The sequence below is a fragment of the Pantoea sp. ICBG 985 genome, assembly GCF_002928365.1.
GTDB classification, from domain to species: Bacteria; Pseudomonadota; Gammaproteobacteria; order Enterobacterales; family Enterobacteriaceae; genus Pantoea; species Pantoea dispersa.
Map to the genome: position 1 here is coordinate 113,461 of NZ_POWM01000006.1, position 57,073 is coordinate 170,533.

Consider the following 57,073-nt stretch of genomic DNA (forward strand, 5'->3'; position numbering starts at 1 on the left):
GCTGGCGATTTCGCTGCACGCACCGAATGACACCATCCGCGATGACATCGTGCCAATCAACAAAAAGTACAACATCGAAGCTTTCCTGGCGGCGGTGAAGCGCTACATTGGCAAATCCAACGCTAATCAGGGCCGCGTGACGATTGAGTACGTGATGCTGGATCACGTCAACGACAGCACCGAACATGCGCATGAGCTGGCGGCGCTGCTGAAAGAGACGCCGTGCAAGATCAACCTGATTCCGTGGAACCCCTTCCCGGGCGCGCCGTATGGCCGCAGCTCGAACAGCCGTATTGACCGCTTCTCCAAAGTGCTGATGGAGTACGGTTTCACCACCATCGTGCGTAAAACGCGCGGCGACGACATTGATGCCGCCTGTGGTCAGCTGGCCGGCGATGTTATCGACCGCACCAAGCGTACGCTGCGTAAAAAAATGGCCGGTGAAGCCATCTCTGTGAAGGCGCTCTGAAAGATCGCGCCCGCTGCTACGCATCGGGCGTCAGGCATGGCAGTCTCTGCGCTGAACTGACAGGGAGAGACTGAGATGCGTAAAGGATTACCCGCCGCGCTGCTGGCCGGCTTTGTTGTAACCGGGTGTGTCGAAGCACCGGCGCGGCACGGCGCGGCTGATATCCGGCTGCAGCTGGGATTGCACTATCTGGCGGTGAAGGATTATGCCGCGGCGCAGCGCAATTTGCTGCGCGCGCAGCAGGCCGCGCCGCGCGATTACCGGGTGCCGCTGGCGCTTGCGCGCGTCGCGCAGGCACAGCAGAATAATGCCCGGACGCGCCATTACTACCAGCGCGCGCAGCAGTTAGCGCCGCTGAATGGTTATGTGGCTAACAATTACGGTGCGTTTCTCTGCGGTTTGAGGCAGTATGACGAAGCGCATCAACAGTTTAAGCTGGCAACTGAAGCGCAGCACAGCGACGCCGCTCAGGATGCCCTGCTGTTTTCGGGCTATTGTTACCTGCAGGCGGGAGAGGATCGCGCCGCGCGCCAGCAGTTCGATCTCGCGCTGGATGCCGCACCGGAGCAGGGCAGTATGCTGCTGACGGAAGTGGAACGACGGCTTGAACAGCAGCAGTGGGCTTCAGTGCCGCTGCTTTTAGAAGTTTACCATCAGCATTTGCCGGCAACGGCAGAGAGTCTGGGGTTACAGATACGTTTCGCCGCGCAACAGGGAAACGCTGCTGACGTTACACGTTATGGCGACCAGTTGGCGCGAAGTTTTCCACAATCGATACAGTACCAGCGTTATTTAGCTAATGAATACTGAAGCCACTCAAGAGAATTCTGCAGTACATTCCACAGGTGAACGCCTGCGTCTGGCCCGTGAGCAGATGGGGCTGACCCAGCAAAACGTCGCTGAGCGCCTGTGCCTGAAACTTTCTACCGTGCGTGATATTGAAGAGGATAAATCCCCGGCGGATTTGGCCTCGACCTTCCTGCGCGGCTACATTCGCTCTTATGCGCGTCTGGTGCATGTACCTGAAAATGATCTGCTGCCGATGATGGCAAAGCAGGCTCCGGTGCGTGCGGCGAAAATTGAGCCGATGCAGAGCTTCTCACTGGGTAAGCGTCGTAAAAAGCGTGACGGCTGGTTGATGATCTTCACCTGGCTGGTGATTTTTGTGGTGGTCGGCCTGACCGGCGCCTGGTGGTGGCAGAACCATAAAGCCTCACAGGCGGATCTGGTGTCGATGGCTGACCAGAACGGCAGCAGCAGCGACAACAGCCAGTCGATTCCGCTGGGTGACAACAGCACGGACAGCACTACCGACAGCGACACTAACGCGGCCGGTACGCCGATCGACACCGGTGCCGGTGCGGTCAGCACGCCAGACAACGCTGGCAGTACCAGCAGTGCGCCAGCAGCGACCAGCAGCAACATGGCAACCAGCAGCGACAACGCGGTGGTGTCGCCGAGCCAGGCGCCGATTGATAACGCACCGCCAGCGGCCACCTCACCGGCGCCGGCCAACAGCGTGCCGGCAGGCTCAATGCCAACCGGTACCGCTGCCGTCAGCCAGCCTGCGGGCGACCCTAACGCCGTGGTGATGAACTTCAAAGCTGACTGCTGGCTGGAAGTCACCGATGCGACCGGTAAGAAGCTGTTCAGCGGATTGCAACGTAGCGGCGGTAAACTCAGCCTGTCCGGCACCGCTCCGTATCGTCTGAAAATTGGCGCTCCGGGTGCGGTTGACGTGCAATATCAGAATCAGCCCGTTGATTTAAGTCGTTTTATCCGTAATAACCAGGTTGCCCGTCTGACGCTGGGTGCGCAATAACGCGCAGCGCGCTTTCCGGGTAATTGTGGAGAGAGAATATGCATAACGAAGCACCCATTATCCGTCGCAAATCTACACGTATTTACGTCGGCAAGGTGCCGGTTGGCGATGGCGCGCCTATCGCCGTTCAGTCAATGACCAACACCCGTACCACGGACGTCGAAGCCACGGTGAATCAGATCCGTCAGCTGGAGCGCGTCGGCGTGGATATCGTGCGTGTGTCCGTACCCACCATGGATGCGGCGGAAGCCTTCAAACTGATTAAGCAACAGGTCAACGTGCCGCTGGTAGCGGACATTCACTTTGACTACCGCATCGCCCTGAAAGTGGCCGAGTACGGCGTCGATTGCCTGCGCATTAACCCGGGCAACATCGGTAACAACGAGCGTATTCGCCAGGTAGTGGATTGCGCCCGTGACCACAATATTCCGATTCGTATCGGCGTTAACGCCGGTTCGCTGGAAAAAGATCTGCAGGAAAAATACGGTGAGCCAACGCCGCAGGCGCTGCTCGAATCCGCGATGCGTCATGTTGATCACCTCGATCGCCTCAACTTTGACCAATTCAAAGTGAGCGTCAAAGCCTCCGATGTGTTCCTGGCGGTGGAATCTTACCGTCTGCTGGCAAAAGCCATCGATCAGCCGTTGCACCTTGGCATCACAGAAGCCGGTGGCGCGCGTGCGGGAGCGGTGAAATCAGCGATCGGCCTTGGTCTGCTGCTGGCGGAAGGGATTGGCGATACGCTGCGCATTTCGCTGGCCGCTGACCCGGTTGAAGAGGTTAAAGTCGGCTACGACATCCTGAAATCACTGCGCATCCGCTCACGCGGCATCAACTTCATCGCCTGCCCGACCTGTTCGCGCCAGGAGTTTGACGTCATTGGCACGGTGAACGCGCTGGAAGAGCGGCTGGAAGACATCATCACGCCGATGGACGTCTCGATCATTGGCTGCGTGGTGAACGGTCCCGGCGAAGCCACGGTCTCGACGCTCGGCGTCACCGGCGGCAACAAGAAGAGCGGTTTCTACGAAGATGGCGTGCGTCAGCGCGATCGCCTCGACAACAATGACATGATCGATCAGCTGGAAGCGCGCATCCGTGCAAAAGCCACCATGCTGGACGAGAGCCGCCGCATCAACGTGCAGCAGCTGGAAAAATAAAGGACGGTGTGCGCCCGGCGCACGCCAGTTGTGATTGAACCTGTGCGGTTTCATCCTCATAAGGTATGATGCCGGACAGGTTTTTTTGTATTAAGAGATTCTAACGTGGCGAAGAATATTCAAGCGATTCGCGGGATGAACGATTACCTGCCGGCAGATACCGCCATCTGGCAGCGTATTGAGGGCACCCTGAAGCAGGTGCTGGCCAGCTACGGCTACAGTGAAATCCGTCTGCCAATCGTCGAGCAAACCCCCCTGTTCAGCCGCGCGATCGGTGAAGTCACCGACGTGGTTGAAAAAGAAATGTACACCTTTGAAGACCGCAACGGCGAAAGCCTGACGCTGCGTCCGGAAGGCACCGCAGGCTGCGTGCGCGCCGGTATCGAACATGGTCTGCTGTACAATCAGGAGCAGCGCCTGTGGTACATCGGTCCGATGTTCCGCTACGAGCGTCCGCAGAAGGGGCGCTATCGCCAGTTTCACCAGATGGGTGTGGAAGTGTTTGGCCTGCAGGGGCCGGACGTGGACGCCGAGCTGATCATGCTGACCCATCGCTGGTGGAAAGCGCTGGGTATTGCTGACCACGTTGAGCTGGAGCTGAACTCCATCGGTTCACTGGACGCGCGCGCCAACTACCGCAGCGCGCTGGTGGCCTTCCTCGAACAGCATAAAGAGGTGCTGGACGAAGATTGCAAACGCCGCATGTATACCAATCCGCTGCGCGTGCTGGACAGCAAAAATCCGGATATTCAGACGCTGCTTAACGACGCGCCGACGCTGGGTGAATTCCTCGACGAGGAGTCACGTGAACACTTCAGCGGCCTGTGCGCGCTTCTCGACGATGCCGGCATCAAATACCGCATCAATCAGCGCCTGGTGCGCGGCCTCGATTACTACAACCGCACCGTGTTCGAATGGGTGACCAGCAGCCTCGGCTCGCAGGGCACCGTGTGCGGCGGCGGTCGCTATGATGGTCTGGTGGAGCAACTGGGCGGCCGCGCGACGCCGGCGGTCGGTTTTGCCATGGGGCTCGAGCGTCTGGTGCTGCTGGTGCAGGCGGTGAATCCGGAATTTGAACCGACGCGCATTGTTGATGTCTATGTTATCGCTTCGGGGCAGGGCGTGCAGTCCGCCGCGATGCAACTGGCGGAAAAACTGCGTGATGCCGACCCGGCGCTGAAGCTGATGACCAACTTCGGCGGCGGTAACTTCAAAAAGCAGTTTGCCCGTGCAGACAAGTGGGGCGCACGCATTGCGCTGGTGCTGGGCGAAGACGAAGTGAAAGCGGGCCAGGTGGTGATTAAAGACCTGCGCACCGGCGATCAGCAGACGCTGGCGCAGAGCGACGCCGCCGCGACGCTGCACACGCTGCTGCAGTAAGCGCAGCACTGCAACAGGCATTTTAAGGAGAGGGATTGCGTGGAAGTTTACAGCAACGAAAACGAACAGGTTGATGCGCTGCGTCGCTTCTTTGCCAATAATGGCAAAGCGCTGGCGGTCGGGGTTATCGTCGGTATTGCTGCACTGGGTGGCTGGCGTTTCTGGAGCAGCCATCAGGAAGGAGCGGACAAAGCCGCGTCGGCGCAGTATCAGCAGCTGACCAGCGCCATGCAGGCAGACAAGCCGCAGACGCTGGAAGCGGTCGCCAGCTTCGCCAGCGAGAACAACAACACCTACGGTGCGCTGGCCGCGCTGGATCTGGCTAAACAGTACGTTGCCGCCAATCAGTTAGACAAAGCCATCACGCTGTTACAGAGCGGGCTGAAAGACACCAAAGATGCCAATCTGCAGGCGGTGATCAACCTGCGTCTGGCACGCATTCAACTGCAGCAAAATCAGGCCGATGCCGCCCTTACTACCCTGAACAATGTGAAGGGTGATGGCTGGACAGCCATTGTGGCGGACATTCGTGGCGAAGCACTGCTGAGCAAAGGCGATAAGCAGGGCGCCCGTGATGCCTGGAGCAAAGGTGCGGAATCGCAGGCTTCTCCTGCGCTGAAGCAGATGCTGCAGATGAAGATGAATAACTTAAGTTAAGCCAGTCAAGAGAGCGCACATGGAATTACGTAAATACCTGCTGCCAGGGCTGATGTCAGTCACTCTGCTCAGCGGTTGCTCGCTGTTCAGCGGCGAAGAAGATGTAGTGAAAATGGCCCCGCTGCCGAAGGTTGAAAACCAGTTCACGCCGGAAACCGCGTGGAGCACCTCGGTCGGTGACGGCGTGGGTGATTTCTACTCCAATCTGCATCCCGCCTGGCAGGACGGCACCGTGTATGCCGCCGACCGCTTCGGTATCGTGAAAGCGCTCGACGCCAGCAACGGCAAAGAGAAGTGGAAAGTGAACCTCTCTGAGAAGACCGGCTTCTTCTCGAAAAACATTTCAGCACTGCTGTCTGGCGGTATTACGGCCAATGGCGATCGCCTCTACATCGGTAGCGAGCGGGGGCAGGTATTTGCCCTGAACAGCAGCGACGGCAGCATTGCCTGGCAGACCAAAGTGGCCGGTGAAGCGCTGTCGCGTCCGGTGGTCAGCGATGGTCTGGTGCTGATTCACACCAGCAACGGTATGCTGCAGGGGCTCGATCAGAGCAGCGGCGCGGTGAAATGGAGCGTGAATCTGGATATGCCAGCGCTGTCGCTGCGCGGTGAATCGGCGCCGGCAGTAGCGTTCGGCGGCGCGATTGTTGGCGGTGATAACGGCCGCGTTAGCGCGGTGATCATGAACCAGGGTCAGCTGATCTGGCAGCAGCGTATCTCCCAGCCAAGCGGCGCGACCGAGATCGATCGTCTTAACGATGTCGACACCACGCCGGTGATCGTCAATGGCGTGGTCTATGCGCTGGCCTACAACGGTAACCTGACGGCGCTGGATCTGCGTTCCGGTCAGATTCTGTGGAAGCGTGAAATCGGCGGCGTCAAAGATTTGATCGTCGATGCCGGTCGCATCTATCTGGTGGATCAGGATGACCGCGTGATTGCGCTCAACGCCGATGGCGGCGTGGCGATCTGGCGTCAGAGCGATCTGCTGCACCGTAACCTGACGTCTCCGGTGCTGTTCAACGGTTACCTGGTGGTCGCCGATAGCGAAGGCTATGTGCACTGGATCAACACCCTGGACGGCCGCTTTGTGGCGCAGCAGAAACTGGACAGCGACGGCTTCCAGACCGAGCCAGTCGTGGCCGGTGACAAGCTGCTGATCCAGGCGAAAGGCGGTGAGGTCTACGCCATCACCCGTTAAGGCGATGGCCCGACGGGCAGCGTTTCGCACGCATTGATACGGCTCCTGATTCGTCAGGGGCCGTTCTGTTTTTAGTCAGGCATGATATTCTTGGCGCCTGCGGCCTGAACCTGACGGCAAATGCCGTTATAATCACGCCATTCGGGCGATTTATTTTTAAAACTGAGGCAAGTGTTATGGTACCTGTGGTCGCGCTGGTTGGGCGTCCCAATGTGGGGAAATCCACGCTATTTAACCGCTTAACGCGCACACGTGATGCGTTAGTGGCCGATTTCCCTGGACTGACTCGCGATCGCAAATATGGTCGCGCCGAAGTGGAAGGGCGCGAATTTATTGTTATCGATACCGGCGGTATTGATGGCACCGAGGAAGGCGTGGAAAACCGCATGGCGGAACAGTCGCTGCTGGCGATTGAAGAGGCCGATGTGGTGCTGTTTTTAGTTGATGCGCGTGCTGGCGTCATGCCGGCGGATCAGCAGATCGCCAATCATCTGCGTTCGCGCGATAAAGCGACGTTCCTCGTTGCCAACAAAACTGATGGTCTCGATCCGGATGCTGCGGTGCTGGACTTCTACGCGCTCGGCCTGGGTGAGATTCACCCGATTGCCGCGTCGCACGGTCGTGGCGTCACCAGCCTGCTGGAAACCGCGCTGCTGCCGTGGATGGATGACATCGCGCCGCGGGAAGTCAGCGAAGAGGACGAAAACGAAGCCTACTGGGCCGCGTTAGCCGCCGAAGAGAACGGTGAAGCGCTGGAGGAAGAAGAGGAAGAAGCCTTCGATCCGACCGGTCTGCCGATCAAACTGGCGATTGTCGGGCGTCCGAACGTAGGTAAGTCAACGCTCACCAACCGTATCCTCGGTGAAGACCGTGTGGTGGTGTACGACATGCCGGGCACCACGCGCGACAGCATCTACATTCCGATGGAGCGTGATGACCGCGAGTACATTCTGATTGATACCGCGGGCGTGCGTAAGCGCGGCAAAATCACTGATACGGTGGAAAAATTCTCCGTCATCAAAACGCTGCAGGCGATTGAAGATGCCAACGTGGTGATGCTGGTGATTGACGCGCGTGCGGGCATTTCCGATCAGGACCTGTCGCTGCTCGGCTTTATCCTGAATAGTGGGCGCTCACTGGTGATTGTGGTCAACAAGTGGGATGGCCTGTCGCAGGAGATTAAAGATGAAGTGAAAGAGACGCTGGACTTCCGTCTCGGCTTTATCGACTTCGCGCGCGTGCACTTTATCTCGGCACTGCACGGCAGCGGCGTGGGCAACCTGTTTGAATCCGTGACCGAAGCGTACGACTGCTCGACCAAGCGCGTAAATACCTCCATGCTGACGCGTATCATGAACATGGCTGCTGACGACCATCAGCCGCCTCTGGTGCGTGGCCGCCGCGTGAAACTCAAATACGCGCATGCCGGTGGTTATAACCCGCCGATTGTGGTGATTCACGGTAATCAGGTGAAGGATCTGCCGGATTCCTACAAGCGTTATCTGATGAACTACTTCCGCCGCTCGCTGAACGTGATGGGAACGCCGATTCGCATCCAGTTTAAAGAGGGCGATAACCCGTATGCGGGCAAACGTAACCTGCTGACGCCAACCCAGCAGCGTAAGCGTAAGCGTCTGATATCGCATCTGAAGAAAAACAAACGCTAAACATGATGAGGGCCCGGATGGGCCCTCTTTTTTTGGCGTAACATCCGGTTTTATCACGATCCTCAGCCACGATTCCGGAGTCATCATGCTCACCCCATGCCCTCACTGTCAGCAACCGCTCACTTACAGCGAACAACGCTTCGACTGCCCGCACTGCCAGCGTCATTTCCCCGCGCTGGCCTGCTGTCCCGACTGCCAGCAGCCGCTGCAGGTGCTGAAGGCGTGCGGTGCCATAGATTATTTCTGTACCCACGGTCACGGCCTGATCTCCAGCAGGCGCGTGCATTATCGCCCGGAAGACGTCATCGAATGAGGGTTTGCGATAGCGCGAAGTGGCGCTGGCTGCTCGCTTCGCGCTGCGTTTGTAGCAAAAATGCTATTGCCCAGTAACTACCGCGTTATGGATGTTCACTTTTAATTGTACCGGATGGTACAATCATGCCCGCCTTGTCGCGAATGCCAGCGGATGTTGATCCTGCGGCCTCGCTCACAAGCGCTGCATAACGGGCGTAGCTCCCGTACCAACAGATATAAAATAAAGCGTAACGGATAACTTCCTGTCCCTGCTCAGTCAGGAAGACATTGACCGGCTGCTCCCGCATTCCGGCCGCCACGCGTTATTTTTTCAGGAGAGTTTGTGTTATGGCAGAAAATTCCGCTCGTCCCGGTAAAGGGTTGAGTCTCTGGTCCGTGTTATTCGGGCTGGTCCTGCTGGCGATCGGCCTGTTCTTCGCGATCGGTGGCGGTAAACTGGTGGCCCTGGGCGGCAGCTGGTACTTCCTCATTGCCGGTATCGTCATGTTACTGTCGGCGATTCAGTTCTTTCGCCGTAAATCCTCGGCGGTTACGCTGTTCATTCTGGTCTTCGCCGGCACGCTGATTTGGGCGCTGTACGATGCTGGCTGGCAGTTCTGGCCGCTGGTGTCGCGCCTGATGGTGCCGGCCGGCCTGATGGTGCTGGCATTTATTACCTGGCCGGCGCTGCGTAAGCGTGAAGGCAAGGCCTCGCTGGCGAAGCTTTCATATGCGCTGTCAGCGGTGATTGCCGTTGGTATGGTGGTCACCTTTGTCCAGATGTTCCAGCCGCATCCGACCGTGGCCTTCACCGGCAAGCAACTGCCGCTGATCCCGGTAGATAAAAGCAAACCGCAGCAGGACTGGAGCAGCTACGGCCGTACGCCGCAGGGTGACCGTTTTGCTGCTATCGACCAGATTACCCGCGACAACGTGAAAGACTTGCAGGTTGCCTGGACGTTCCATACCGGCGACACGCCGATCAGCCCGACCGGTAACGGTGCAGAAGATCAGGAAACGCCACTGCAGGTGGGTAATACCCTGTATCTGTGTACGCCGCACAACAACGTGATTGCGGTGGAAGCCGACAGCGGTAAGCAGATCTGGAAGCGCGAAATCAATGCGCAGGCGCAGGTGTGGAACCGCTGCCGTGGTCTGGCGTACTTTGATGCCACCAAACCGGTACAGCAGCCAACGCAGCCGGGCTCCACGCCGGTGCCAGCGGTAACGCTGGCGACGGGCGATAGCTGCCAGCGTCGCATCCTGATGAACACCATCGATGCGCGTCTGATTGCCATCAACGCCGATAACGGTGAACTGTGTGAAAACTTCGGTAACCACGGTGTGGTCGATCTGAAGCAAGGTCTCGGCAGCGCGCCGGACCCGCAGTATCAGCTGACCTCGCCGCCACAGGTGGCGGGCACCACGGTCGTGGTAGGCGGTCGCGTTGCGGATAACGTACAGACAGACATGCCTGGCGGCGTTCTGCGTGGCTTCGACGTCATCACCGGCCAGATGCGCTGGGCGTTTGACCCGGGCAATGAAGATCCGAATGCCGTGCTGATGCCGGGTAAAGATTACACCCGCAGCACGCCAAACTCATGGGCGCCAATCTCTTACGACCCGGCGATGAACACCGTGTTCCTGCCGATGGGCAGCTCGTCGGTGGACCTGTGGGGTGCCAACCGTACCGCGCTGGATCACAAATATGGCGCGTCGGTGCTGGCGCTGGATGCCACCACCGGTAAAGAGAAGTGGGTGTATCAGACGGTCCACAATGACCTGTGGGACTTCGACCTGCCAATGCAGCCGAGCCTGGTGGACTTCCCGATGAAGGACGGCACCACCAAACCTGCGGTGGTGATCGGCGGGAAAACCGGCATGATCTGGGTGCTGGATCGCCTGACCGGCAAGCCTTTAACCAAAGTTGAAGAGCTGCCGATGCCGCAGGGCCATATCCCGAACGAGCAGTACACCAAAACTCAGCCGCACTCGGTAGAAATGCCAAACATTGGCAATCAGAAACTGACCGAGTCAGACATGTGGGGTGCTACGCCGTTTGACCAGCTGGCTTGCCGTATTGCTTTTAAAGGCATGCGTTATGACGGCCTGTTCACCGTGCCGGACACCGATGTTTCGCTCAGCTTCCCGGGCTCGCTCGGTGGCATGAACTGGGGCAGCATCTCGTTCGATCCGAACAACCAGTACATGTTCGTCAACGATATGCGCCTTGGCCTGTGGGTGCAGATGATTCCGCAGGACACCACCAAATCGGCTGCCAGCAACGGCGGTGAAGCCATCAACACCGGCATGGGTGCGGTACCGCTGAAAGGCACGCCGTACGCAGTAAACAAAAACCGCTTCATGTCGCCGCTGGGCATTCCGTGTCAGGCACCGCCGTTCGGTACGCTGTCGGCCATCGACATGAAGACCCGTCAGATTGTGTGGCAGGTGCCGGTGGGTACGGTGCAGGATACTGGTCCGTTTGGTATCAAAATGCATGCGCAGATGCCGGTCGGTATGCCGACGCTGGGCGGTACGCTGGCAACGCAGGGCGGTCTGGTATTTATTGCCGGCACCCAGGATTACTACCTGCGCGCCTTCGACAGCTCAACCGGTAAAGAAGTGTGGAAAGCACGTCTGCCGGTGGGCAGCCAGGGCGGACCGATCAGCTATGTTTCGCCGAAAACCGGCAAACAGTACATCCTGATCTCCGCAGGCGGTGCGCGTCAGTCGCCGGATCGCGGTGATTACGTGATTGCTTACGCGCTGCCCGCCAGCAAGTAAGCCGCAGTAAAAGAAAGGCCGACATCATGATGTCGGCCTTTTTTATTAACCGTCCGTGGCGTACTCCTTCCTGTAAGGATCCTTACTTACTTCTGCTTAGAGGGGCGACGGCTTTTTTGACCTCCTTTTCTTCCAGCTTCCCTGGCTCTCTCAGGATCGTTCCTGAAATTGCCCCCACTGACTTTGCCGCCCGCGCTACCGGCTTCCCTGGCGCGCTCCGGGTCCTCTGCAAAGTTCCCGGCACCGCCTCGTTGCTTGGTTTGTGTCATAGCAGAGACCTCATCTAAGGGTATTTTCTTTGATGTGGACTAGCTAGCCACGTTATCCAGTATAGTCAGTTAGTTACGGCGATGCTGTGGGAACTGTCTAAGTTATTCTTCGCCATCGCGCCACAGCGCCTGCAGTTCAGGAGGCGCAACGTTTTCCGGAATCAGGATCACAATCGTTCCGGCTTCGCGGTGGGTCGCATAGCTTATCTGGATGCGGAAATAGCGCTGGTCGCCGCGCCCGATGCTGGCGGCCTGTTCCTCCGGTTCGCCGAGCGGCAGCGCCTGCTCCAGCACGTTGCACACGCGCTGCTTCTGCGGTTCCGGCAGCTGCGCCAGCGCAAATCGCCGCTCGCTGCGCAGGCCGGGGATAAATGCAATGCCGCCTTCACGCGCCAGCTCAATGATGGCGTCATCGGTCAGCTGAATATTCACCTTACACCTACCTCGTGCCACGCGGACTGGATCGCCTGTGCCACCGTATTATCAAAACGTTTTGCGGCATGCTGTACGGTAAAGCGCGCAAAGGTGCTGAAGTCGGCATCCTGCGGCAATTCCTTATCGCATAGCGTGTCGTACCATGCCTGACCGGCCCGTTCCCAGGCAAAGCCGCCCAGCGCGGTCGCTGCCAGATAGAAGGCGCGATTGGGAATGCCGGAGTTAAGATGTACGCCGCCGTTGTCTTCGCGCGTGTCGATATAGTGATCCATATCGGCAGGCTGCGGATCTTTGCCAAGCAGCGGATCGTCATAGGCGGTACCGGGCGCAGACATCGAGCGCAGGCCACTGCCCTTAATACCCGCCGCCAGCAGCCCTTCGCCGATGATCCAGTCGGCCTGGTCGGCGCTTTGCTTAAGGTGATACTGCTTCACCAGCGAGCCGAACACATCGGACATCGATTCGTTGAGCGCACCTGCCTGCTGGAAGTAAATCAGCCCGGCTTCGGTTTCGGTCACGCCGTGCGTCAGCTCGTGCGCGACCACATCGATGGCAATGGTAAAGCGATTGAAGATCTCACCGTCGCCGTCGCCAAATACCATCTGCTGGCCATTCCAGAAGGCGTTCTGGTATTCCCTGCCGTAATGCACGGTGCCATCCAGTTTCAGGCCTTTGTTGTCCAGCGAGTTGCGCTGATAGATCTGCCAGTAGAAATCATAGGTGATGCCGAGATAGTTCCACGCTTCGTCGGCGGCGACGTCACCGTTACCGGGCTGGCCTTCCTCACGGATCAGGGTGCCGGGCAGATTTTGCGTATTACCCGCATCGTAGATAGCACGCAAAACACTGCCGGGCTGCGCGGTGCTGGCTGCGCTGGCGGTATGAGGATGTTCCGCCATCAGCTGTTGCACGTGAGTGAGGGTGCGCCGCGCGTAATCCTGCTGTGCGCCGGAACAGTTATCGATGATGTTTCGCAGAATATACGGAGGAATAACGCTGTAAGGCATGTCGGACTCCCTGACGGATGGGTATGTCAGAAAGTATAGACCCGCTTATCAATCGCGCGCCGCTGCGTCTGCAGCCCGCGCGATTTACGGGGGGTTATCAACCATTTATGCGGCTGAAAATATTATCACGCCTTACGGCTGCGCGTCTTCTGCGGTTGTAACGCCGTCACCTGACTCTCCACCCAGCCATCATCCAGCCGGGTACGCAGCAGATCGCCGGCATGCAGCTGACGGGTCTTTTTCACCACCTGGCCCTGAGCATCGGTGGTGACGCTAAAGCCGCGCGCCAGCGTCGCCAGCGGACTTACGCCTTCCAGCTGTGCTGCCAGCGTACCAAAACGCTGCCGGCTGTGATTGAGCTGTTTTTCCATGCCCTGCTGCAGCCGGTAGTGCCACTGCTGTAACTGCTGCTGAGCGCGCAGAATACGTCCCTGCGGCTGCTGGGATTGCAGGCGCTGCAGCAGGCGATCCTGCTGGCGATGCGCCAGGCGCAGCCGCTGGTCGGCCGCTTCCTGCAGACGTCGCTGCAGCTGAATCAGCGTGGTTTGCTGGCGTGCCAGGCGCAGCTGCGGATGCTGCTGTTGCAGACGATGCTGCAGCCGGGTGAAGCGGCGCTGCTGCTGCGCCACGTAATAGTCCATCGCCATCTCCATGCGCTGCTGCTGAGACTGCAAACGGCGCAGCAGCTCGATCTGGTTGCGGCTCACCAGCTCGGCAGCGGCAGAAGGCGTCGGCGCGCGCAGATCGGCAACAAAGTCGGCGATGGTGACATCGGTTTCATGCCCAACGGCGCTGACGATCGGCAGGCGGCTGGCAAAGATGGCCCGCGCCACGCGCTCGTCGTTGAAGCTCCACAGATCTTCCAGTGAACCGCCGCCGCGCCCGACAATCAGCACGTCGCACTCGTCACGCTGGTTGGCCAGCTCGATGGCGCGCACGATGGCGGCGGGCGCATCAACGCCTTGCACTGCCGTCGGATAGATCACCACCGGCAGCGAGGGATCGCGGCGATGCAGCACGCGCAGCACATCGTGCAATGCCGCGCCGGTGGCGGAGGTGATCACACCCACCTGGCGCGCCGGCTCCGGCAGCGGCTGTTTAAACTGCTGGTCGAACAGCCCCTCCGCCGCCAGCCGGGCTTTCAGCTGCTCAAACTGTTGCTGCAGCAGCCCTTCACCGGCCGGATGCATGCTTTCGATAATCAACTGATAGTCGCCGCGCGGCTCATACAGCGTGATGCTGGCACGCACCAGCACCTGCTGACCGTGCTGCGGGCGAAAGCTGACGCGTCGATTGCTGTTGCGGAACATGGCACAGCGCACCTGCGCGCCATCGTCCTTCAGGGTGAAGTACCAGTGACCGGAAGCGGGCTGAGTGAAATTGGAAATTTCAGCGCTGAGCCACACCAGGCCCATCTCATTTTCCAGCAGTTGGCGCACCGTGGTGTTCAGGCGGCTGACAGTAAAAATATTGGCGGTTGGCGGTAGCGACATGTGATGAGGATCAAATTTCAAATCAGAGGGTTAATTAACCGATACTACATGCCTGCCCCGGAGGATCAAGACTTTTTCCGAAAAAACACTGGAGGCAACCGATTTCGGCCTGTATAATGCCGCGGCAATATTTTATCTGTTTTAAACGCCCCAGGTGGAGATATTGCAATGTTAAGAATCGCGAAAGAAGCCCTCACATTTGACGACGTCCTGCTCGTTCCCGCTCACTCCACTGTTTTACCCAACACGGCCGATCTCAGCACCCAGCTGACCAAAAACATCCGTCTCAACATTCCTATGCTGTCTGCAGCGATGGACACCGTGACCGAAGCCGGTCTGGCGATTGCGCTGGCGCAGGAAGGCGGTCTGGGCTTTATCCACAAAAACATGTCGATTGAGCGCCAGGCGGATGAAGTTCGCAAGGTGAAAAAACACGAAAGCGGCGTCGTAACGGAGCCACAGACCGTGCTGCCAACCACCACGCTGGCCGAGGTGAAAGAGCTGACCGAACGTAACGGCTTCGCCGGTTACCCGGTGGTTAACGCTGACAACGAGCTGGTGGGCATCATTACCGGTCGTGACGTGCGCTTCGTGACCGATATGACGCTGCCGGTGACCGCGGTCATGACGCCGAAAGAGCGCCTGGTGACGGTGAAAGAGGGTGAAGCGCGTGAAGTCGTGCTGCAGAAAATGCACGAAAAACGCGTCGAGAAAGCGCTGGTTGTTGACGACAGCTTCCACCTGCTGGGCATGATTACCGTTAAAGATTTCCAGAAAGCCGAGCGTAAACCTAACGCCTGTAAAGATGCGCAGGGTCGTCTGCGCGTCGGTGCCGCAGTGGGTGCCGGTGCCGGCAACGAAGAGCGCGTTGATGCGCTGGTCGCTGCGGGCGTTGACGTACTGCTGATCGACTCCTCGCACGGCCACTCCGAAGGCGTGCTGCAGCGTATCCGTGAAACCCGCGCAAAATATCCGGACCTCGAAATCATCGGCGGCAACGTGGCGACCGGTGCAGGCGCACTGGCGCTGGCTAACGCGGGCGTGAGCGCGGTGAAAGTGGGCATCGGCCCGGGCTCCATCTGTACTACCCGTATCGTTACCGGCGTTGGCGTACCGCAGATCACGGCGGTATCCGACGCGGTTGAAGCGCTGGAAGGTACCGGTATTCCGGTCATCGCTGACGGTGGTATCCGTTTCTCTGGCGACATCGCCAAAGCCATCGCTGCGGGTGCGTCGGCGGTAATGGTTGGCTCCATGCTGGCCGGTACCGAAGAATCGCCGGGCGAAATCGAGCTCTACCAGGGCCGTGCGTTCAAATCCTACCGCGGTATGGGTTCACTGGGCGCGATGTCCAAAGGCTCGTCTGACCGTTACTTCCAGAGCGATAACGCCGCCGACAAACTGGTGCCGGAAGGTATCGAAGGGCGCGTTGCCTATAAAGGCCGCCTGAAAGAGATCGTGCACCAGCAGATGGGCGGCCTGCGCTCCTGCATGGGCCTGACCGGTTGCCCGACCATCGACGATCTGCGCACCAAAGCCGAGTTCGTGCGCATCAGCGGCGCCGGCATCAACGAAAGCCACGTGCACGATGTGACCATTACCAAAGAGTCACCGAACTACCGCATGGGTTCATAATCCCGTAAGATTTCCCGCCCGGCTCCAGCCGGGCGCTTTTATTGTTAAGTCCATCCCAATGGAAACGCCTCAATGACGACTGAAAATATTCATAAACATCGTATTTTGATCCTCGATTTTGGTTCTCAGTATACGCAGCTGGTCGCGCGCCGCGTGCGTGAGCTGGGCGTCTACTGCGAACTCTGGGCGTGGGATGTCACCGAAGAGCAAATCCGCCAGTTCAACCCGAACGGCATCATCCTGTCCGGTGGCCCGGAAAGCACCACCGAGCACAACAGCCCGCGCGCGCCGGAATATGTGTTCAACGCCGGTGTGCCGGTGCTGGGCGTGTGCTATGGCATGCAGACCATGGCGATGCAGCTGGGCGGTAAGGTTGAAGGCTCGAACGAGCGTGAATTTGGTTATGCGCAGGTTGAAGTGACAACCCCGAGCGCGCTGGTGCGTGATATCGAAGATGCCATCAGCGCGGCGGGCAAACCGCTGCTCGACGTGTGGATGAGCCACGGTGACAAAGTCACGGCGATCCCGGCAGACTTCGTGACGGTTGCCAGCACCGAAAGCTGCCCGTTTGCCATCATGGCCAACGAAGAGAAGCGTTTCTACGGCGTGCAGTTCCACCCGGAAGTGACGCACACCCGTCAGGGCCTGCGCATGCTGGAGCGTTTTGTGCGCGACATCTGCGGCTGTGAAGCGCTGTGGACGCCAGCCAAAATCATCGAAGATGCGGTAGAGCGCATCCGTGAGCAGGTGGGTGAAGACCGTGTGATTCTCGGCCTGTCCGGCGGCGTGGACTCATCCGTGACCGCGATGCTGCTGCACCGCGCGATTGGCGAGCGCCTGACCTGTGTGTTCGTCGATAACGGACTGCTGCGTCTGAATGAAGCTGAGCAGGTGATGGACATGTTCGGCGACCACTTTGGTCTGAACATCGTGCACGTTGCGGCAGAAGGGCGCTTCCTCGACGCGCTGGCGGGCGAGAACGATCCGGAAGCCAAACGTAAGATCATCGGCCGCGTGTTCGTGGAAGTGTTCGACGAAGAAGCACTGAAGCTGACCGACGTGAAATGGCTGGCGCAGGGCACCATCTATCCGGACGTGATTGAGTCGGCGGCTTCAGCTACCGGTAAAGCGCACGTGATCAAATCTCACCACAACGTGGGCGGTTTGCCGAAAGAGATGAAGATGGGCCTGGTTGAGCCGCTGAAAGAGCTGTTCAAAGATGAAGTGCGTAAAATCGGTCTGGAACTCGGCCTGCCTTACGACATGCTGTACCGCCATCCCTTCCCGGGCCCGGGTCTGGGCGTGCGCGTACTGGGTGAAGTGAAGAAAGAGTACTGCGACCTGCTGCGCCGTGCCGATGCCATCTTTATCGAAGAGCTGCGTAAAGCGGATCTGTACAACAAAGTCAGCCAGGCCTTTACCGTGTTCCTGCCGGTGCGCTCCGTCGGCGTGATGGGCGATGGCCGTAAATACGACTGGGTGGTTTCCCTGCGTGCTGTCGAAACCATCGACTTCATGACGGCCCACTGGGCGCACCTGCCGTACGACTTCCTCGGCCGCGTCTCCAACCGCATCATCAACGAAGTGAACGGCATCTCACGCGTGGTTTATGATATTTCAGGTAAACCGCCTGCGACGATTGAGTGGGAGTAACGCCCGCACTGGCAACCGCCAGCACCTGAAGCCTCAAAGCCCGCGTAACTGCGGGCTTTTTTATCCTGCCATCTTTCGCATCGTCCTATCCGCGCAGAACCACACACAGCGCCTACAGCCGCGCCGCCTGTTGTTCAATAAATTCCCTGAACCACTGCTGGGCGGGATGCGCGTCGCTGCGCCGGTGCCAGATCAGGTTGAACACCATTTCGGGCAACGACAGCGGGGGAGGGAACAGTACCAGCTGGCGACTGGCCTGCGCATGCAGCGCCACGCGCTTCATCACGGTCGCCGTCATGTGGGTTTGCGCCACGATAGACGGCACCGTAAACATCTGCTGGACCGTCAGCCCCAGCCGGCGCTTTTTACCCTGCTGCGCCAGCCCCTGATCAACCAGGCCGTACAGTTCACCTTCCGGCGAGACCAGAATATGCGGCAGCGCCAGGTAGCTCTCCATATTCATGCCGCGTCTGGCCGCCGGATGGTTGCTGGCGACGATGGTGACGAATTCGTCGCGCAATACCGGCCGGGAGATGATGCGGCTATCGCTGTGGGTAGGCATGACGCCGATGGCGACATCAATCGCGCCGGCATCTAACAAATCGACCGCGTGATCGCGGTTGGTAAACGCCTGCACATTCAATGACACGCCGGGGGCGACGTCCTGTAGCGCCTGCATTAACGAAGGCAGCAACACGAAAGCCGGATACTCCGACACGCCCAGTTTGAAGTTTATTTGCGCTTTTTCCGCTGCAAATGCGGGCTTTGCCACCAGCGTCGCTTCGAGCTGGCGCAACGCCCCGGCGATGGGGCCGGACAGATCGCGCGCACGCGCTGTTGGCAGTAAACCCTCCGCGCTGCGCATGAACAGCGGGTCACCGAACAGGGTGCGTAACCGTGACAAAGCGGCACTCATCGCCGGCTGGCTGACGCCCACCTGGGTTGCCGCCCGCGTGACGTTGCGCTCGTTCATCAGCGCGTCAAAAGCCACTAACAGATTGAGATCGATGCCATGAAAATCCATACGGCAAATAATCACTCATATTGAATATTTGTTGGACGAATTTTAGGGCGCTGCGCAAAATTCCACAACCGACCCCCACCTGAAAGTGAATAACGATGAATCCAGCAGCAGAATCAGAATACGTAAAACGTCTGAAAATTGAACGACAGGCGGTAGAGACGCTCTATCAGGCCTTCAGCGACAACAACCCCGATCTGGTCGATAGCGTGCTGGCACCGTCATGGGAAGACATTCCGCTGGCGCCAGGACAAGTTGCCGGACCGGAAGGCATCAAGCCGATCATTCGCATGCTGGCGCAGGCCTTTCCGGACGTGCAGATCGTGGTGCATGACATGATTCAGGAGCCTGGCCGCATCGCGGCGCGGGCGGAAATCAGCGGCACCCATCTCGGCGAAATTTTCGGTATCGCGCCGACCGGTAAGAAAGTGAGCTTCCGTCTGCATGAGTTCCATGCGCTGGAGGACGGCCGTCTGATCACCACCTGGCACATGGAAGATTGGTTTGGCCTGTTCCTCCAGCTTGGCCAGTTTCCGCCACAAGCCTGAATCAGACCGGAGAGTTGATAATGAAAGCAGCATTGATTGATACGTTTGGCACCGCCGATGTACTGACGATTGGCGAACGTCAACTTCGCGCCGCCAGTCCGGATGAGGTGACGGTACAGGTTGAAGCGGCGAGCGTTAACCCGCTGGATGTGAAAATCATCTCAGGGCACATGCAGCAGGTTTTCCCGGTGGACCTGCCTTACGTGCCGGGCATGGATTTCTGCGGCGTGATTACAGCGGTTGGCGATCACGTGAGCCATTTAAACGCGGGCGATCGCGTATTCGGGCGCACGCCACCTGGCGCAGGCGGGGCTTTTGCACAAAGCCTGGTGATCGCCGCCGATGACGTATGCCTTGTCCCGGCAGCGATGAGCGCCGAACAGGCCGCGGCGCTGCCTACCGCGTTTGGCTCCGCGCAGCAGGCGCTGTTCGATGTGGGCCAGTTGCAGCGCGGCGAGCGCGTACTGATTCACGCCGCAGCGGGTGGCGTCGGCAGCATGGCCGTCCAGCTGGCGCATCAGGCGGGCGCTTATGTCATCGCCACGGCGTCGGCGAAAAACCACGCGCTGGTGACCAGTCTGGGCGCCGATGAGGTGATTGATTACCGCACGCAGGACTTTGCAGCAACGCGCGATATCGACCTGGTGATAGATAGCGTCGGCGGCGAAACGCTGAGCCGCTCCTGGTCCGTGCTGCGCGCCGGCGGGCGCATTGCCACGCTGGTGGAGTTTGGCATCACGCCCGTCAGCGGTCAGCACGGCGAGTTTGTCTTCTTCGCCAGCGCGACGCCGTATCTTGCCCGGGCGAGCAGCCTGTTCCAGGCCGGACAGTTACAGGTCATCACCGACGCTATCTTTTCGCTGGATGATGCACGTTCCGCACTGGAGAAGGTGGCGACCGGCCATGCGCGCGGCAAAGTGATTATCCGCGCCAACCCTTAACGCCTGGCGTCATGTCGCAGTAAAAACGCGCCCGCTACCCCGCGGGCGTTTGTTTACCGGTCTGTCGCAGGGGATAAGGATGTGTTAATAATCTGGCGTTAACGGCAGAGGCTTCAGGAGGAAACGTGCTGTTTAATTTCAGAGCCGCGGGCAAGCGCGCACCACCTGGCAAACGCTCGCTGACATCCATCATCATTCTCTATCTTGCGATGCTGTGCGGTACGGCTTTTCTCGCGTTTCTGCCGCTGATCTGCGCGATGGGCGCCGGATATGTCGCCAGTCTGGCAGGCTGCCAGCTGGACGAAGGCAACGTGCATCCCTGTTACATCCTGGGAGAAGATCGCGGCCAATTGCTGTATGAATCAGGCGTCATGGGCTGGTTCCTGCTCGGCACCATTCCCCTGGGTGGGATACTGTTTTTACTCGCAACGCTCACCTTCATCGTTCAGCTGGTGGGCTATTACCGGCAAACACGCGCTGAGGCTAATCGGTAATTTGCGTCAGTGCTGTTCCGCACAAATCTCCAGGCAGAACCCGAGAAATGCCTCCACCGCCGCCGGGGCCAGACGGCGCGAAGGCCGGGTGATAAACAGCGGATAGGTTTCGTCAGGCCAGTCGGGGAAAAGTTCGACCAGTTCACCGCTGGCGATCAGATGTTGCACGCTCAGTGCCAGCACCTGGGCTACGCCGGCACCGCCGACGCACGCCTGTACCATTAAATCCGGATCGGTGGTGGTCAGATGGCCGTGGGTGGCGACCGTCAGCCGCTGCGTGCCACGATGAAACTCCCAGCTAAAGGGCTTATTGCTGCGCGGATCGATGTATTGCAGACAATTGTGCTCAGTCAGCTGCTGCGGCTGCGTCGGGCGACCACAGCGTACCAGATAGTCCGGGGCGGCCACCGTCAGGACGCGCGTTTGTAACAGCAGGCGTGAGGTCATGGTGGACGGCGGCTGTGGCCCGAAACGCACCGCAACATCAATACCTTCTGCCACCAGATCGCCCACATCGGGCTGCTGCAAAATCGTCAGTTCCAGATGCGGATAACGGGCACGCAGCAGCGGCAGCTTTGCCGCCAGCACATAGCGGGAAAACAGCGGATTGAGGCTCACGCGCAGCGTACCGCGCACCGTCACGGCGGCGCCGGAGACGTAGTTTGCTGCTTCTTCAATCCCTTCCAGATGTGGCGCCGCCCGCTCATACAGGCTGGCACCTTCGCTGGTGAGATGCAGGGTGCGGGTGGTGCGATCCAGCAGACGCACGCCGAGACGCTGTTCCAGTCGCGAAATCGCCCGGCTGACGCCCGAGGCGGACAACCCCAGCACTTCGCCGGCGCGGCTGAAGCTGCCGGCTTCAACCACGGCTGCCAGCACGCTCATGCCGGATAATAGTCGGCCATCAAAACTCATCCTGTTCTCCATCTTTGATTTTTAGCAAAGATCATTTGCCTGAGCCTACCTTTATCAAAAATGCGCTGCAACTTATTGTGTGCCCCGAAACGTGACCGGCACTGACCGCCGGATTCCTGATCTCTTTTGAGGAGAATGTTATGACTGTACGGCGCACCCTTTTTAAAGGCGGCACTATCCTGACGCTGGACGCCAGCGTGCCCGACCTCGTCTGTGGCGATGTGCTGATTGAGGACGATCGTATTGCCGCCGTGGGGGAAAACCTTTCCGCCGATGATGCGCAGGTGATTGATGCCCGCGGCCATATCGTGATGCCGGGCCTGGTGGATGCGCATCACCATATGTGGCTCGGTGCGATGCGCCGCCTGATGCCCAACGTTGACGACCTGTTTGTCTATATCGATGTGGTGGCAGAAACGCTCGGCGCGCATTACCGTCCGCTGGATATGTATCTCAGCACCCGGCTGACGGCGCTGGCTTGCCTGGATGCCGGCATCACCACGGTGATTGATGCCTGCCACAGTTCACGCAGTCCGGCGCATACCGATGCGGCGCTCGACGCGCTGCAGGAGAGCGGGATTCGTGCGCTGCATATGGTTGGCGCAGCAATGGATAAGCAGGCTTCCAGCGATCATCTACCGGGCGATCTGGCCCGTCTCGCCAGCCGCTGGAACCACGCCGGCAGTCGCGTGCAGGTTGGCCTGTTTGGCCAGCTCAACCTGGCGTGGTGGCGCGTGGCGCGCGAGCTGGATATGCGCATTCTCACCGAGTTTATTGGTGACCTGGCGCAGCTGCCGGCGGAGTTTGCCGAACCCGGCTTGCTGGGTCCGCACAACATTTTCAACCACTGTACGCGCGTACCGGCGCACACCTGGCAGCAGCTGGCGGACGCGGGCGTCAACATTACCGTGAATCCGCGTTCGGATGCGCTGTTTGGTTTCGACGACGACAGCTTTGCCTGGCAGCAGGCGGTCGATCGCGGAATGACGCCGGCGCTCGGTATCGATCTCGATACCGCCTTCGGCAGCGATCTGTTCGGTGAAATGCAGGCGCTGTTTAACCAGCAGCGCTCAGCGATGCGCTATCGCCGCTTCCGGGGCGAAAGCGACGTACCGGCACCGATTAGCGTGGAAGCCGTACTGCAGTCGGCAACGATTAACGGCGCGCGTGCGGCCGGGCTGGAGCAGCAAACGGGCACGCTGACGCCAGGTAAACAGGCCGACGTTATTATGCTGCGCACCGATGGTATCGGCGTTTTCCCGCTGACCAGCGTGACGGCAACGGTGGTGCAGGCGGTGCAACGCGCCGATGTTGATACCGTGATGGTGGCGGGTGAACTGCGTAAACGTCATGGTCAGTTGCTCAACGTCGATGTGGCACAGCTGAACGCGGAAATCACCGCTTCGCGCGACTATCTGCTGAATGCCAGCGGCTATCACCATCCTTTGTTTGCCTGATTTTCCGCAGCGCGGCGGCCTGCCGCGCTGTCTGTTCATTTATGGAGGCTGTTATGTCTGCATTAAGCGCGCAGGCTGAAGCTGCGCATTTGTCGCGACCAGCGACCGGCGTGATTGCCGCGCTGTTTTGCGGTTATCTGGCGGTCGGCTTGCCGCTGCCGGTAATCCCGCTGTTTATCCATCAGCATCTCGGTTTCAGCAACCTGTGGGTCGGGCTGGTGATCGGGATACAGTTTGTTGCCACCGTGCTGACGCGCGGTTACGCCGGTCAACTGACCGATCGCGTTGGCGGTAAGCGCTCGGCGCTGCAGGGCGCGGCGGTGTGTGCGCTGGCTGGCGTGCTGTACTGGCTGGCCGCGCTGCCGGGCTTTTCACCGGCGGTCAGTCTGGCGCTGGTGATTGCCGGACGGCTGGCGGCGGGTATGGGCGAAAGCCAGTTCGTCACCGGCTGCGTGGCCTGGTCAATCGCCTCGGTCGGGCCACAGCGTGCCGGTCTGTCGATGTCCTGGACCGGTATCGCCATGTTTGCCGCGCTGTCGCTCGGTGCCCCTGCCGGTATGATGCTGTATCAGCACGTCGGCTTAGCGGCGGCGATGCTGGCCTGTATCGCGGCTCCGCTGCTGGCGGCGCTCATCGCCACGGCTGCCAGCGGTTATCGCGCGGTCGGAGGGGCTCGTTTGCCGTTCTATCGGGTGATTGGCCGCATCTGGCGTGAAGGCTGTGGCCTGATGCTGCAGGGCGTCGGACTGGCCGGCCTGACGGCCTTCGCCTCGCTCTACTTCGCCGCGCGCCACTGGCAGCTGGCCGGCTGGGTGATGACCGCGTTTGGCGTTGGTTTTATCGCCGTGCGCCTGGTGCTGGGACATCTGCCGGATCGCATTGGTGGCTACCGCGTGGCGGCTTATTCACTGCTGGTGGAGGCGCTGGGGCAGATGCTGCTGTGGTTTGCGCCTGACGAAACCCTGGCGCTCACCGGCGCGCTGATTACCGGTCTTGGCTGTGCGCTGATCTTTCCCGCCCTCGGCGTGGAAGCGCTGAAACGCGTGCCGCCGGCCAGTCGCGGCAGCGCCATGGGCGCGTTCGTTGCTTTTCTCGACATCGCTTATGGTATTTCCGGACCGATTGCCGGTGCCATCGCCAGCCACTTCAGCTATGCCGCCGTCTATCTGTTTGGTGCGGCCTGTGCGCTGCTCGGTGCGCTGCTGGCGCTGACATCGCGCGCCGCTTCACTTCACGCTTAAGGAGTTTTCCATGTCACGTATTTTTATTTCCGGTTCATCCACCGGCCTCGGGCTGATGGCGGCTGAACTGCTGGTTGAGCAGGGCCATCAGGTGGTGCTGCACGGACGCAACGCCGCGCGTGCCCGCGCCGCGCAGGAGGCGCTACCGCAGGCTGAAGCCGTGGTCAGCGGCGACGTGATAACCATCGCCGGCGCCCGCAGTGTGGCGCAGCAGGTTAATGCGCTCGGCAGATTTGATGCGGTGATCCACAACGTGGCGGTTGGCTATCGCGAGCCTTATCAGTTAACCGCAGATGGCCTGCCGCATCTGTTCGCCATCAACACGCTGGCACCCTATATTCTTACCGCGCTGATTGAACGGCCGCAGCGGCTGATTTACCTCAGCTCCGGCATGCATCATCATGCCGAAGCTAACCTGGATGATATTTTGTGGCAGCGGCGGCGCTGGCACGCTTCGCAGGCTTATGCTGAGAGTAAACTGCATGATGCCATACTGGCGTTTGCCATCGCCCGGCGCTGGCCGCAGGTATACAGCAACGCGCTGGAGCCAGGCTGGGTGCCGACCAAAATGGGCGGTGCCGGGGCACCCGACGATCTTGATCAGGCGCATCGTACCCAGGTGTGGTTAGCCACCGCCGATGAGGCGCGGGTCAGCGGAGAGTACTTTTATCACCGTCAGGCGCTGGCGGCTAATCCGCAGGCGCGCAATCCACGGCTACAGCAGCAGTTGCTGGCGATATGCGCCGATATCAGTGGTATCGCCCTGCCTGACTAAGGAAAAATCAGCTGACCGGGCACCGCAACGCATTTTTTGTCCACCGCATAGTTGGTGAATACAGACGCTGCCGTTTCGGCGCATGATGGCGGGAGCGTTTTTTCACCACCGGGATGTCCATGCATGTTGCCTGTTAAAGCTGTTTTACTCTCTTTTCTCTGTGTGGTGTTACTGTCGCTGGCGGCCAGCCTGGCGCAGGCGACGCGCAGCGGTGAGTTCACCACCGAACGCGGCGGCTGGGCAACGGCGCGCCGTGATTCGGCCGGACTGGCACCGGATCCGCAGCGCTTCGCCAGTGAGGCGATTGTGCAGGTGTATGCTGCGCCGACCTACGGCTGGAAAGGTGCGGTGGCCGTGCATCCGTGGATTATCTTTAAGCGCGCCGGAGAAACCCGCTACAACCGTTATGAGGTGATCAGCTGGGGCAGCGGCGATAAAGTGCGGCGCAACAGCAATCTGCCGGACGGCTACTGGTACGGTGCGCGTCCGCGTTTGCTGGTGTCACATCGCGGTGCGGCTGCGCAGGCGATGATCCCGCAGATTGAAGCGGCGATTCAATCCTATCCGTGGCCCAACACCTATCATGCGTGGCCGGGCCCTAACAGCAACACCTTCCTCGCTCACATTGGCCGTGAAGTGCCGGCGCTGAAGCTTGATTTGCCCGCCAATGCCATCGGTAAGGATTTCCGTTCGCTGCTGCATCCGCTTGGCCTGCCGCCATCCGGGCGCGGCGTGCAGCTGTCGCTGCTCGGCGTGCTGGGCGTCACGCTGGGTGCGGAAGAGGGCGTGGAGGTGAATCTGCTGGGACTTAATCTGGGACTGGATTTCACCCCGCTGCGTCTGCGGCTGCCGTTTATCGGCGGGGTGGGAGAGGATAATTTACAGAAGGATAAGCCCTGAGACGGCGCCGCGCCGCGACAGTATTGCTCGCGGGCGGCGCGGACTCGCAGCCGTTAACAGACGCCGAAATCCCCGTCTTCATGATAGAGATTGACGCTGTCGGCCTTCACCTCGATCTCTTTTTTGATCGGATCGTCAACGCGTGCGCACCACAGCGTATCGCCCGCAACGCGCAGCACCTGCATTTTTGGACCACCGGTTTTCGCCTGCACAAAATCATCCACGTTAAACATCACTGCTCTCCAGCTGATTAGGGATCAACGCTGATTGTAGCTGCGCTTTAGTGGCCGTGCAGCAGAAACAGCGTGGCCAGACCGAGGAAGATAAAGAAGCCGCCGGTATCGGTGATGGCAGTGATCAGCACGCTGGAGCCGACCGCCGGGTCGCGTTTGAGTTTGGTCATAATCAGCGGAATCAGCACGCCCATCAGCGCCGCCAGCAGCAGATTCAGCACCATCGCCAGCATCATCACGCCGCCCAGTTGCAGGTTGTCGTACATCAGCCAGGTCACGCCGCCCATGATGCCGCCCCAGAACAGGCCGTTAAGCAGCGCCACGCCCAGTTCGCGCGCAATCAGAAACGAAAAGTTGCCGGGTTCAACCTGATGCAGCGCCAGCGCGCGCACGATCATGGTGATGGTCTGATTGCCGGTGTTACCGCCAATGCCGGCGACAATCGGCATCAGCGTGGCCAGCGCCACCAGCTGCGAAATGGTGTCCTCAAACAGACCAATGACGCGCGAGGCGATAAACGCCGTACACAGGTTAACGGCCAGCCAGGTCCAGCGCTTTCTTACCGCTTTGCGCACCGGTGCAAACACGTCCTCGCCCTGGCTGATGCCGCCCATCTTACGGATGTTGCTTTCGTTCTCTTCGTTCACCAGGTCAATGACATCTTCCACGGTGATACGGCCAATCAGCTTGCCTTTGGCATCGGTCACCGCAGCAGAGATCAGGTTATAGCGTTCAAAGGCGCTGGCGGCCTCTTCCGCTTTGTCATCCAGCTGGAAAGTGGTGGGACGCGCGTTCATCACCTCAGCCACCAGCGTTTTAGGTTTGTTGAGCAGGATATCGGTCAGCGCCAGTTCACCCAGCAGCTGATTGTGTTCGTCGGTGATGAAGATTTTATCGGTGCCGTCCGGCATGCTTTTGCGCTTGCGCAGAAAGCGTTGCACCGTCGCCAGCGTCACGTCTGAGCGCACGGTCAGGATATTGAAGTCCATCACCTGGCCGACGCGATCGCGATCCAGCTCAATCACGTCCAGCAGTCGGGCGCGCAGGCTGGGATCGAGCGTGGTGAGCAGGCGGCCGGTGAGATCGCGCGGCAGGTAACGCGCCAGATAGACCTGATCGTCAATATCCAGCGGCTCGATGGCGCGCAGGATTTCGCGGTCGGTCATCTCTTCCGTCAGGCTGGCCCACACGGTTTCGGAGGCCTCCACCAGCACGCGACCGCGCTGCTCGTAGGGCACCAGTCGCCACAGCGCCAGACGCTCCTCTTCCGGCAGCGCTTCGAGAATGTCCGCGAGGTCGGCGGCGTGCAGCTGCGGCAGTTCATGCTCCAGCTGCTGACGCCAGCCGGTGATTTTGCGCAGTTCGGCGGCATTGAGGTCGACGGATTTATCCAGCAGCACATCGACTAAATCGTGCTCGCTGAGCAGAAGGTGCAGAATTCGCTGGCGGGTTTCTGATAGTTGTTGTGCGTGCGAAGCAGACATAACGCGTCCTTTGTGTCTGTAAAGTCAGGTCAAAGTGTAGCGCGTTGCGGGTAAAGTGGGCGTAACAAGCAGCATTGCCGCGGCGGACAATGTGATGGCAGAGCGACGATGACCCGCAAATTCCTTAGCGCGTCTCGCTGGTGCTCAGTGTGACCGGTTCAGGTGCGGCTTTCTTTTGCTGATGATGCTCGATGGCACCGGGAATAATGAAAATCAGACGGCCAACCAAAATAAAGAAACTGATCAGCAAAACAATGCGGGTCATGGTACCGGTTTTGGGACGTCTTCGTGCAGAGATGGCGCTATTCACGCGGGGTGGTTCCTGTAAAAGCCCGGCTGGGCGGTGGCAACATTTAGTCACAACCCGACCGGGAGGTCAACCGCTGCGTGAAAAATGAGCAGAAAAGGTTAAGGTTGCTTTGATCGATATCAGCCGCCGGGCGAAGCGTGCGTCATCGACTCTGCAGGGGTGTCATTGATGACGACCAAAACCCGCATGATGTGACTCATGCCAGTTAGCCTTTGAATTGGTTCAAAAACGAGGCACTTTTCGTAGCGGCGCAATTTATTGCGCGATGAATCTCGCCGCTACGATAGGGTGCGGCTTGCGTTTTCGTCACCGAACGGCATTACGCCATTGATGGCGACCAGAACCCGCATACTTTCACCAACCGCACTAATCCGTTGTAGGGTCGCCATTCATGGCGACCAGACCATCATGATGCCAGACATCAGTAGCTGGCTTTCTGCGCCAGCAGGGTAGCGAAGCGATACTTAATGCGCTGACCGTGTTCATCGCGGCGATGCAGTTCACCGACCTCTTCGTTGTACTTCACGATGTGCCAGTTACGGTAATAATGGCTCAGCTCGCCCGATTTAAAGGTAAACGGGAAGTTTTGCGTGTTGGGATAATCGTCGGTGCTCATCGCCGCCACAATCAGGTTGTAACCGTACTTGCGCGTGCTGGCCTGCATATCGGCGATCAGCTGCGGAATGGTCGCCGGCTGCAGGAACATCATCACCACGGTGGAAAACACAAACTGATAATCACCGTTGAAACGCACCTGATTCAGGTCGCACTGTTCGGTATGTATCTGCTGTAGCTGCTCTTCCGCGATGATGCTGTTAAGGCGCTCCAGGCTCTGCGGATTGTTGTCCCAGGCGGTCACCGTAAAACCGTGCTGATTAAGCAGCAGGCTGTTGCGGCCCTGGCCGCAGCCGAGGTCCAGCGCATTACCCACTGCCAGTTTTGGCAGCGCGGCCAGCACTTCGGAGTGGGGCGGCGTCAGGCCGTATTTCTCCGCAAAATAGTTATCGGGGCGTGTTGTCATAGTGCGATTGCGGGCCTGAAGCCCGCGTTACTCCTCTTCCAGCATCAGTTTCCAGCCGGTGACGTCATTCCAGTAAGCCTGCTCCCGCTCCAGATCCAGCTGAACCAGCGTGTTCTGGCTCAGGAAACCGGCCGGGAAGGTCAGCGTCCAGTGACCATCGTCGGTGCTCAGCTTCAGCGTGTCGGGGCGCGTGGTGGCCTGACGCTGATTGTTCAGCAGGGTGCCGAGCCGCAGCAGGAAGATCATCGGCAGGAACTGTTTCTTTTTAAACAAGGTGAAACGCGGCATCTCATCCTGCTTCACCGCTTTACGGTGGAAGCGTACCAGCGTGGCCAGCAGCATCTGTTGATCCTGATTAAAGCCCGGCATATTGGAGTTCTGCAGGATGTAGGCCGAATGACGCTGCATACCGCTGTGGTTGATGGTCAGCCCGACTTCGTGCAGCAGCGCTGCCCACTTCATCAGCGCCGTCAGCTGGGGATTGGCCAGCTTCGGGTTCTGCTCCAGCCACTGGCTGTACAGCTGTTCGGTGGTTTCCAGCACGCGGCGTGCCTGGTCGCTGTCGATGGCGTAATGATTTGCCAGGCTCTGCGCGGTACGGCTGCGGATATCCTGATGGCGGAAGCGGCCCTCCATCTCATACAGCACGCCTTCACGCAGCGCGCCATCTGACAGGCGCAGCTCGCGAATGGCCAGCGCGTCAAACACGCCACACAGAATCGCCAGCCCCGGCACAAACACCGCCTTGCGCTCATCCGACAGCCCCGGCAGGCTCAGGGCAGCAAAGGATTTGTGCTTCAGCACTTCGCTCACCAGCATGTCGAGATTTTCCGGCGTCACGCGCTTCTCTTTCTCACCCATCGCCAGCAGCACTTCACAGGCCGCTTTGATACTGCCGGACGCGCCCAGCGCATACTGCCAGCCTTGCAGACGGTACTGCCACGCCAGCGTTTCCAGCTTTTGCGCGGCGGCCAGCCTGGCGCGGCGGAAATTCTCCTGACTAATCTCGCCTTTCGGGAAGTAGAGGTTGGCGAAGCTGACGCAGCCCATGCGGCGACTCTCCACCAGCTGCGGCTCAAAATCTTCGCCGATCACCAGCTCGGTTGAACCGCCGCCGATATCAATCACCAGCTTGCGGCCTTTCTCCGGCTGCGTGTGCTCAACGCCCATAAAGATCAGGCGCGCCTCTTCATTGCCGGAAATCACCTCAATCGGATACGGGATGACCTCCGCGGCGCGCTGCAGAAACTCTTCCGCGTTGGATGCGATGCGCAGCGTGTGCGTACCGACGATGGTGACGTTGGCGGCGCTGAACCCCTGCAGGCGCTCGGCAAACAGCGCCAGGCAGCTCAGCCCGCGCTCCATCGCCTCTTCGCTCAGGCGATTTTGCGCATCCAGCCCGTCGGCGAGGTGCACGCGCTGTTTCAGGCGTCCCAGCACCTGCATGGCGCCATCCACCACACGGGCAATCACCATGTGGAAGCTGTTCGAGCCGAGATCGATGGCGGCAAATTCCTGCGGTTTCGGCGTACTTTTATGGGAGATTGGCATAGGCGTTATTCGGGTTGTTCCAGTTTCTTGATGTAATCGTAAATCGCCAGCTGCGAGCGCACCTTCTTGCGATTGCCGCGCGGAACATAACGGTTACTCAATTCTTTGTCTACGATGCGGGCTTTTACCGTATCACTTAACAGAATGGCAATGATATCCAGTATGCGCTGTTTCAGGCGCGGATCGAGCACCGACACCGCCACTTCGATACGATAATCGATGTTGCGCGTCATCCAGTCCGCCGACGACAGGAATACTTTTTTATCGCCGCCGCTTTCAAAAATATAGACGCGGTCGTGCTCAAGGTAGCGGTCAACGATACTGGTGATGCGAATATTTTCACTGATGCCCGGCAAATCGGGGATTAGCGAGCACATGCCGCGCACCAGCAGGTTGATCTTCACGCCGGCCGATGAGGCGGCATACAGCCGATCCACCAGACCATTGTCCACCAGGTTGTTGATTTTCAGCGTAATGCCGGAAGGATTGCCCTGCTGCGCGTTGGCAATCTCGTTATCAATCAGCTGATACAGCATGGCGCGCGAGTTTTGCGGCGACACCATCAGGTGTTCGAACGTTACCGGGCGATACGGGTTTTCGATAAAGTTAAATACGCGGCGGACTTCGTTGGTGATGCGCGCATCGGCGGTCAGCAGCGAATAGTCGGTGTAAATACGCGCGGTTTTTTCGTTGAAATTGCCGGTTCCGATGTGGGCGTAACGCACCACTTCTTCGCCCTCGCGGCGGGAGATCAGGAACAGCTTGGCGTGAATCTTCAGGCCGGGCGCTGAGAAGATCACGTGCACGCCCGCTTCGGTCAGCCGCTTCGCCCAGCGAATGTTGGCTTCTTCATCAAAGCGCGCCTGCAGCTCGACCACCACCGTGACCTTTTTACCGTTGTAGGCGGCGTGGATCATCGCATCCATAATGCGCGAATTCTTGGCCACGCGGTAAATGTTGATCTTGATGGCCAGTACGTTCGGGTCAAACGACGCCTGACGCAGCAGCTCCAGCACGTGTTCAAAGGTGTGGTACGGATAATAAAGCAGCACATCGCGATTGCGGATGGCATCAAAGCCGTTGCGGAAGCCATCAAAACCGATATGACGAATCTGCGGCAGCGGACGATTTTCAAGATTGGCTTTGCCCACGTTCGGGAAGCCGATGAAATCTTTGAAGTTATGATAACGGCCGCCCGGCACAATCGAGTCGTAGCTGGAGATCGACAGCTTATGGCGCAGCATTTCCACCATCGCATCGGGCATATCGCGCTGATAGACAAAGCGCACCGGCTCAGCGGTCAGGCGCTGTTTCAGGCTGGAGGACATCAGTTCCAGCAGGCTGGATTCCATCTCCGTGACCAGGTCGTACTCGGCGTCGCGCGTCATTTTCATTGAGTAGGCGTTCAGCGCGTCGTAATCAAAGAAGCCTTTAAAAATCTCATCAAGGCAGTAGCGCAGAATGTTATCCAGCAGAATCATTGGCTTGCGACGGCGCGGCGATTCTGCCGGCAGATTCACAAAGCGCGGCACCTTATCGGACGGGATCTCCAGCAGGGCGTAACGGATTTCTTCGCCGCGGATAATCTCCACCGCCAGATAGGTGTAGTCGTCTTTCAGGAACTCAATCAGGTCGGTGTCGTGGTTGATCAGAATTGGCGTGACGTGCTGGCGCAGCTGATGCTTGAAGTAGTAGCGCAGCCACTCCTGCTGATTGGGTGACAGCTGGCGCTCGTTGATCAGGAAAATCTGGTTGCGTGCCATTTCCAGCAGCAGGTCGTTATACAGCGCATCGAACTCCTGATCCGATTTCTGTACCCGCAGCTGAATCTTTTTCAGCAAATGGCGCAGGGTGGTGGGCGTCCCCTGTTCTTCGCCAATCAGAATGCGGCGCTTGAGATCGGCAAAGCGCACTTTGTAAAACTCTTCCAGGTTGTTGGAATAGATGCCGAGAAAACGCATGCGCTCAATGAGCGGATTGCTTTTATCAGCGGCTTCCTGCAGCACGCGTTCGTTAAAGGTTAACCAGCTTAGTTCTTTTTCTATATACAGCTTTTCCTGACCCATTCTGACTCCGTGATGCTGTTGCTGGACGGAATGTCCGGCGGAATAAACGCAAAATTGCGGTTCCGCTCAGTGTCCTCCACCATTATGGCGAGAGTATGGCAGCCTTGTCCAACCTCAACAGTTGTCTTATCAATCAGCTACGGGCAACATAGCGGCATAACTTCAAGGGTAACTCTGGCCTGCATGAGCATAAATCGTATTCCTGTCCACTTTAGTGACCGTCGTCGACGCGCCATCGATCAGTTCGTGCGCCGCATCGTCACGGCCTGCGGTGTGGGAATTTTACTGCTGATGCTGCTGCTGTTCTTCTGGCTGATCTGGGTGGTGATGCCGCTGTTCAGCGCGCCGGGCATGCAGCCGACGCTCAGTCAGCAGTTGTGGGACAAAGCCCCGGCGCTGGCGCTGGGCAGCGAAGGCCAGCTCGGCTGGCGCATCAGCCGCAACGAAGCGCGCTTTATTCCGCTCGACGGCCAGCCAGCGGGCGACGCGCTGGCGCTGAACGGCCAGCCGCAGGCGGCGGTGACCAGCAGTGACGGCAGCAGCGTATTGCTCAATATGCAGGGCGATCTGTTGCTGATGCAACCGCTCATCCACGGCCAGCACGGTGAATGGTATTTCCCGCTGGGCGATCGACCGCTGCATCTGCCGCAGGGCGCGGTCAGCCAGATGGCGCTGGCAGTGCCGGGCGATCACCAGTGGCGCATCGCCGCGCAAACGCCGGCCGGTATCAGCCTGCTGACCTTTGCCGGCCAGAAACGCGTCGACCAGATTGTATTGCCCGGTGAGCAGGCCGACCTGATGCGGTTGTCGCCGGACGGCACGCTGCTGTACACCAGTGCCGGACGGCTGTTGCGGGTGTGGCAGATTACGCCGCAGGGCGCGCAGCTGCGGGAAACCCAGACGCTGACTCAGCAACCGCGCAGCCTGCAACTGCTGGCGGGCGGGCGCAGCTTACTGATTCAGGATGCGCGTGGCATTCAGCAATGGTTTGCCATCACCGGTGACCACGGGCCACGGCTGCAGCAGATTCACACCTTCACGCACAGCGCGGGTGCGCTCGGCATCGTGCCTGAGGCCCAGCGGCGCGTTTTTGCCAGCTTTGACGCGCAGGGCGTGGTGCGCCTGTTCGCCAGCAAGCAGGCGGGCCCGATTGTCACGCGCCAGCTGGCCGCGGGCATCAGTGCGCTGGCGTTGTCTCCGCGCGGCGATAGCCTGATCGTCGAACGTGCCGGACAGTGGCAGCAATTCGCGCTGGATAATCCGTGGCCCGATTTCAGCTGGCGCAATCTGTGGCAGAAAATCTGGTATGAAAACTATCCGCAGCCGGACTGGGTATGGCAGTCCACCGCCGCTGGCGACAGCTATCAGGCCAAATTCAGCCTGATGCCGCTGGTGATCGGCACGCTGAAAGCGGCGTCGCTGGCGCTGCTGTTTGCTACGCCGCTGGCGCTGGCGGCGGCGATGTATACCGCATGGTTTATGTCGCCGGGCCTGCGCCGCTGGGTCAAGCCGGGCATTGAAATGATGGGCGCGCTGCCGAGCGTGGTGATTGGCCTGATCGCTGGCGTGTGGCTGGCGCCGCACATCAGCCGCGTGCTGCCTGGCGTGATGCTGCTGCCGCTGGTGCTGGCCGCCACGCTGCTGGTGTGCGGCGTGCTCAGTCCGCGTTTGCCGGCGCGCTGGCGGCGGCCCGGGTTTGAAGTGCTGCTGCTGATGCCGCTGCTGTTACTGGTGACGTTACTGACGCTGTGGCTGCCGACACTGTGGTGGACGCAGATGGGCGAACAGCTGGCGCACTATGAGCAGCGTAACCTGCTGGTGGCGGCGCTGGCGATGGGCTTCGCGCTGGTGCCGCTGATCTTTACCCTGGCGGAAGATGCGTTGTTTAGCGTGCCGGTGGCGCTGGGGCAGGGCTCGCTGGCGCTGGGCGCGACACCGTGGCAAACCCTGACGCGCGTGGTGCTGCCGGGCGCGTCGGCAGGCATTTTTGCCGCGCTGATGATCGGCTTTGGTCGTGCGGTGGGCGAAACCATGATTGTGCTGATGGCCACCGGCAACACGCCGGTGAGCGAAGGCGGACTGTTTGCCGGGCTGCGCGCGCTGTCAGCCAATATCGCCATTGAAATGCCGGAAGCCGCGGCGGGCAGCGCCCATTATCGCATCCTGTTTCTCAGTGCGTTGCTGCTGCTGATATTCACGCTGGCGATCAACACCGTGGCGGAACTGATTCGTCAGCGGCTGCGCCAGCGCTACAGTCAGCATGAGGGGCAGGCATGAGCGCGCTGCGTCAAAACGATCGCTGGCGCTGGCTGACTGCCGGTGCGGTCGCCGTCTGCCTGCTGGCATTTACCTTATTAATCGGCCTGCTGGGCTGGCAGGGCGTCAGGGCGTTCTGGCCGCAGCCGGTCGATCAGTATCAGTTCCAGCCGCCGCAGGGGGCACCGCTGATGGTGCTGGGTGAAACGCTGGATCGCCAGCAGCAGGGCGATCGCTGGCGCTACGTAGTGAAAACCGGCAACCGCGATTTTGCCGCGCCGGATTTCCGCGTCATCGTCAGTCAGGGCGAAGCGCAAACCCGACGCCCGGCAGAAGTGCTGGTGCTACAGCGACGCAGTGGCGGCAATGCCTATGGCTGGCTGGTGGAGCTGCGTGAAGACAACGAGGTGCTGACCGCGCGCGACCGCGATGCACTGCTGCAGCAGCGGCTGAAGCAGGTGCATGAGCAGCTGCGCCAGGCGAGCAACATCCGGCGTATTGAAATGGCGCGCCTTAACGCGCAGCTGGAGAGTCTGCAACAGCAGGCTGACGAGCAGCGGCGCGGTGGTCACTTCAGCCTGCAGGATCAGTCAGAACTGGATGCCAACAGCGCGGCGCTGCATAAACGCTTCGGCGCGCTGGCGCAGCAGCTGGCGCATCTGCAGCATGAAAGCCAGCGCGATACGCTGGTGCTGCGCGACGTGCAGGGCGACGATCATCTGATTCCGCTGGCGCAGGTGGTGGCCGCCTGGTATCCAAACAGCCTGAGCCTCGGGCAAAAAACCGGGCATTTCCTCAGTCAGATCTGGCAGTTTGTCAGTGACTCGCCCACCTCGGGCGGCAGTGAAAATGGCGCGCTGCCGGCGATTTTCGGCACTGTTTTGATGGTGCTGCTGATGTCAGTGATTGTCATGCCGCTGGGCGTGGTGGCCGCCGTCTGGCTGCACGAATACGCCGGGCGCAACGCGCTCACCCGGCTGGTGCGCATTGCGGTGGTGAATCTGGCTGGCGTGCCGTCGATTGTGTATGGCGTGTTTGGCCTCGGCTTTTTTGTCTGGCTGATTGGCGGCACCCTCGATCAGCTGTTCTTCTCCCGCTCGCTGCCCAATCCTACCTTCGGCACGCCCGGCCTGCTGTGGGCGGCGCTGACGCTGGCGCTGCTGACGCTGCCTGTAGTGATCGTCGCCACCGAAGAGGGGCTGTCGCGTATTCCGGACAATCTGCGTCAGGGCTCGCTGGCGCTGGGCGCAACCCAGGCGGAAACCCTGTGGCGCGTGGTGCTGCCGCTGGCGGTACCGGCGATGCTCACCGGCCTGATTCTGGCGGTGGCGCGCGCCGCCGGCGAAACCGCACCGCTGATGCTGGTGGGCGTAGTCAAAATGGTGCCAGAGCTGCCGGTCGATGCGGTGTTTCCTTACCTGCATCTTGACCGTAAATTTATGCATCTCGGTTTTCAGATTTACGATCTGGCCTTCCAGAGCCCGAACATCGACGCCGATCGACCGCTGGTGTACGCCACGGCACTGCTGCTGGTGGCGATCATTTTGTCGCTTAACCTGCTGGCGATGGTGCTGCGCCATCGGCTGCGCGAGCGCTACCGGTTAATGACGCACTAAAAAGGTTTACACATGACGCCCGATTACGCTATTGCGCTCACCGTTAATCAGCTGTCGCTATGGTACGGCGAACGCCAGGCGCTGAATAACATTGATTTGCAGATCCCGAAGCATCGCATCACGGCGCTGATTGGGCCTTCCGGCTGCGGTAAATCGACGCTGCTGCGCTGCTTCAATCGCATGAACGACGTCATTGATGGCTGCCGCATCGAAGGTGAGATTCTGCTCGATAGCCACGCGGTGATGCAGGCGAACCAGGATCTGCCGGCGCTGCGGCGGCGCATCGGCATGGTGTTCCAGCGCCCCAATCCGTTCCCCAAGTCGATCTATGAGAATGTGGTTTACGGTCTGCGTCTGCAGGGCGTGCGCGATCGTCGCGTGCTGAATGAGGCCTGCGAGCGCGCGCTGCGGGCGGCGGCGCTGTGGGGCGAAGTGAAAGATCAGCTGGGGCAGAATGCGCTGACGCTGTCGAGCGGTCAGCAGCAGCGTCTGGTGATTGCGCGCGCCATCGCCATCGAGCCGGAAGTGCTGCTGCTGGATGAACCCACCTCGGCGCTGGATCCGATCTCGACGCTGGTGATTGAAGAGTTGATGACCACGCTGAAGCAGCATTTCACGCTGGTGCTGGTGACGCACAACATGCAGCAGGCAGCGCGCGTATCCGATTACACCGCGTTTATGCATAACGGGCAGCTGGTGGAGTTTGATGAAACCGACCGGATTTTCACCGCACCGCAGGCGCGGCGCACCGAGGATTATATTACCGGCCGGTTTGGGTAAGTATTGTTAGGTTAGCGCGAAGAATCGCGCCGCTACGAAATGTGCAAAGAAATCATGCAGTAATAAAACCCGGCACAGCCCCGTAGCGGCGCAATTTATTGCGCAATTCCTGCAAGCGCACGGCGTAAAGGTCAATCAATCGTGCGCATAACCTTCCGGCGGCAGCGGTTCGCCATCTAACCACGCTTTGCCCGCGCGCATCTGCAAGCGTCCTTCGACAAACCAGCTGATCACCAGCGGATAAATCGCGTGCTCCTGATGCTGCACGCGGGCGCTGATCTCAGCTTCGTCATCGTCAGCAAATACCGGCACACGCGCCTGCAGAATGATCGGTCCACCGTCCAGCTCGTCAGTCACAAAATGCACCGACGTACCGTGTTCCGCGTCACCGTTCGCCAGCGCCTGGCGATGCGTATGCAAACCGGGATATTTCGGCAGCAGCGACGGATGAATATTCAGCAGACGATCGTGATAGTGCGCGACAAACGCCGGGCTCAGAATGCGCATATAACCGGCCAGCACCACCAGATCCGGCGCATAAGCGTCGATCTGCTGCATCAGCTGGCGGTCAAAGGCGTCGCGATCGGGGAAATCCTGCGCGGACAGCGCGTGAGCAGGCACGCTGGCCTGCTGCGCACGCGTCAGACCATAGGCCGAGGCTTTATTACTGAAAACGGCAGCCACGCTGCCGTTGATACGCCCGCTCTCGCAGGCGTCGAGGATGGACTGAAGATTGCTGCCGTTGCCGGAGATCAGTACAACCAGTTTCTTCATGGGTTAATAACCACACGCTCTTCGGCATCTGACGCCTTAATCACGCCAATTTTCCACGCCTGCTCGCCAGCCGCGGTCATCAGCTGTACCGCTTTGTCGGCATCGGCCGGGCTCAGCGCAATCACCATGCCCACGCCGCAGTTAAAGGTGCGGTACATCTCGTGACGGCTGACGTTACCGGCCTGCTGCAGCCAGCTGAATACCGCCGGCCACTGCCAGCTTTTCTCGTCAATCACCGCCTGGGTGTTATCCGGCAGTACGCGCGGAATGTTTTCCCAGAAGCCGCCGCCGGTCAGGTGAGCAATGGCATGCACGTCCACCTGCTCAATCAGGCTAAGGATATTTTTCACGTAGATGCGGGTCGGCGCCAGCAGGTGATCGGCCAGCGGTTTGCCTTCCAGCTGTTTAGTGGTGGGATCGGTCTGGCTGACTTCAAGAATTTTACGCACCAGCGAGTAGCCGTTAGAGTGCGGACCGCTGGAGCCCAGCGCGATCAGCACGTCGCCATCCTGCACTTTGCTGCCGTCGATGATCTCGGACTTTTCCACCACGCCGACGCAGAAACCGGCCACGTCGTAATCTTCGCCGTGATACATGCCCGGCATTTCAGCGGTTTCACCGCCGACCAGCGCACAGCCCGACTGCAGACAGCCTTCGGCGATACCGGTGATCACCGCGGAGGCGGTATCCACATCCAGCTTGCCGGTGGCGTAATAGTCGAGGAAGAACAGCGGCTCAGCGCCCTGTACCACCAGATCATTCACGCACATCGCGACCAGATCGATGCCGATGCTGTCGTGGCGTTTGAGATCCATCGCCAGACGCAGCTTGGTGCCGACGCCATCAGTTCCGGAGACCAGCACCGGCTCGCGGTATTTCTGCGGCAGCGCACACAGCGCGCCAAAGCCACCCAGTCCACCCATCACTTCCGGGCGGCGGGTTTTCTTTACTACGCCTTTAATACGGTCAACCAGATCGTTACCAGCATCAATATCAACACCGGCGTCTTTGTAGCTGAGAGAGGTTTTGTCGGTCACTGCGGAATCCCCACGCGATTGCGGTTGGTGGCAAAAATTTAGCGCGGCAATTCTACCAGCGCAGGCAAACGTTTGCGAGTCCCATCTCAGGGCACCTTTGCAGCGTGCTGATTTTTCGCTAATCCTTATTCTCAGGCGATTTGTGCACGTTACCTGACCAATCACCGGTGGCGCGGCGGTAAAAAGGCGGTATAATCCGGCGATTTTTTTTAGCTCAACTCAATTCCGGGAGAATAATCATGAAGATCGTGGAAGTCAGACACCCGCTGGTCAAACATAAACTGGGCCTGATGCGTGAGCATGATATCAGCACCAAGCGCTTCCGCGAGCTGGCCTCGGAAGTGGGCAGCTTACTGACCTATGAAGCCACCGCCGATCTCGAAACCGAGCGCGTGACCATTGAAGGCTGGAACGGTCCGGTCGACGTCGATCAAATCAAAGGCAAAAAAATTACCGTCGTCCCGATTCTGCGCGCTGGCCTTGGCATGATGGAAGGTGTGCTGGAACACGTACCGAGCGCGCGCATCAGCGTGGTGGGCGTTTACCGTGACGAAGAGACGCTGGAGCCGGTGCCTTACTTCCAGAAGCTGGTGTCAAACATCGAAGAGCGTATGGCGCTGGTGGTTGACCCGATGCTGGCAACCGGCGGCTCGATGATCGCTACCATCGATCTGCTGAAGAAAGCCGGCTGCAACAGCATTAAAGTGCTGGTGCTGGTGGCCGCGCCGGAAGGCATTGCCGCGCTGGAGAAAGCGCATCCGGACGTTGAGCTGTACACCGCGTCAATCGATCAGGGCCTGAACGAGAAGGGGTACATTATCCCGGGCCTCGGCGATGCCGGCGACAAGATTTTCGGAACCAAATAACTAAACCAGCCGGCCAGAGAGTCGGCTTTTTTTTGGCAAAAATACCAACAAATAATCCCGAGTAATTTGGCTTAGAGCAAGGCGGCAAGCGAGTTCATCCCGATGAGCTTACATAAGTAAGTGATTCGGGTGAGCGAGCGCAGCCAACGCCGCTATAAGCCAAAGAACGAAGGGAAGGGGATAAATGATGACTCGCAGAGCCATTGGCGTTAGCGAACGCCCACCGCTTCTTCAAACCATTCCGCTCAGCCTGCAGCACCTGTTCGCCATGTTCGGCGCTACCGTGCTGGTGCCGATTCTGTTCCACATCAACCCGGCCACCGTGCTGCTGTTCAACGGCGTCGGCACGCTGCTGTATCTGTTTATCTGTAAAGGCAAAATCCCGGCCTATCTTGGCTCCAGCTTTGCCTTTATCTCGCCGGTGTTGCTGCTGCTGCCGCTCGGATATGAAGTGGCGCTCGGCGGCTTTATCCTGTGCGGCGCGCTGTTCTGCATTGTGGCGCTGATTGTGAAGAAGGCCGGCACCGGCTGGCTCGATGTCATGTTTCCACCGGCGGCGATGGGTGCCATCGTGGCGGTTATCGGTCTCGAACTGGCTGGCGTGGCGGCGAATATGGCCGGGCTGCTGCCCGCTGACGGCACCACAGCGGACAGTAAAACCATCATTATTTCGCTGGTGACGCTGGCGGTGACGGTGTTTGGCTCAGTGCTGTTCCGTGGCTTCTTCGCCATTATCCCGATCCTGATTGGCGTGCTGGTTGGCTACGCGCTGTCGTCGGCAATGGGTATCGTTGACTGGAGCGCGGTGGAAAACGCGCCGTGGTTTGCGCTGCCGACCTTCTACACGCCGCGCTTTGAGTGGGCCGCGATGCTGACCATCCTGCCCGCAGCGCTGGTGGTGATTGCCGAGCACGTGGGCCATTTGGTGGTCACCGCCAACATCGTGAAGAAGGATCTGATTCGCGATCCGGGCCTGCATCGCTCGATGTTTGCCAACGGCCTGTCGACCATGATCTCCGGCTTCTTTGGTTCCACGCCGAATACCACCTACGGCGAAAACATTGGCGTCATGGCGATCACCCGCGTTTACAGCACCTGGGTGATCGGCGGTGCGGCAATCTTCGCTATTCTGCTCTCCTGCGTCGGTAAACTGGCAGCCGCGATTCAGGCGATCCCGGTGCCGGTGATGGGCGGGGTGTCACTGCTGCTGTATGGCGTGATCGGCGCTTCCGGTATTCGCGTGCTGATTGAATCCAAAGTCGACTACAACAAAGCACAGAATTTGATCCTCACCTCGGTGATCCTGATCATTGGCGTCAGCGGCGCGAAGGTGCACGTGGGCGCCGCCGAGCTGAAGGGCATGGCGCTGGCCACCATCGTTGGCGTTGGCCTGGCGCTGATTTTCCGCGTAATCAGTCTGTTACGTCCGGAAGAAGTGGTGCTGGACGCGGAAGAAAAACGCGAGCTTTAAAGGATCCTGCGGGCAGGGAAGCCCGGTTCATCTCTGCGGAGGATCGTGATAAACTTGCCCGGTTTTCTGCCCGCTCATCCGTTGAGGTACTTCTGAACACGCCGGCACAGCTTTCACTGCCACTCTATCTACCCGATGATGAAACCTTCGCCAGTTTCTGGCCGGGGGAAAATCCGTCACTGCTGGCGGCGCTGCAGGGCGCGCTGGCGCAACAGCACGGCAGCTATCTCTACTTCTGGTCGCGCGAAGGCGGTGGCCGCAGCCATTTGCTGCACGCAGCCTGCGCCGAAATGTCCGCGCGCGGCGAAGCGGTGGGTTACGTGCCGCTCGATAAGCGCACCTGGTTCGTGCCGGAAGTGCTGGAAGGCATGGAGAATCTGGCGCTGGTGTGCATTGATAATATTGACTGCATCGCCGGCGAAGCCGAGTGGGAGATGGCGATCTTTGATCTCTACAACCGCATTCTGGAAACCGGCAAAACCCGCCTGCTGATCACCGGCGATCGCCCCCCGCGTCAGCTCAATCTGGGCCTGCCGGATCTGGCGTCACGTCTCGACTGGGGACAAATTTACCGCTTACAGCCGCTGTCCGACGAGGACAAACTGCAGGCGATGCAGCTGCGTGCCGGCCTGCGCGGCTTTGAGCTGCCGGAAGACGTTGGGCGTTTCCTGCTGAAACGCCTCGACCGCGAAATGCGCACGCTGTTTGACACGCTTGATCGTCTCGATCGCGCCTCGATCAGCGCACAGCGCAAGCTGACCATTCCCTTCGTGAAAGAGGCGCTGGGGCTTTAGAGAATCTCCAGCACCGCTTCCGGCGGACGACCAATGCGTGCGCGGTCGCCCTGAATCACAATCGGCCGCTCGATCAGTTTTGGATGCTCCACCATCGCCTGTAACAGCTGTTGTTCGCTGAGATCGTTACTGGCCAACCCCAGCGTTTCATAGATTTCCTCGCCACGGCGCATCAGCTCGCGTGCGCTGTGCATGCCCAGCTGTTGCAGCAGCGTTTTTAGCGTATCGATGTCCGGCGGCGTGTCGAGATACAGCACCACCTGCGGTTCAATGCCCTGTTGCTGCAGTAGCGCGAGGGTTTCGCGGCTCTTGCTGCAGCGCGGATTGTGATAAATACGGACCATGTTTTTTATCCTGGGTAATCCATTGTTGCCAGGTGCGCATGAATGCGCACCCTACGAATAACTGCTGGTGCGCATCAATGCGCACCCTGCGAATAACTGCTGGTGCGCATGAATGCGCACCCTACAAAAAACGGCTAATGCGCATCAATATGCACCCTGCAAATCGATGAAATGGTTTATCTGACGGCCGTAGGGTGCGCATTGATGCGCACCTAAATCCTGCCGGCCATCCACCCGCGTAACCGGCTATTTACCCTTTTGCATACTGCTTAAAACGCCGCTGTAACTCGCGGAACTGGTCGATGCGCGCATCGTAACGCGCCTGCTTCAGGCTGCCGAGCGGCACCTGGGCACTGGCGCTGCTCAGGGTGGTGATGGCCTGATCGAGCTGGCCGTTCAGCGCCAGACTTTCAGCCCGTGCCGAAAGCTCCTCATCGCGCAGCCCCTGCGCGGCTGAGGCCTGTGCCAGTAAATCCCATGCGTTGAGATCGTCAGGGTGCGCAAAGGTGTAGCGGTTAAGGATGCGGCTGGCGTTAGCCGGCTGCTTCGCCTCGACGTAGGCGTTCGCCAGGTTAAGCTGCAGCACCGGACTGGTCTGGCTGCCGCGGGCGGCGTTCAGCATGCTGATGGCCTGCTGCGGCTGGTTCAGACCGATGTCGATATCGGTCATGATATCAAGGAACCACAGGTTATCCGGCTGCTTCGCCAGCAGCGGCGCGATGATCTTTTTCGCGTTGGCAAAATCTTTCGCCTGCAGGAACTGCACCGCTTTGCCGTACTGCGCCGCCTGCTGTTCCCGCGTGTTGCCTTTGGCGTACTCATTCAGCAAATCGTCAGTCAGCTGATTGCGACCGGTGGCGTACATACCCAGCGCGCGCACCTTCGCCATATAGAAATCCTGCGACGACTGCACCACCACCGGGCGCATCTGGTTGGCGCGGTTACGCGCGTCGGCCAGGCGGCTATCGGGCAGCGGGTGCGTCAGCAGTATTTCCGGTGGTTTTGACGAGAAGCGGCTTTGATCGGCCAGCTTTTGCAGAAACGCGGGCATCGCCTGCGGATCGAAACCGGCGCGCTGCAGCACCTGAATGCCGATGCGATCTGCTTCCTGCTCGTTGCCCTGGGTAAAGCTGATTATACCCTGCTGCGTACCGGCCAGCGTACCGGTCAGTGCCGCCATCCCGGCCTGCGGGCTGGCCAGCGCCAGCAGGATCGAACCCAGCGCGCCGACCCAGGTGAGCGGGGCGCTGCGCTTTTGCTCTTCCATGGCGCGCGCCAGATGGCGCTGCGTCACGTGCGAAATTTCGTGCGCCATCACCGACGCCAGCTGGCTTTCGTTATCGGTATAGCGGAACAGCGACGAGTGCAGCACCACATTGCCGCCAAAGAAGGCGAAAGCGTTGAGCTCGTCATTCTGAATCAGGAAAAAGTGAAACGGCGTGCGCACTGAATGGGCGTGTGCCACCAGCCGCTGGCCGAGTTCATTGATGTACTGATTAAGCAGCGGATCGTTGATCAGTGGCGCGCTGGCGCGCAGCTGGCGCACGTAGAAGTCGCCAATCTGCAGCTCCTGATTAATGGAGAGCGTGGAGCCTGCCGTGGTGCCCATGTCGGGCAAATTGTCGCTCAAATCGGCGCGGACACCGACCGCAGGCGTGAGCAGCAGCGCAGGAATAAGGGCCGCCAGCACTGATTTTTTCAACCGGTTAAACATGCCTTGATCCTGTAAAAGTCTCCTGCCATTGGACAGGAAAGTCATGCCAATGTTCTGTGGCGGCGTTTCCTTTTCTGCCGCGGCTCTATCTTAACCACAGTGAGGATACAAGCAAATGCCGCCGTCACATTGACGTGATGGCAAAGAATGGCTGACTGACGCGAAATTTGTAGCAAAAAATTGAATAGCGAAAAGGCAAAAGAAAAAGGCGCAGCGCCCTGATGAAATTAAAGTTACGTAAAGTTGCTCAAAATAATTGAATCTGGCATGGTTTTTTCCAGGTTTACTCTGAAAAACACGCCCGAAAACCTACGGTTGGCCCGCTTTATCCATCAGTGATTTTTATCGTGCTGCTCTGTCCGTGCATCACCAGCCCAGAAATGAATGGTCAGGTTTTGCTCACTAGTCAACTGGCGGCGCGCGATGACAGTATTAACCCGCACGATGAGGCGCTGTCATCTGCCATACATCCCTCTGCCTGGTGACTGCCGGTATTTCCGGCCAGCTATTTTTCAACTCGCCCGCACCGCTCAATCAACAGCCTTATTCAATCAGCTGGCGCAATGATTTCTGCTGGCAGCCAAACGCCGGACAGCCCGCCAGTACAGGCGTTTTGCCCGCCGCGCGCTGTGGTATAGATAAAGCACTTTTTCAAACGGACTGTGAATTAACGCGCAGTACATGCCGGAGAGTTTCTATGCGTTCTGTTGTTTCCTACGCCCTGATTGCCATCGTGGGTGGGATGGTCGGTGCCGCCGTAATCAAAAGCGATGACCTGTATCAGCGCATCGCGGGCCATTTTTCCGCCGAACCTGCCGATCCGGACGGGTTCTGGAGCACGCCGGCGGTCGCGGGCTACGGCAAAATTCATTATGAAGCCGACGCCGCGTTTAAGCCGGCGGTGGGGCTGAGCAACAAAGTGGTGTTCCAGCTGACCCGCAATGAAGGCGATATCAAACGACCTAACCTCGGGCTGGAGCGCGTGGCGCGTGTGGTCAATCTGTACATCGCCGCTGGCGTACCGGCCGAACAGCTGCAGTTTGTGGTGTCGATGACCGGCGATGCCACGCCCGCCACGCTGGATAACGCGCATTTTAAGCAGTTTTACGGCGTCGATAACCCCAACCTCGCGCTGATTGGCGCGCTGAACAAGCTGGGCGTCAAAGTCTCGGTGTGCGATCAGTCGGTGGCGTTCCATCACTATCCGCGCGACTGGATCGACCGGTCGGTGATTCATGCATTATCCAGCCCGACCACGGTGTCGACGCTGGAAAATCAGGGCTATGCCTTTTTACAGATGTAATCGCGTCTTTGGTTAAGGAGAAGTGTCATGCGTCCAGCATCCTATATTGTTATCGCCGCGCTGGCGGGCTTTGTCGGCGGAAATGTGCTGCAGCTGCCGGAACTGGTGGATAAAGTCAGCGGCAAATTCGCTGACCAGAAAACCGAACCGGCGGATTTCTGGAGCACGCCGGCGATTGCCGGTTACGGTAAAATTCACTTTGTTAACACGCCGGATTACAACCCGGCCAACACGCCCGGGCTGAGCAATAAGATTGTGTTTCAGATCAACCGCAGCGAAGGGGATATCCATCAGCCAAACCTCGGCCTTGAGCGCGTGGCACGCGTCACCAACCTCTATTACGCGGCCGGCGTGCCGCTGAATCAGCTCAACTTTGTGGTGTCGATCAACAGCGATGCGGTGCCGGCCGCGCTCAATAACGATCAATTCCGTAAAGCGTACGGCAGCGATAACCCTAACCTGAAGCTGATTGATGAGCTGAAGAAAGCCGGGGTGAAAGTGACCATTTGCGACCAGTCGGTGGCCTTCCATCAGCTGGAGCGCGACTGGATTGATACCCGCGTCACGCATACGCTCTCCAGCGGCACCACCGTCGCGTCGCTGCAAAACGAAGGGTACGCCTTCCTGATGCTGTAATCCTGCCGACAGCAGTGCAGGCTGCTGTCATCTTTTCGTCATCCCTTCGCGATGTCACTGTCACAGTTCGCCGTTAGTTTAGGCGCCAATGAGATCGATCTCATCGGCACTTTACGAGGCGAACATGTCCGATTTACTCACGGTGGCAAAGCTGGCAGGCGTTTCACGCGCCACGGCCGCGCGCGCCTTTTCCGATCCCCATCTGCTGCGGCGCGACACGCTGGAGAGAGTGCTGGCGGCGTCGGAGCAGCTCGGCTTTCGTCCTAACCACATCGCGCGCCAGCTGCGCACGCAGCACTCCACCACCTTCGGCGTGCTGCTGCCCTCGCTGCTTAACCCGATCTTCTCCTGCCAGTTACAGGCGATGGAGCGCCAGGCGCGCGACGCCGGCTATGGCCTGCTGGTGGCCACCAGCGATTACCAGCCCGAGCGCGAAGCTGCCATCGTTGAACATATGCTGCGCCAGCGCGTGGCGGGCCTGGTCCTGACGGTGGCCGATGCGGATAACAGCGCGGTGCTCAGCACGCTGCAGGCGGCTGGCCTGCCATTTGTGCTGGCGCATAACGTGCCGCAGCACAGCCACTGGCCGGCGGTGTGCGTGGATAACCGCCAGGCGATGCGCGAAGCCACCGCACAGCTGCTGGCGCTTGGTCATCGCCGCATTGCCATGGTCGCCGGACCGATGCTGCAGTCAGACCGTGCGCGCCTGCGCTATCAGGGCTATTGCGATGCCATGCAGCACGCGGGCCTGACGGCGCTGCCGGTGATTGAGATGGCCAGCCACACCCAATCCGACTTTACGCTGCTGGCCCCGATGCTCGGCGGTGCCACCCCGCTCAGCGCCGTAATCTGCACTAACGACCTGCTGGCCATCAGCCTGATTGGCGCGGCGGCGCGCGCGGGCGTGCCTGTGCCACAGCAGCTCGCGGTGATGGGCTTTGACGGGATTGCGATGGGGGCACAAATGGCCCCGTCGCTGGCCAGCGTAGCGCAGCCCGCCGAACGGCTCGGCGCCTGCGCCATCGATATGTTGTTGCATAACGTCAGCCGCGGCACCCGCGTGCTGCCACATCAGTTGCGGAGCGGTGAGAGTGTTGCTGCCCCCGCGTTTATTGCCACCACCAGGGAACCTCATGATGCTGCATAAAAAAGTAAAAATTTACGCCGGCGCCATCGCGCTCAGCGCCAGCGCGTTGTTTACCAGCCTGACGCAGGCGGCGGAAACCGCCATCTGTTACAACTGTCCGCCCGAGTGGGCCGACTGGGGCACTCAGCTCAAAGCGATTGCCAGAGACACCGGTATTCAGGTGCCGCAGGACAACAAAAACTCCGGCCAGGCGCTGGCGCAGCTGGTGGCGGAGCAGGGCAATCCGGTGGCCGACGTGGTCTATTACGGCGTCAGCTTCGGCATTCAGGCCGACAGCGCCGGCGTGGTCGCCAGTTACAAACCGGCGCACTGGGATGACATTCCTGCCGGCATGAAAGACAGCAACGGCAAATGGGTGGCGCTGCACTCGGGCACCATGGGCTTTATGGTCAACGTCGATGCGCTGGGCGGCGCGCCGGTGCCGCAATCCTGGGACGACCTGCTGAAGCCGGAATACAAAGGCATGATTGGTTATCTCGATCCGGCCAGCGCCTTTGTCGGTTACGTGGCGGCGGTGGCGGTCAACCAGGCGAAGGGCGGCAACATGCAGGACTTCACGCCGGCGCTGAACTGGTTCAAAAAGCTGCAGACGAATCAGCCTATCGTGCCTAAGCAGACCGCGTATGCGCGCCTGATTTCCGGCGAGATCCCGATTCTGCTCGACTATGACTTCAATGCTTACCGCGCCCGCTATAAAGATCACGCCAACGTTGCCTTTGTTATTCCGCAAGAGGGCACGGTAACGGTGCCGTACGTCATTAGCATGGTGAAGAATGCACCGCACGCGGCGAACGGCAAAAAAGTGATCGACTATGTGCTGTCTGACAAGGGGCAGGCCATCTGGGCCAGCGCGTTCCTGCGCCCGGTGCGCACCGGCGCCATGAGCGCAGAAGCGAAGAAATATTTCCTGCCGGACAGCGACTATGCGCGTGCGCACACCGTTGACTATCAGCAGATGGCGGCAGCGCAGAAAGCCTTCTCGGCGCGCTATCTGAGTGAGATTCGCTGATGGCGATGACCGACAGCCTGGCGGCTTCGTGCCGCCGGAGACCGCGCCTGGCCGGCAGCCGCTGGCTATGGCTGACGCTGCCGGCGCTGCTGTTCTTCTGCGCCTTCTGGCTGCTGCCGTTTGTCCGGCTGCTGCAGATGGCGATGCAGGACGATCGCAGCACCCGGCACAGCGGCTACTGGACGGTACTGACGCAGCCACACTATCTGCTCAGCCTGCTGAATACCGTGCTGCTGTCGCTCGCCGTCACGCTGGTGACGCTGGCCATCGCCGCGACAGTCGGCTGCTTTCTGGCACGCCAGCGCTTCAGCGGACGCAGCACGCTGCTGGCGCTGCTGACGTTTCCGCTGGCCTTTCCGGGCGTGGTGGTGGGATTTCTGGTGGTGATGCTGGCGGGCCGTCAGGGACTGCTGGCGCAAATCAGCCTGGCGCTGTTCCACGAGCGCTGGATGCTGGCCTATTCGTTAACCGGCCTGTTTATTGGCTATCTCTATTTTTCACTGCCGCGCGCCATCATCACGCTGGTGGCGGCGAGTGAAAAACTCGACCGCTCTCTCGAAGAGGCGGCGCGTTCGCTGGGCGCCAGTCAGTGGCGCATCACCTGGGATGTGATTGTGCCGGGGCTGCAGCCGGCGCTGCTCTCCACCGGCGCGCTCTGTTTTGCCACCAGCATGGGTGCCTTCGGTACCGCGTTTACCCTGGGCACCGATCTGGCGGTGCTGCCGCTGACCATTTATGGCGAATTCACCAACTACGCCAATTTCGCCACCGCCGCCGCACTGTCGGTGGTGATGGGCGGCGTCGCCTGGCTGGCACTGATTCTGGCGCGCCGACTGGCTCACCAGGAGGTGACATGAGACGTCGCGGCCTGTTCAACCTGCAACTGCTGGTCACCGTGCTCACCGCGCTGTTCATGATCGTGCCGGTGGTGCTGTCGATGCTGGCCGGCGTGACCAACAACTACTTTACCGGCCTGCGCAGCGGCCTGACGCTGAAGTGGGTGACCCAGGTGTGGCAGCTTTACGCCGACACCTTCTGGCTGTCGCTGCTGATTGCGCTGGCCTGCCTGCTAATCACGCTGCTGATCGGCGTGCCGGCAGCGTGGGGATTGTTAAAAGCGCCGCGGCGCTGGGCGGCGCGCATCGAAGAGTGCCTGATGCTGCCGGTCGCGCTGCCGGGCCTCGCCACCGCGCTGGGCATCATCCTGCTGTACGGCCAGTTCTCCGGCCTGCGCGATAGCTGGCTGTTCATTCTCATCGGTCACGTGCTGTTTACCTTGCCGTTTATGCTGCGCCCGGTGCTGGCGGTAATGCAGGCGGTGGAGATGCCGCGGCTGGAAGAGGCAGCGGCCAGTCTCGGTGCCAGCCTGTGGCAACGCTTTTTTACCGTGGTGGTGCCCAACTGTCGCAACGGCATTCTCGCCGGGGCGTTTATGGTGATCACCCTGTCGGTGGGTGAGTTCAACATCACCTGGATGCTGCATACGCCGCTGACAAAAACGCTGCCGGTGGGGCTGGCAGACAGCTATGCCTCAATGCGACTGGAAGTGGGATCGGCCTACACGCTGATCTTTATTCTGCTGATTCTGCCGCTGCTGCTGATGCTCAACGCGGTCAATCACTGGCTCAACCGTACGCTCACGCGTGCTAATAAGGAGGCGGCATGAACCCTGCGGCCGTAACCGTTACGCTGCGCCACTGTGCGCGGCACTTTAATCACCAGCTGGCGCTGCAGCCGCTCGATCTGACGGTGCAGCCTGGCGAAACCCTGGTGCTGCTCGGTCCGTCCGGCTGTGGCAAAACCACCACGCTGCGCATCATCAGTGGCCTGGAGCGCTGTGACGACGGCGGCGAAGTGTGGTTCGACGATCGTAACGTGACAGCGCTGCCGATTGAGAAACGCAACGTGGGCATGGTGTTCCAGAACTACGCGCTGTTTCCCCATCTCAACGTGGCGCAGAACGTCGCTTACGGCCTGAAAGTGCAGGGCGTGGCGCGCGCCGAACGCGACGCGCGCGTGCAGGAGATGCTGGCCCTGGTGGATCTCAGCGCGCTGGCGCAGCGCAGCATCGACAAGCTGTCGGGCGGTCAAAAGCAGCGCGTAGCGCTGGCGCGTGCGCTGGCGGCGCGTCCGAAGGTGCTGCTGTTTGATGAGCCGCTGGCGGCGCTGGATGCGCGCCTGCGCGACCGGCTGCGGCTGGAGATTGGCGCGCTGCTGAAACAGCTGGCGATCACTGCCGTGTACGTCACGCACGATCAGCAGGAAGCGATGGCGCTGGGCGATCGCATTGCGGTGATGGAGCAGGGACGTCTGGTGCAGATCGATACGCCGCAAAATATTTACCAGCGCCCGGCGTCACAGTTTGTGGCGGATTTTGTCGGCGCGATTAACTGTATCGGGGTCGATGCGCGTGGCAATCCGCAGCATTTCTGCCGCCCGGAGGATGTGCTGCTGGCGGCGGACCAGCGCTACGCACGCCCTGGTTTTATCCTCGGCACCACCTTTCTCGGCGCTGCGCAGCGGCTGAGTATTGATATCGGGCTGGCGGCGCCGATCCAGGTTGATCGCCACGCGCGCGAAGCCTGGCACGCCGGCCAGCCGGTAAGCTGGACGCTGGCGCAGGATGCCGCGCTGCACTTTTCTGCCTGATAAGGAGCTGTTGTGACTGACGCAATAACGCTGATTGCGCAAATCAGCGATTTACACATCAAGGCCCATGGCCGTCTCTCCTATAAAAAAGTGGATACGCACGCTGCGCTGCTGCGGGTGATCGACACGCTGAATCAGCTGGTGCCGCGACCGGATAAGGTGGTGATTACCGGCGACCTGGTGGATTTTGGCACTGCGGAAGAGTACCAGACGCTGCGCGAGGCGCTGCGCCATCTGCAGCTGCCGTTCCTGCTGATGCCGGGCAATCACGACGATCGCCAGCAGCTGCGCGCCGCGTTTCCGGAGCATCACTACCTGCAGCACGGCGAAACGCTCAACTGGCAGATGCGTGTGAATCATCTGCAGCTGCTGGCGCTCGACTCCAGTGTACCGCATCAGCCGTGGGGCTACGTCGATGACGCACAGCTGCAATGGCTGGCAGAGCAGCTGGCGCGTGAGCCTGATTTGCCGACGCTGGTGCTGCTGCATCATCCGCCGTTCCTGAGCGGCATTGGCCATATGGATCGGCAGCCGCTGCGCAATCCGGCGGCGCTGGCTGCCATTATTGGTCAGCATCCCCAGGTGGAACGGGTTCTGAGCGGCCACCTGCACCGCTCGGTGCAGGCGCGTTTTGCCGGCACGCTGGCCTGCGTGGCGCCCGGTGTGTCGCATCAGGTGGCACTGGATTTGCGTGACCACGGTCCGGCGAACTTTGTGCTGGAACCGCCCGGTTTTCTGCTGCATCGCTGGCAGCCGCAGCAGGGGATGACTACGCATCTGTGCGCGATCGGCGATTATCCAGGACCGTGGCCGTTTTACGATGCGCAGGGTTTAATTGATTAGCACCAGTAATAGCACAATAAAAAAGCGTTCCTGAGGGTCTGCGTCGTAGTCAATTTGGCTCAGAGGTGTACAATTGTCTGTTACCTCACCAGGGTAAACACCTCCAATTATAACAAGATAGTCAGGCACGCTAACTTATGAAGCTACTCTCCAGGGCGGTTGCGCCATGTTAACGCGCATCCGGCCAAAAACTGATCTGCGCACGCTGATTGCGCTGCTGGCGATCACCAGTATCGTCATCACACTGGCTAATACGCTGTACGCCACCTGGCGCGTACAGCGCATGGTGCTGATCGAAAGCACCCTTGAAGCCAATCGCGCTTACGCCACCAAACTGGCGGCCACCACCGAAGTGTTTTTCCAGCTGGCGCAGTCGCAGCTGCACTACAGCGCCAATCAGCTGGGTAAAGATTTCGACAATCCCGAACTGCTGCAGCAGGAAGTGAACCGACTGCGCGAACAGACCAGCAGCTTTAACTCGGTGGCGATTGTCGACAGCAACGGCGTGATTAAAGCCATTTCGCCGGAATCGCTGATGCTGAAAGGCATGCAGCTCACCAGCCAGTCTTCGCGCGAAGCGCTGGCGCAGCGCCAGCCGATGGTCAGCCGGCCCACCATTTCTGCCACCAATAACCTGCTGGTGTTTGTTTCCTGGCCGGTATGGAGCACCGATGGGCGCTATCTTGGCTACGTCGGCGGCACTATTTATCTGAAGAAAAAAAGCATTCTTAACGTGCTGCTCGGCGAGCAGTACTATCGTGACGGCACCCATGTTTACGTGCTGGATCGCGAAAACCGCGTGCTGTATCACCAGAACAACCAGCTGATTGGCAAAAACGTGCCGGGCATCGTCAGCGATCGTCAGCGCCAGGAGCACAGCAATGGCGAAGTTCAGCTGACGGAAGAGGGTACGGCGAAGCTGGCGGGCTACGCGGTGGTGCCCACCACCGGCTGGATGGTGGTGGCGCTCAAGCCGACAAACGTCACGCTGGCACCGCTCTCCGGGCTGCTGCTCCAGGTGCTGAAGAATTCGGTGCCGTTTGCGCTGCTGACACTGCTGGTGGCGGTGATTCTGGCCCGGCTGATCGCCTTGCCGCTGTGGCAGCTGGCGCGTAAAGCCAGCCAGATGGATACCCAGGGCGTTTCCGGGGAAATTGGCGTGATCCGCGCCTGGTACTTTGAAGCGGCGCAGGTGAAGCGCGCGCTGCTCACCGGCATTGGTCTGGTGCAGGATAAAATCGGCCGGCTTAAGTCAGAGGTGCAGAGCGATCCCATGACCAGCCTGCTCAATCGCCGCGGCCTGAGCGCGGTGCTCGACTATTTTGATACCATGCAGCAGCCGTTTGCCGTGCTGGCGCTGGATATTGACCACTTCAAACGGGTGAATGATAACTTCGGGCATGATGTTGGCGACGAGGTGATCAAACAGGTGGCGCGCACGCTGCGCCAGAGCGCGCGTCAGACCGACGTGGTGTGCCGGAACGGCGGCGAGGAGTTTCTGATGCTGCTACCCGCCACCGCCCCTGATGAAGCGCGGGTGATTGCGGAGCGTGTGCGCACCAGCATTGCCGGCGGCTGGATTGATCCGGTCGGGCAGATCACGATTTCGATTGGTATCGCCAGCTGGCAGCCGACGCACGGCAGTCAGGAGCAGATTCTGAAGCAGGCCGATGATGCGCTGTATCAGGCGAAAAACGCCGGACGTAACTGCGTGGTGATCGCCGGGCAGGAGGCGCTGGCCAGCACGGTTTCGCGCTATTAACCGGGCAGCGTCACAGCAGGATAAAAAAACGGGTGCCTGGCTGGCACCCGTTGGTAATCAGGCTGATTTCAGGTAATCGAGCACGATATCGTGGTGGTTCGAGGTTTTAAAATCGTCGAACACCTTCTCCACTTTGCCATCGCCGCCAATCAGGAAGCTAATGCGGTGAATGCCGTCGTAGGTTTTCCCCATAAAGGTTTTCTCACCCCAGACGCCAAACTGCTCGCAAACCTGATGATCTTCATCCGACAGCAGGGTGAAGTTGAGCAATTCTTTCTCGACAAAGCGAGACAGTTTTTCCGGCTTGTCGGTGCTGATGCCCAGCACTTCCACGCCCGCCTTCTTTAAATCATCCATGTTATCGCGCAGACCACAGGCCTGCGTGGTGCAGCCCGGCGTCATGGCTTTCGGGTAGAAATAGACCAGAACGCGCTGTCCCTGGAAGTCGGCCAAATTTACTTGTTCGCCATCCTGATCGGGCAAGCTAAATTTCGGTGCGGTGTCACCGGCTTTCAGTGGATTCATCACAACTCTCCATTTTTTTCTTCATGCTGTGGGTAATACACCATCAGCGGCAAAAGCGCCAGGTGGAGTTTACCTCAGGGTTATTTCACTACACGGTATACCAGCGCGGCAGAGTGTGTGGCGGAATAACCCGGAGCCTGATTCAGACGGCGCTGTGCGCGTCGTCGGTGACACTATAGAGGCGAATTGAACCTTGTGCATGCAGTTCTTCGCACAGCCGATGGAAAGCCTGCTCAAACGGTGCGCTGGCATGATTCGCCGGGCTGTGCGCGGTCATCTGAATATAGAGCACCGGCGGCTCGTCGTCCTGGGCGGGCGTAATGCGCGACACCAGCTCGGCGATGTTCATCTGATGTTTATCGAACAGATCGGTGAAGCGTTCGATGATATGCGGTGAGTCCGGCACTTCTACCTGTACCCAGACGGTAGCGGGCATCGGCGGCGTCACGCGCGCGTTAGTGCGCTTCATCACGATCAGCAGCTCCAGCTCGGCACCCTTCATCGGCAGGGTCGATTCAATCAGGGTAATGGCGTTCCAGCTGCCGGAGAGCAGCATAATAAAGGTAAACTCGTCGCCCAGCATCGCCAGGCGGCTGTCTTCAATGTTGCAACCGCAGCTGCTGACGTGGCGGGTAATAGTATTGACGATACCCGGACGATCAACGCCCAGAGCGGTGATCACCAGATGGTGCGGCTGTGACTGCGGCAAAATGGCGTTTCCTGTACGTTCGCTAATAACCATAAGGTAAACATAAAAAAAACTGCTGACAAGCGCGGTAATGGCGTGGCTCGCTTGCTTTTCTTTCGGCGGAAAACGTAACATGAGGCACTTGTTTGTCGAGGGGATAGCCCATGTTCACCGGAAGTATTGTTGCGCTCATTACGCCTTTGAATGAAAAAGGTGATGTCTGCCGCGCAAGTCTGAAAAAACTGATTGATTATCATGTCGCCAGCGGTACGGCGGCGATTGTTTCTGTTGGCACCACCGGCGAATCCGCGACCCTCAGCCATGAAGAGCATGGCGATGTGGTGATGCAAACCCTGGAGCTGGCCGATGGCCGCATTCCCGTGATTGCCGGGACCGGCGCGAATGCCACCGCCGAAGGGATCTCTCTGACAAAACGCTTCACTGGCACCGGCGTAGTCGGCTGCCTCACCGTGACCCCGTACTACAACCGTCCGACGCAGGAAGGTCTGTACCAGCACTTCAAAGCGATCGCCGAAAGCACCGATCTGCCACAGATGCTGTATAACGTCCCGTCACGTACCGGCTGTGACATGCTGCCGGAAACCGTTGCCCGTCTGGCTGAAATCAAAAATATTATCGGAATCAAAGAGGCCACCGGGAACTTATCGCGTATTTCGCAGATCCAACAGCTGGTTGGAGATGAGTTCATTATTGTCAGCGGTGATGACGCGACAGCGCTGGACTCCATGCAACTGGGCGGCAAAGGCGTTATTTCGGTCACGGCTAACATTGCAGCACGTGAAATGGTTGAACTCTGTGCGCTGGCACAAGAGGGCAAATTTGCCGAAGCGCGTCGCCTGAATCAGCGTCTGATGCACCTGCACCAGACGCTTTTCTGTGAACCGAATCCTATCCCGGTGAAATGGGCCGCGAAACAGCTAGGATTAATCGCCGATGACACGCTGCGCTTGCCGATGACGCCGCTGACCGAAGCCGGTCAGGCGAAAACCGCGCAGGCGCTGATCCAGGCGGGTCTGCGATAATTTAGGGAGAATCAATGAGTTATTCAGTTAAGCGCTCGACGCTGGCAACCGTGGTGGGCCTCTCCACCCTGATGCTGCTAACAGCTTGTTCCAGCGATCAGCGTTATAAGCGCCAGGTCAGCGGTGATGAATCTTACCTGCAGGCGCCTGAACTGCATGATTTAAAAGCCCCGGCGGGCATGATTCTGCCGCTGCAGAATGGTGATTACGATGTGCCGCACAGCGTGGCGAAAGGCGCGCTGGGTAAAGAGCTCGACATCCGTCCACCGGCGCAGCCGCTGGCGCTGATGAACGGCACCCGCGCGCAGTTCACCGGTAACACCGGCGTGCTGGCGGTTGACAGCAGCCGTGGCTCCATCTGGTCGCAGGTGGTGAACGTGGTGCAGTCGTACAAATTCCCGGTTGCCCAGCGTGATGATGCGGCGCAGCAGCTCACCACCGACTGGGTGCAGTGGAACCGTGCTGACGAAGATAACCAGTATCGCGGCCGTTACCAGATCAGCGTGCAGAACCAGGGCTATCAGCAGGTGCTGACCGTACGTCTGCTGGAACTGCAGCAGCAGGGCCAGACGGTCACCACGCCGGTCCAGGTTCAGCGCTATACCGGTCAGATGCTGAATGACATCAGCACCGGTCTGGATAAGATCGATACCGCCAGCCAGGATGCGGCTGCCGGACGTGCCAGCGGACAGATTGATGTCCAGAGCGGCGCGGACGACACCGGTCTGCCACTGCTGGTGCTGCGCTCACCGTTTAACGTCACCTGGCAGCGTCTGCCGGCGGCGCTGAAGCGTATGGGCATGGAAGTTACCGATGACAACCGCTCGCAGGGCAGTCTGAAAGTGACCTACAAGCAGCCGGGCAGCAGCGCGTTTGACGCTATCGGCGCGAAAGATCCGGAACTGCCAAACGGCGACTACAAGTTGCAGG

General features: G+C 59.5%; 54 protein-coding genes (2 of these 54 running past the window's edge). 36 read left to right on the forward strand and 18 right to left on the reverse strand.

Translation table 11 applies throughout. From position 1 onward, the window contains the following. The 10 genes from C1Y42_RS18250 to C1Y42_RS18295 all read left to right on the forward strand — a co-directional run. On the forward strand, positions 1-469 hold the 3' end of the coding sequence (locus C1Y42_RS18250; RefSeq protein WP_021506556.1) for a bifunctional tRNA (adenosine(37)-C2)-methyltransferase TrmG/ribosomal RNA large subunit methyltransferase RlmN. Its footprint begins 701 nt before the window's first position; the window shows 469 of its 1,170 coding nt (coding positions 702-1,170); the start codon falls outside the window, past its left edge; it ends in the stop codon at positions 467-469. 75 nt (positions 470-544) lie between these two features. Then, positions 545-1,279 carry a type IV pilus biogenesis/stability protein PilW gene (pilW, locus tag C1Y42_RS18255; RefSeq protein WP_058758297.1) on the forward strand — a complete coding sequence of 245 codons (735 nt, stop codon included), beginning with the start codon at positions 545-547 and terminating at the stop codon, positions 1,277-1,279. After that, positions 1,269-2,291: a cytoskeleton protein RodZ gene (gene rodZ, locus C1Y42_RS18260; RefSeq protein WP_104094082.1), complete on the forward strand. Its 1,023-nt coding sequence runs from the start codon at positions 1,269-1,271 to the stop codon at positions 2,289-2,291. Before pilW ends, rodZ begins: the two co-directional genes overlap by 11 nt. Positions 2,292-2,329: 38 nt before the next feature. Next, a complete protein-coding gene (gene ispG / locus C1Y42_RS18265; RefSeq protein WP_021506559.1) occupies positions 2,330-3,451 on the forward strand; it encodes a flavodoxin-dependent (E)-4-hydroxy-3-methylbut-2-enyl-diphosphate synthase in 1,122 nt (373 codons plus the stop codon). A gap of 105 nt (positions 3,452-3,556) precedes the next feature. Further along, the gene (gene hisS / locus C1Y42_RS18270) at positions 3,557-4,831 is read left to right on the forward strand and encodes a histidine--tRNA ligase (protein ID WP_031279395.1); all 1,275 of its coding nucleotides are present in this window, start codon (positions 3,557-3,559) and stop codon (positions 4,829-4,831) included. Between the two features lie 39 nt (positions 4,832-4,870). Then, positions 4,871-5,488: a YfgM family protein gene (locus C1Y42_RS18275; RefSeq protein ID WP_021506561.1), complete on the forward strand. Its 618-nt coding sequence runs from the start codon at positions 4,871-4,873 to the stop codon at positions 5,486-5,488. Between the two features lie 19 nt (positions 5,489-5,507). Continuing rightward, a complete protein-coding gene (bamB, locus tag C1Y42_RS18280) occupies positions 5,508-6,689 on the forward strand; it encodes an outer membrane protein assembly factor BamB (protein ID WP_058758300.1) in 1,182 nt (393 codons plus the stop codon). A 176-nt stretch (positions 6,690-6,865) separates the two neighbouring features. Next, the gene (gene der / locus C1Y42_RS18285; protein ID WP_021506563.1) at positions 6,866-8,356 is read left to right on the forward strand and encodes a ribosome biogenesis GTPase Der; all 1,491 of its coding nucleotides are present in this window, start codon (positions 6,866-6,868) and stop codon (positions 8,354-8,356) included. 85 nt (positions 8,357-8,441) lie between these two features. Beyond that, a complete protein-coding gene (locus tag C1Y42_RS18290) occupies positions 8,442-8,669 on the forward strand; it encodes a zinc ribbon domain-containing protein (protein ID WP_104094083.1) in 228 nt (75 codons plus the stop codon). Between the two features lie 329 nt (positions 8,670-8,998). Next, positions 8,999-11,437 (forward strand): glucose/quinate/shikimate family membrane-bound PQQ-dependent dehydrogenase, encoded by a 2,439-nt coding sequence (locus C1Y42_RS18295; RefSeq protein ID WP_104094084.1) that lies wholly within the window; start codon positions 8,999-9,001, stop codon positions 11,435-11,437. 86 nt (positions 11,438-11,523) lie between these two features. Here C1Y42_RS18295 and C1Y42_RS18300 read toward each other — a convergent pair whose 3' ends face one another. The 4 genes from C1Y42_RS18300 to xseA all read right to left on the reverse strand — a co-directional run bounded on the left by C1Y42_RS18300 (position 11,524) and on the right by xseA (position 14,641). Beyond that, positions 11,524-11,706: a general stress protein gene (locus tag C1Y42_RS18300; protein ID WP_071813581.1), complete on the reverse strand. Its 183-nt coding sequence runs from the start codon at positions 11,704-11,706 to the stop codon at positions 11,524-11,526. Between the two features lie 102 nt (positions 11,707-11,808). Then, positions 11,809-12,138, reverse strand: coding sequence for a protealysin inhibitor emfourin (locus C1Y42_RS18305; RefSeq protein WP_021314501.1), 330 nt, complete (start codon positions 12,136-12,138; stop codon positions 11,809-11,811). Then, on the reverse strand, positions 12,135-13,148 hold the full coding sequence (locus C1Y42_RS18310) for a M4 family metallopeptidase (protein ID WP_058770846.1): 1,014 nt from the start codon (positions 13,146-13,148) through the stop codon (positions 12,135-12,137). The genes C1Y42_RS18305 and C1Y42_RS18310 overlap by 4 nt, the downstream gene beginning before the upstream one ends. 125 nt (positions 13,149-13,273) lie before the next feature. After that, entirely contained in the window at positions 13,274-14,641 is a 1,368-nt protein-coding gene (gene xseA, locus C1Y42_RS18315; protein WP_104094134.1) for an exodeoxyribonuclease VII large subunit, read from the reverse strand. 168 nt (positions 14,642-14,809) lie between these two features. On the opposite strand from xseA, the gene guaB reads away from it, so the two are divergent. Beyond that, complete coding sequence (gene guaB, locus C1Y42_RS18320) at positions 14,810-16,276, forward strand: IMP dehydrogenase (RefSeq protein WP_021506568.1); 1,467 nt, start codon at positions 14,810-14,812, stop codon at positions 16,274-16,276. Positions 16,277-16,348: 72 nt separating this feature from the next. Further along, positions 16,349-17,929: a glutamine-hydrolyzing GMP synthase gene (guaA, locus tag C1Y42_RS18325; protein WP_021506569.1), complete on the forward strand. Its 1,581-nt coding sequence runs from the start codon at positions 16,349-16,351 to the stop codon at positions 17,927-17,929. Between the two features lie 112 nt (positions 17,930-18,041). On the opposite strand, the gene C1Y42_RS18330 is transcribed toward guaA, so the two are convergent. Then, positions 18,042-18,953, reverse strand: coding sequence for a LysR family transcriptional regulator (locus C1Y42_RS18330; protein WP_021506570.1), 912 nt, complete (start codon positions 18,951-18,953; stop codon positions 18,042-18,044). 95 nt (positions 18,954-19,048) lie between these two features. Here C1Y42_RS18330 and C1Y42_RS18335 point away from each other — a divergent pair, with 95 nt between their 5' ends. The 3 genes from C1Y42_RS18335 to C1Y42_RS18345 all read left to right on the forward strand — a co-directional run bounded on the left by C1Y42_RS18335 (position 19,049) and on the right by C1Y42_RS18345 (position 20,933). Next, entirely contained in the window at positions 19,049-19,498 is a 450-nt protein-coding gene (locus C1Y42_RS18335) for an ester cyclase (RefSeq protein ID WP_021506571.1), read from the forward strand. 20 nt (positions 19,499-19,518) lie between these two features. Beyond that, positions 19,519-20,439 (forward strand): NADP-dependent oxidoreductase, encoded by a 921-nt coding sequence (locus C1Y42_RS18340; RefSeq protein WP_104094085.1) that lies wholly within the window; start codon positions 19,519-19,521, stop codon positions 20,437-20,439. A gap of 125 nt (positions 20,440-20,564) precedes the next feature. After that, positions 20,565-20,933: a hypothetical protein gene (locus tag C1Y42_RS18345; protein ID WP_104094086.1), complete on the forward strand. Its 369-nt coding sequence runs from the start codon at positions 20,565-20,567 to the stop codon at positions 20,931-20,933. 6 nt (positions 20,934-20,939) lie between these two features. Here C1Y42_RS18345 and C1Y42_RS18350 read toward each other — a convergent pair whose 3' ends face one another. Continuing rightward, positions 20,940-21,848, reverse strand: a complete 909-nt coding sequence (locus tag C1Y42_RS18350) for a LysR family transcriptional regulator (RefSeq protein ID WP_104094087.1) — start codon at positions 21,846-21,848, stop codon at positions 20,940-20,942. Positions 21,849-21,988: 140 nt separating this feature from the next. Here C1Y42_RS18350 and C1Y42_RS18355 point away from each other — a divergent pair, with 140 nt between their 5' ends. The 4 genes from C1Y42_RS18355 to C1Y42_RS18370 all read left to right on the forward strand — a co-directional run bounded on the left by C1Y42_RS18355 (position 21,989) and on the right by C1Y42_RS18370 (position 26,221). Beyond that, positions 21,989-23,305 carry an amidohydrolase family protein gene (locus tag C1Y42_RS18355; protein ID WP_058770840.1) on the forward strand — a complete coding sequence of 439 codons (1,317 nt, stop codon included), beginning with the start codon at positions 21,989-21,991 and terminating at the stop codon, positions 23,303-23,305. Between the two features lie 53 nt (positions 23,306-23,358). After that, positions 23,359-24,546 (forward strand): arabinose transporter, encoded by a 1,188-nt coding sequence (locus C1Y42_RS23920; RefSeq protein WP_021506576.1) that lies wholly within the window; start codon positions 23,359-23,361, stop codon positions 24,544-24,546. A 10-nt stretch (positions 24,547-24,556) separates the two neighbouring features. Further along, the gene (locus tag C1Y42_RS18365; RefSeq protein ID WP_021506577.1) at positions 24,557-25,321 is read left to right on the forward strand and encodes an SDR family NAD(P)-dependent oxidoreductase; all 765 of its coding nucleotides are present in this window, start codon (positions 24,557-24,559) and stop codon (positions 25,319-25,321) included. A 123-nt stretch (positions 25,322-25,444) separates the two neighbouring features. After that, the gene (locus C1Y42_RS18370; RefSeq protein WP_104094088.1) at positions 25,445-26,221 is read left to right on the forward strand and encodes a DUF3750 domain-containing protein; all 777 of its coding nucleotides are present in this window, start codon (positions 25,445-25,447) and stop codon (positions 26,219-26,221) included. Between the two features lie 53 nt (positions 26,222-26,274). On the opposite strand, the gene C1Y42_RS18375 is transcribed toward C1Y42_RS18370, so the two are convergent. The 6 genes from C1Y42_RS18375 to ppk1 form a co-directional block, all read right to left on the reverse strand. Next, on the reverse strand, positions 26,275-26,454 hold the full coding sequence (locus C1Y42_RS18375; protein ID WP_010617609.1) for a hypothetical protein: 180 nt from the start codon (positions 26,452-26,454) through the stop codon (positions 26,275-26,277). Between the two features lie 47 nt (positions 26,455-26,501). Next, complete coding sequence (mgtE, locus tag C1Y42_RS18380) at positions 26,502-27,938, reverse strand: magnesium transporter (protein WP_021506579.1); 1,437 nt, start codon at positions 27,936-27,938, stop codon at positions 26,502-26,504. Between the two features lie 124 nt (positions 27,939-28,062). After that, a complete protein-coding gene (locus C1Y42_RS18385) occupies positions 28,063-28,248 on the reverse strand; it encodes a YfgG family protein (protein ID WP_022548292.1) in 186 nt (61 codons plus the stop codon). Positions 28,249-28,669: 421 nt separating this feature from the next. After that, positions 28,670-29,269, reverse strand: coding sequence for a tellurite resistance methyltransferase TehB (gene tehB / locus C1Y42_RS18390; RefSeq protein WP_021506581.1), 600 nt, complete (start codon positions 29,267-29,269; stop codon positions 28,670-28,672). Positions 29,270-29,296: 27 nt separating this feature from the next. Next, entirely contained in the window at positions 29,297-30,820 is a 1,524-nt protein-coding gene (gene ppx / locus C1Y42_RS18395) for an exopolyphosphatase (protein ID WP_021506582.1), read from the reverse strand. 5 nt (positions 30,821-30,825) lie between these two features. Further along, a complete protein-coding gene (gene ppk1, locus C1Y42_RS18400) occupies positions 30,826-32,886 on the reverse strand; it encodes a polyphosphate kinase 1 (RefSeq protein WP_021506583.1) in 2,061 nt (686 codons plus the stop codon). 183 nt (positions 32,887-33,069) lie between these two features. Between ppk1 and C1Y42_RS18405 the strand changes: the two genes are divergently transcribed. Genes C1Y42_RS18405 through pstB form a run of 3 tightly spaced genes read left to right on the forward strand, consistent with a single transcriptional unit; the run spans position 33,070 to position 37,538 of the window. Beyond that, on the forward strand, positions 33,070-35,163 hold the full coding sequence (locus C1Y42_RS18405; protein ID WP_104094089.1) for an ABC transporter permease subunit: 2,094 nt from the start codon (positions 33,070-33,072) through the stop codon (positions 35,161-35,163). After that, positions 35,160-36,758 (forward strand): phosphate ABC transporter permease PstA, encoded by a 1,599-nt coding sequence (gene pstA, locus C1Y42_RS18410; protein ID WP_104094090.1) that lies wholly within the window; start codon positions 35,160-35,162, stop codon positions 36,756-36,758. Before C1Y42_RS18405 ends, pstA begins: the two co-directional genes overlap by 4 nt. Before the next feature lie 12 nt (positions 36,759-36,770). Next, positions 36,771-37,538 carry a phosphate ABC transporter ATP-binding protein PstB gene (pstB, locus tag C1Y42_RS18415; RefSeq protein WP_021506586.1) on the forward strand — a complete coding sequence of 256 codons (768 nt, stop codon included), beginning with the start codon at positions 36,771-36,773 and terminating at the stop codon, positions 37,536-37,538. A 135-nt stretch (positions 37,539-37,673) separates the two neighbouring features. On the opposite strand, the gene purN is transcribed toward pstB, so the two are convergent. Together purN and purM are read right to left on the reverse strand one after the other, a co-directional pair. Continuing rightward, positions 37,674-38,312, reverse strand: a complete 639-nt coding sequence (gene purN, locus C1Y42_RS18420) for a phosphoribosylglycinamide formyltransferase (protein ID WP_104094091.1) — start codon at positions 38,310-38,312, stop codon at positions 37,674-37,676. Next, complete coding sequence (gene purM / locus C1Y42_RS18425) at positions 38,309-39,349, reverse strand: phosphoribosylformylglycinamidine cyclo-ligase (RefSeq protein ID WP_104094092.1); 1,041 nt, start codon at positions 39,347-39,349, stop codon at positions 38,309-38,311. The genes purN and purM overlap by 4 nt, the downstream gene beginning before the upstream one ends. A 239-nt stretch (positions 39,350-39,588) precedes the next feature. Between purM and upp the strand changes: the two genes are divergently transcribed. The 3 genes from upp to hda all read left to right on the forward strand — a co-directional run bounded on the left by upp (position 39,589) and on the right by hda (position 42,480). Beyond that, on the forward strand, positions 39,589-40,215 hold the full coding sequence (gene upp / locus C1Y42_RS18435) for a uracil phosphoribosyltransferase (protein WP_010617600.1): 627 nt from the start codon (positions 39,589-39,591) through the stop codon (positions 40,213-40,215). A 187-nt stretch (positions 40,216-40,402) separates the two neighbouring features. Next, positions 40,403-41,686: a uracil permease gene (gene uraA, locus C1Y42_RS18440; protein WP_031279414.1), complete on the forward strand. Its 1,284-nt coding sequence runs from the start codon at positions 40,403-40,405 to the stop codon at positions 41,684-41,686. Between the two features lie 92 nt (positions 41,687-41,778). Further along, complete coding sequence (gene hda / locus C1Y42_RS18445; RefSeq protein ID WP_233210739.1) at positions 41,779-42,480, forward strand: DnaA inactivator Hda; 702 nt, start codon at positions 41,779-41,781, stop codon at positions 42,478-42,480. Here hda and arsC read toward each other — a convergent pair. Both arsC and C1Y42_RS18455 read right to left on the reverse strand, forming a co-directional pair. Then, a complete protein-coding gene (gene arsC, locus C1Y42_RS18450) occupies positions 42,477-42,824 on the reverse strand; it encodes an arsenate reductase (glutaredoxin) (protein ID WP_199188999.1) in 348 nt (115 codons plus the stop codon). The genes hda and arsC overlap by 4 nt on opposite strands. A gap of 250 nt (positions 42,825-43,074) precedes the next feature. Then, on the reverse strand, positions 43,075-44,538 hold the full coding sequence (locus C1Y42_RS18455; RefSeq protein WP_021506592.1) for a M48 family metallopeptidase: 1,464 nt from the start codon (positions 44,536-44,538) through the stop codon (positions 43,075-43,077). 697 nt (positions 44,539-45,235) lie between these two features. On the opposite strand from C1Y42_RS18455, the gene C1Y42_RS18460 reads away from it, so the two are divergent. The 9 genes from C1Y42_RS18460 (at position 45,236) to C1Y42_RS18500 (ending at position 53,887) form a co-directional block, all read left to right on the forward strand. Continuing rightward, the gene (locus C1Y42_RS18460; protein ID WP_021506593.1) at positions 45,236-45,841 is read left to right on the forward strand and encodes a DsrE family protein; all 606 of its coding nucleotides are present in this window, start codon (positions 45,236-45,238) and stop codon (positions 45,839-45,841) included. Positions 45,842-45,868: 27 nt separating this feature from the next. After that, positions 45,869-46,477 carry a DsrE family protein gene (locus C1Y42_RS18465; protein WP_021506594.1) on the forward strand — a complete coding sequence of 203 codons (609 nt, stop codon included), beginning with the start codon at positions 45,869-45,871 and terminating at the stop codon, positions 46,475-46,477. A gap of 124 nt (positions 46,478-46,601) precedes the next feature. Then, positions 46,602-47,624, forward strand: coding sequence for a substrate-binding domain-containing protein (locus C1Y42_RS18470; protein ID WP_021506595.1), 1,023 nt, complete (start codon positions 46,602-46,604; stop codon positions 47,622-47,624). Continuing rightward, positions 47,611-48,633: an ABC transporter substrate-binding protein gene (locus tag C1Y42_RS18475; RefSeq protein ID WP_104094095.1), complete on the forward strand. Its 1,023-nt coding sequence runs from the start codon at positions 47,611-47,613 to the stop codon at positions 48,631-48,633. Before C1Y42_RS18470 ends, C1Y42_RS18475 begins: the two co-directional genes overlap by 14 nt. Continuing rightward, complete coding sequence (locus C1Y42_RS18480; protein ID WP_104094096.1) at positions 48,633-49,490, forward strand: ABC transporter permease; 858 nt, start codon at positions 48,633-48,635, stop codon at positions 49,488-49,490. Before C1Y42_RS18475 ends, C1Y42_RS18480 begins: the two co-directional genes overlap by 1 nt. Beyond that, entirely contained in the window at positions 49,487-50,299 is an 813-nt protein-coding gene (locus C1Y42_RS18485; protein ID WP_104094097.1) for an ABC transporter permease, read from the forward strand. Before C1Y42_RS18480 ends, C1Y42_RS18485 begins: the two co-directional genes overlap by 4 nt. Next, positions 50,296-51,282 (forward strand): ABC transporter ATP-binding protein, encoded by a 987-nt coding sequence (locus tag C1Y42_RS18490; protein ID WP_104094098.1) that lies wholly within the window; start codon positions 50,296-50,298, stop codon positions 51,280-51,282. Before C1Y42_RS18485 ends, C1Y42_RS18490 begins: the two co-directional genes overlap by 4 nt. A 12-nt stretch (positions 51,283-51,294) precedes the next feature. Next, positions 51,295-52,125: a phosphodiesterase gene (locus C1Y42_RS18495; RefSeq protein ID WP_104094099.1), complete on the forward strand. Its 831-nt coding sequence runs from the start codon at positions 51,295-51,297 to the stop codon at positions 52,123-52,125. A gap of 166 nt (positions 52,126-52,291) precedes the next feature. After that, on the forward strand, positions 52,292-53,887 hold the full coding sequence (locus C1Y42_RS18500) for a sensor domain-containing diguanylate cyclase (RefSeq protein ID WP_021506601.1): 1,596 nt from the start codon (positions 52,292-52,294) through the stop codon (positions 53,885-53,887). 57 nt (positions 53,888-53,944) lie between these two features. Here C1Y42_RS18500 and bcp read toward each other — a convergent pair whose 3' ends face one another. Together bcp and C1Y42_RS18510 are read right to left on the reverse strand one after the other, a co-directional pair. Beyond that, positions 53,945-54,412, reverse strand: coding sequence for a thioredoxin-dependent thiol peroxidase (gene bcp, locus C1Y42_RS18505; RefSeq protein ID WP_021506602.1), 468 nt, complete (start codon positions 54,410-54,412; stop codon positions 53,945-53,947). A 142-nt stretch (positions 54,413-54,554) separates the two neighbouring features. Then, a complete protein-coding gene (locus C1Y42_RS18510) occupies positions 54,555-55,121 on the reverse strand; it encodes a glycine cleavage system transcriptional repressor (protein ID WP_081049393.1) in 567 nt (188 codons plus the stop codon). Between the two features lie 143 nt (positions 55,122-55,264). On the opposite strand from C1Y42_RS18510, the gene dapA reads away from it, so the two are divergent. Both dapA and bamC read left to right on the forward strand, forming a co-directional pair. Further along, entirely contained in the window at positions 55,265-56,143 is an 879-nt protein-coding gene (dapA, locus tag C1Y42_RS18515; RefSeq protein ID WP_021506604.1) for a 4-hydroxy-tetrahydrodipicolinate synthase, read from the forward strand. Positions 56,144-56,157: 14 nt separating this feature from the next. Then, positions 56,158-57,073, forward strand: partial view of an outer membrane protein assembly factor BamC gene (gene bamC / locus C1Y42_RS18520; protein ID WP_021506605.1) — the 5' portion only. The gene runs 116 nt beyond the window's last position; only the first 916 of its 1,032 coding nucleotides appear in the window; its start codon is at positions 56,158-56,160; its stop codon lies off the right edge, out of view.

What these genes read in the sequence shown, in the direction of transcription:
- mgtE (WP_021506579.1), bottom strand. Translation starts at nt 27,938, where the DNA reads ATGTCTGCTTCGCACGCACAACAACTATCAGAAACCCGCCAGCGAATT.
- C1Y42_RS18370 (WP_104094088.1), top strand. Translation starts at nt 25,445, where the DNA reads ATGTTGCCTGTTAAAGCTGTTTTACTCTCTTTTCTCTGTGTGGTGTTA.
- C1Y42_RS18335 (WP_021506571.1), top strand. Translation starts at nt 19,049, where the DNA reads ATGAATCCAGCAGCAGAATCAGAATACGTAAAACGTCTGAAAATTGAA.
- ispG (WP_021506559.1), top strand. Translation starts at nt 2,330, where the DNA reads ATGCATAACGAAGCACCCATTATCCGTCGCAAATCTACACGTATTTAC.
- purN (WP_104094091.1), bottom strand. Translation starts at nt 38,312, where the DNA reads ATGAAGAAACTGGTTGTACTGATCTCCGGCAACGGCAGCAATCTTCAG.
- C1Y42_RS18455 (WP_021506592.1), bottom strand. Translation starts at nt 44,538, where the DNA reads ATGTTTAACCGGTTGAAAAAATCAGTGCTGGCGGCCCTTATTCCTGCG.
- C1Y42_RS18375 (WP_010617609.1), bottom strand. Translation starts at nt 26,454, where the DNA reads ATGTTTAACGTGGATGATTTTGTGCAGGCGAAAACCGGTGGTCCAAAA.
- C1Y42_RS23920 (WP_021506576.1), top strand. Translation starts at nt 23,359, where the DNA reads ATGTCTGCATTAAGCGCGCAGGCTGAAGCTGCGCATTTGTCGCGACCA.
- tehB (WP_021506581.1), bottom strand. Translation starts at nt 29,269, where the DNA reads ATGACAACACGCCCCGATAACTATTTTGCGGAGAAATACGGCCTGACG.
- bcp (WP_021506602.1), bottom strand. Translation starts at nt 54,412, where the DNA reads ATGAATCCACTGAAAGCCGGTGACACCGCACCGAAATTTAGCTTGCCC.
- upp (WP_010617600.1), top strand. Translation starts at nt 39,589, where the DNA reads ATGAAGATCGTGGAAGTCAGACACCCGCTGGTCAAACATAAACTGGGC.
- rodZ (WP_104094082.1), top strand. Translation starts at nt 1,269, where the DNA reads ATGAATACTGAAGCCACTCAAGAGAATTCTGCAGTACATTCCACAGGT.
- bamB (WP_058758300.1), top strand. Translation starts at nt 5,508, where the DNA reads ATGGAATTACGTAAATACCTGCTGCCAGGGCTGATGTCAGTCACTCTG.
- C1Y42_RS18465 (WP_021506594.1), top strand. Translation starts at nt 45,869, where the DNA reads ATGCGTCCAGCATCCTATATTGTTATCGCCGCGCTGGCGGGCTTTGTC.
- C1Y42_RS18475 (WP_104094095.1), top strand. Translation starts at nt 47,611, where the DNA reads ATGATGCTGCATAAAAAAGTAAAAATTTACGCCGGCGCCATCGCGCTC.
- arsC (WP_199188999.1), bottom strand. Translation starts at nt 42,824, where the DNA reads ATGGTCCGTATTTATCACAATCCGCGCTGCAGCAAGAGCCGCGAAACC.
- guaA (WP_021506569.1), top strand. Translation starts at nt 16,349, where the DNA reads ATGACGACTGAAAATATTCATAAACATCGTATTTTGATCCTCGATTTT.
- C1Y42_RS18460 (WP_021506593.1), top strand. Translation starts at nt 45,236, where the DNA reads ATGCGTTCTGTTGTTTCCTACGCCCTGATTGCCATCGTGGGTGGGATG.
- pstA (WP_104094090.1), top strand. Translation starts at nt 35,160, where the DNA reads ATGAGCGCGCTGCGTCAAAACGATCGCTGGCGCTGGCTGACTGCCGGT.
- guaB (WP_021506568.1), top strand. Translation starts at nt 14,810, where the DNA reads ATGTTAAGAATCGCGAAAGAAGCCCTCACATTTGACGACGTCCTGCTC.
- C1Y42_RS18340 (WP_104094085.1), top strand. Translation starts at nt 19,519, where the DNA reads ATGAAAGCAGCATTGATTGATACGTTTGGCACCGCCGATGTACTGACG.
- ppk1 (WP_021506583.1), bottom strand. Translation starts at nt 32,886, where the DNA reads ATGGGTCAGGAAAAGCTGTATATAGAAAAAGAACTAAGCTGGTTAACC.
- C1Y42_RS18310 (WP_058770846.1), bottom strand. Translation starts at nt 13,148, where the DNA reads ATGCCTTACAGCGTTATTCCTCCGTATATTCTGCGAAACATCATCGAT.
- C1Y42_RS18485 (WP_104094097.1), top strand. Translation starts at nt 49,487, where the DNA reads ATGAGACGTCGCGGCCTGTTCAACCTGCAACTGCTGGTCACCGTGCTC.
- C1Y42_RS18300 (WP_071813581.1), bottom strand. Translation starts at nt 11,706, where the DNA reads ATGACACAAACCAAGCAACGAGGCGGTGCCGGGAACTTTGCAGAGGAC.
- C1Y42_RS18330 (WP_021506570.1), bottom strand. Translation starts at nt 18,953, where the DNA reads ATGGATTTTCATGGCATCGATCTCAATCTGTTAGTGGCTTTTGACGCG.
- C1Y42_RS18480 (WP_104094096.1), top strand. Translation starts at nt 48,633, where the DNA reads ATGGCGATGACCGACAGCCTGGCGGCTTCGTGCCGCCGGAGACCGCGC.
- dapA (WP_021506604.1), top strand. Translation starts at nt 55,265, where the DNA reads ATGTTCACCGGAAGTATTGTTGCGCTCATTACGCCTTTGAATGAAAAA.
- ppx (WP_021506582.1), bottom strand. Translation starts at nt 30,820, where the DNA reads ATGCCAATCTCCCATAAAAGTACGCCGAAACCGCAGGAATTTGCCGCC.
- C1Y42_RS18500 (WP_021506601.1), top strand. Translation starts at nt 52,292, where the DNA reads ATGTTAACGCGCATCCGGCCAAAAACTGATCTGCGCACGCTGATTGCG.
- pilW (WP_058758297.1), top strand. Translation starts at nt 545, where the DNA reads ATGCGTAAAGGATTACCCGCCGCGCTGCTGGCCGGCTTTGTTGTAACC.
- C1Y42_RS18355 (WP_058770840.1), top strand. Translation starts at nt 21,989, where the DNA reads ATGACTGTACGGCGCACCCTTTTTAAAGGCGGCACTATCCTGACGCTG.
- xseA (WP_104094134.1), bottom strand. Translation starts at nt 14,641, where the DNA reads ATGTCGCTACCGCCAACCGCCAATATTTTTACTGTCAGCCGCCTGAAC.
- C1Y42_RS18490 (WP_104094098.1), top strand. Translation starts at nt 50,296, where the DNA reads ATGAACCCTGCGGCCGTAACCGTTACGCTGCGCCACTGTGCGCGGCAC.
- C1Y42_RS18470 (WP_021506595.1), top strand. Translation starts at nt 46,602, where the DNA reads ATGTCCGATTTACTCACGGTGGCAAAGCTGGCAGGCGTTTCACGCGCC.
- uraA (WP_031279414.1), top strand. Translation starts at nt 40,403, where the DNA reads ATGACTCGCAGAGCCATTGGCGTTAGCGAACGCCCACCGCTTCTTCAA.
- C1Y42_RS18405 (WP_104094089.1), top strand. Translation starts at nt 33,070, where the DNA reads ATGAGCATAAATCGTATTCCTGTCCACTTTAGTGACCGTCGTCGACGC.
- der (WP_021506563.1), top strand. Translation starts at nt 6,866, where the DNA reads ATGGTACCTGTGGTCGCGCTGGTTGGGCGTCCCAATGTGGGGAAATCC.
- C1Y42_RS18365 (WP_021506577.1), top strand. Translation starts at nt 24,557, where the DNA reads ATGTCACGTATTTTTATTTCCGGTTCATCCACCGGCCTCGGGCTGATG.
- pstB (WP_021506586.1), top strand. Translation starts at nt 36,771, where the DNA reads ATGACGCCCGATTACGCTATTGCGCTCACCGTTAATCAGCTGTCGCTA.
- C1Y42_RS18290 (WP_104094083.1), top strand. Translation starts at nt 8,442, where the DNA reads ATGCTCACCCCATGCCCTCACTGTCAGCAACCGCTCACTTACAGCGAA.
- C1Y42_RS18295 (WP_104094084.1), top strand. Translation starts at nt 8,999, where the DNA reads ATGGCAGAAAATTCCGCTCGTCCCGGTAAAGGGTTGAGTCTCTGGTCC.
- C1Y42_RS18350 (WP_104094087.1), bottom strand. Translation starts at nt 21,848, where the DNA reads ATGAGTTTTGATGGCCGACTATTATCCGGCATGAGCGTGCTGGCAGCC.